Annotated in this window: 52 protein-coding genes, 1 pseudogene and 2 riboswitches (2 of these 55 running past the window's edge); of the genes and pseudogenes, 40 read left to right on the forward strand and 13 right to left on the reverse strand. The window is 69.3% G+C overall.

Going from position 1 to position 56779, the window contains the following annotated elements:
• Together ACFONC_RS14850 and ACFONC_RS14855 are read right to left on the reverse strand one after the other, a co-directional pair.
• A protein-coding gene (locus ACFONC_RS14850; RefSeq protein WP_386745376.1) for a C40 family peptidase crosses the window boundary here: on the reverse strand, positions 1-594 show its 5' portion. Its footprint begins 69 nt before the window's first position; only the first 594 of its 663 coding nucleotides appear in the window; the start codon lies at positions 592-594; its stop codon lies beyond the left edge, outside the window.
• Positions 595-787: 193 nt separating this feature from the next.
• Positions 788-1363: a C40 family peptidase gene (locus ACFONC_RS14855; protein WP_386745378.1), complete on the reverse strand. Its 576-nt coding sequence runs from the start codon at positions 1361-1363 to the stop codon at positions 788-790.
• Between the two features lie 82 nt (positions 1364-1445).
• Here ACFONC_RS14855 and ACFONC_RS14860 point away from each other — a divergent pair, with 82 nt between their 5' ends.
• The 5 genes from ACFONC_RS14860 (at position 1446) to hutG (ending at position 7150) form a co-directional block, all read left to right on the forward strand.
• Entirely contained in the window at positions 1446-1925 is a 480-nt protein-coding gene (locus ACFONC_RS14860; protein WP_386745526.1) for an FKBP-type peptidyl-prolyl cis-trans isomerase, read from the forward strand.
• Positions 1926-1953: 28 nt separating this feature from the next.
• Complete coding sequence (locus ACFONC_RS14865; RefSeq protein WP_386745380.1) at positions 1954-3183, forward strand: DUF418 domain-containing protein; 1230 nt, start codon at positions 1954-1956, stop codon at positions 3181-3183.
• A 21-nt stretch (positions 3184-3204) separates the two neighbouring features.
• A complete protein-coding gene (locus ACFONC_RS14870) occupies positions 3205-4455 on the forward strand; it encodes an NAD(P)/FAD-dependent oxidoreductase (protein WP_386745382.1) in 1251 nt (416 codons plus the stop codon).
• Entirely contained in the window at positions 4452-5807 is a 1356-nt protein-coding gene (gene gorA, locus ACFONC_RS14875; protein WP_386745383.1) for a glutathione-disulfide reductase, read from the forward strand. Before ACFONC_RS14870 ends, gorA begins: the two co-directional genes overlap by 4 nt.
• A gap of 569 nt (positions 5808-6376) precedes the next feature.
• Entirely contained in the window at positions 6377-7150 is a 774-nt protein-coding gene (gene hutG, locus ACFONC_RS14880) for an N-formylglutamate deformylase (RefSeq protein WP_386745385.1), read from the forward strand.
• 105 nt (positions 7151-7255) lie between these two features.
• Here hutG and parE read toward each other — a convergent pair whose 3' ends face one another.
• Positions 7256-9163 carry a DNA topoisomerase IV subunit B gene (parE, locus tag ACFONC_RS14885; RefSeq protein WP_386745387.1) on the reverse strand — a complete coding sequence of 636 codons (1908 nt, stop codon included), beginning with the start codon at positions 9161-9163 and terminating at the stop codon, positions 7256-7258.
• 177 nt (positions 9164-9340) lie between these two features.
• Here parE and ACFONC_RS14890 point away from each other — a divergent pair, with 177 nt between their 5' ends.
• The 10 genes from ACFONC_RS14890 to ACFONC_RS14935 all read left to right on the forward strand — a co-directional run bounded on the left by ACFONC_RS14890 (position 9341) and on the right by ACFONC_RS14935 (position 17306).
• On the forward strand, positions 9341-9649 hold the full coding sequence (locus ACFONC_RS14890) for a hypothetical protein (protein ID WP_386745389.1): 309 nt from the start codon (positions 9341-9343) through the stop codon (positions 9647-9649).
• A 172-nt stretch (positions 9650-9821) separates the two neighbouring features.
• Complete coding sequence (locus tag ACFONC_RS14895; protein ID WP_386745391.1) at positions 9822-11504, forward strand: CTP synthase; 1683 nt, start codon at positions 9822-9824, stop codon at positions 11502-11504.
• Positions 11505-11643: 139 nt separating this feature from the next.
• Entirely contained in the window at positions 11644-12477 is an 834-nt protein-coding gene (gene kdsA, locus ACFONC_RS14900; protein WP_386745393.1) for a 3-deoxy-8-phosphooctulonate synthase, read from the forward strand.
• A 32-nt stretch (positions 12478-12509) separates the two neighbouring features.
• Positions 12510-13007, forward strand: coding sequence for a hypothetical protein (locus ACFONC_RS14905; RefSeq protein ID WP_386745395.1), 498 nt, complete (start codon positions 12510-12512; stop codon positions 13005-13007).
• Positions 13004-14290: a phosphopyruvate hydratase gene (gene eno / locus ACFONC_RS14910; protein ID WP_386745396.1), complete on the forward strand. Its 1287-nt coding sequence runs from the start codon at positions 13004-13006 to the stop codon at positions 14288-14290. Before ACFONC_RS14905 ends, eno begins: the two co-directional genes overlap by 4 nt.
• An 11-nt stretch (positions 14291-14301) precedes the next feature.
• Positions 14302-14643 (forward strand): cell division protein FtsB, encoded by a 342-nt coding sequence (gene ftsB, locus ACFONC_RS14915; RefSeq protein WP_386745397.1) that lies wholly within the window; start codon positions 14302-14304, stop codon positions 14641-14643.
• The gene (gene ispD / locus ACFONC_RS14920) at positions 14640-15365 is read left to right on the forward strand and encodes a 2-C-methyl-D-erythritol 4-phosphate cytidylyltransferase (RefSeq protein WP_386745398.1); all 726 of its coding nucleotides are present in this window, start codon (positions 14640-14642) and stop codon (positions 15363-15365) included. The genes ftsB and ispD overlap by 4 nt, the downstream gene beginning before the upstream one ends.
• Positions 15366-15430: 65 nt before the next feature.
• Positions 15431-15916 (forward strand): 2-C-methyl-D-erythritol 2,4-cyclodiphosphate synthase, encoded by a 486-nt coding sequence (gene ispF, locus ACFONC_RS14925; protein ID WP_386745528.1) that lies wholly within the window; start codon positions 15431-15433, stop codon positions 15914-15916.
• Positions 15913-16974 (forward strand): tRNA pseudouridine(13) synthase TruD, encoded by a 1062-nt coding sequence (truD, locus tag ACFONC_RS14930; protein WP_386745400.1) that lies wholly within the window; start codon positions 15913-15915, stop codon positions 16972-16974. Before ispF ends, truD begins: the two co-directional genes overlap by 4 nt.
• 86 nt (positions 16975-17060) lie before the next feature.
• The gene (locus tag ACFONC_RS14935) at positions 17061-17306 is read left to right on the forward strand and encodes a hypothetical protein (RefSeq protein WP_386745402.1); all 246 of its coding nucleotides are present in this window, start codon (positions 17061-17063) and stop codon (positions 17304-17306) included.
• A gap of 21 nt (positions 17307-17327) precedes the next feature.
• Here the strand turns inward: ACFONC_RS14935 and ACFONC_RS14940 are convergent, their stop codons facing one another.
• Positions 17328-17882 (reverse strand): Smr/MutS family protein, encoded by a 555-nt coding sequence (locus ACFONC_RS14940; protein ID WP_386745404.1) that lies wholly within the window; start codon positions 17880-17882, stop codon positions 17328-17330.
• A 109-nt stretch (positions 17883-17991) separates the two neighbouring features.
• Between ACFONC_RS14940 and surE the strand changes: the two genes are divergently transcribed.
• The 4 genes from surE (at position 17992) to ACFONC_RS14960 (ending at position 20990) form a co-directional block, all read left to right on the forward strand.
• Positions 17992-18774: a 5'/3'-nucleotidase SurE gene (gene surE, locus ACFONC_RS14945; RefSeq protein WP_386745406.1), complete on the forward strand. Its 783-nt coding sequence runs from the start codon at positions 17992-17994 to the stop codon at positions 18772-18774.
• Positions 18771-19454 (forward strand): protein-L-isoaspartate(D-aspartate) O-methyltransferase, encoded by a 684-nt coding sequence (locus ACFONC_RS14950; protein WP_386745408.1) that lies wholly within the window; start codon positions 18771-18773, stop codon positions 19452-19454. The genes surE and ACFONC_RS14950 overlap by 4 nt, the downstream gene beginning before the upstream one ends.
• A gap of 50 nt (positions 19455-19504) precedes the next feature.
• The gene (locus ACFONC_RS14955) at positions 19505-20158 is read left to right on the forward strand and encodes an exopolysaccharide biosynthesis protein (protein WP_386745410.1); all 654 of its coding nucleotides are present in this window, start codon (positions 19505-19507) and stop codon (positions 20156-20158) included.
• 61 nt (positions 20159-20219) lie between these two features.
• Complete coding sequence (locus ACFONC_RS14960) at positions 20220-20990, forward strand: peptidoglycan DD-metalloendopeptidase family protein (RefSeq protein ID WP_386745411.1); 771 nt, start codon at positions 20220-20222, stop codon at positions 20988-20990.
• A 94-nt stretch (positions 20991-21084) separates the two neighbouring features.
• Here ACFONC_RS14960 and ACFONC_RS14965 read toward each other — a convergent pair whose 3' ends face one another.
• Both ACFONC_RS14965 and yhbY read right to left on the reverse strand, forming a co-directional pair.
• Positions 21085-21456 carry an Mth938-like domain-containing protein gene (locus ACFONC_RS14965; RefSeq protein ID WP_386745412.1) on the reverse strand — a complete coding sequence of 124 codons (372 nt, stop codon included), beginning with the start codon at positions 21454-21456 and terminating at the stop codon, positions 21085-21087.
• A 12-nt stretch (positions 21457-21468) separates the two neighbouring features.
• Positions 21469-21780 carry a ribosome assembly RNA-binding protein YhbY gene (gene yhbY / locus ACFONC_RS14970; RefSeq protein WP_386745414.1) on the reverse strand — a complete coding sequence of 104 codons (312 nt, stop codon included), beginning with the start codon at positions 21778-21780 and terminating at the stop codon, positions 21469-21471.
• Between the two features lie 97 nt (positions 21781-21877).
• On the opposite strand from yhbY, the gene rlmE reads away from it, so the two are divergent.
• The 19 genes and pseudogenes from rlmE to ACFONC_RS15065 all read left to right on the forward strand — a co-directional run bounded on the left by rlmE (position 21878) and on the right by ACFONC_RS15065 (position 45723).
• Positions 21878-22510 carry a 23S rRNA (uridine(2552)-2'-O)-methyltransferase RlmE gene (rlmE, locus tag ACFONC_RS14975; RefSeq protein WP_386745416.1) on the forward strand — a complete coding sequence of 211 codons (633 nt, stop codon included), beginning with the start codon at positions 21878-21880 and terminating at the stop codon, positions 22508-22510.
• A gap of 30 nt (positions 22511-22540) precedes the next feature.
• Positions 22541-24439, forward strand: a complete 1899-nt coding sequence (gene ftsH, locus ACFONC_RS14980) for an ATP-dependent zinc metalloprotease FtsH (RefSeq protein ID WP_386745418.1) — start codon at positions 22541-22543, stop codon at positions 24437-24439.
• 189 nt (positions 24440-24628) lie between these two features.
• Positions 24629-26731: a tetratricopeptide repeat protein gene (locus ACFONC_RS14985; protein ID WP_386745420.1), complete on the forward strand. Its 2103-nt coding sequence runs from the start codon at positions 24629-24631 to the stop codon at positions 26729-26731.
• Between the two features lie 109 nt (positions 26732-26840).
• Complete coding sequence (locus tag ACFONC_RS14990) at positions 26841-27011, forward strand: hypothetical protein (protein WP_386745422.1); 171 nt, start codon at positions 26841-26843, stop codon at positions 27009-27011.
• Between the two features lies 1 nt (position 27012).
• Positions 27013-27909: a dihydropteroate synthase gene (gene folP, locus ACFONC_RS14995; RefSeq protein WP_386745423.1), complete on the forward strand. Its 897-nt coding sequence runs from the start codon at positions 27013-27015 to the stop codon at positions 27907-27909.
• A 224-nt stretch (positions 27910-28133) separates the two neighbouring features.
• On the forward strand, positions 28134-29642 hold the full coding sequence (gene putP / locus ACFONC_RS15000; protein WP_386745425.1) for a sodium/proline symporter PutP: 1509 nt from the start codon (positions 28134-28136) through the stop codon (positions 29640-29642).
• 32 nt (positions 29643-29674) lie between these two features.
• Positions 29675-30649, forward strand: coding sequence for a tRNA (adenosine(37)-N6)-dimethylallyltransferase MiaA (miaA, locus tag ACFONC_RS15005; protein ID WP_386745427.1), 975 nt, complete (start codon positions 29675-29677; stop codon positions 30647-30649).
• Between the two features lie 186 nt (positions 30650-30835).
• Positions 30836-31129 (forward strand): RNA chaperone Hfq, encoded by a 294-nt coding sequence (gene hfq, locus ACFONC_RS15010; RefSeq protein ID WP_386745429.1) that lies wholly within the window; start codon positions 30836-30838, stop codon positions 31127-31129.
• Between the two features lie 72 nt (positions 31130-31201).
• The gene (gene hflX / locus ACFONC_RS15015) at positions 31202-32587 is read left to right on the forward strand and encodes a ribosome rescue GTPase HflX (RefSeq protein WP_386745530.1); all 1386 of its coding nucleotides are present in this window, start codon (positions 31202-31204) and stop codon (positions 32585-32587) included.
• 110 nt (positions 32588-32697) lie between these two features.
• Positions 32698-33816, forward strand: a complete 1119-nt coding sequence (gene hflK / locus ACFONC_RS15020; protein WP_386745431.1) for an FtsH protease activity modulator HflK — start codon at positions 32698-32700, stop codon at positions 33814-33816.
• Positions 33813-34688 (forward strand): protease modulator HflC, encoded by an 876-nt coding sequence (hflC, locus tag ACFONC_RS15025; RefSeq protein ID WP_386745433.1) that lies wholly within the window; start codon positions 33813-33815, stop codon positions 34686-34688. The genes hflK and hflC overlap by 4 nt, the downstream gene beginning before the upstream one ends.
• A gap of 2 nt (positions 34689-34690) precedes the next feature.
• Positions 34691-34876 carry a DUF2065 domain-containing protein gene (locus ACFONC_RS15030; protein WP_386745435.1) on the forward strand — a complete coding sequence of 62 codons (186 nt, stop codon included), beginning with the start codon at positions 34691-34693 and terminating at the stop codon, positions 34874-34876.
• Positions 34877-35138: 262 nt separating this feature from the next.
• Positions 35139-36431, forward strand: a complete 1293-nt coding sequence (locus tag ACFONC_RS15035) for an adenylosuccinate synthase (RefSeq protein ID WP_386745437.1) — start codon at positions 35139-35141, stop codon at positions 36429-36431.
• Between the two features lie 137 nt (positions 36432-36568).
• Positions 36569-37576, forward strand: a complete 1008-nt coding sequence (locus ACFONC_RS15040; protein ID WP_386745438.1) for a hypothetical protein — start codon at positions 36569-36571, stop codon at positions 37574-37576.
• Positions 37577-37598: 22 nt separating this feature from the next.
• Positions 37599-39266: an XVIPCD domain-containing protein gene (locus ACFONC_RS15045; protein ID WP_386745440.1), complete on the forward strand. Its 1668-nt coding sequence runs from the start codon at positions 37599-37601 to the stop codon at positions 39264-39266.
• Between the two features lie 168 nt (positions 39267-39434).
• A complete protein-coding gene (gene lexA, locus ACFONC_RS15050) occupies positions 39435-40067 on the forward strand; it encodes a transcriptional repressor LexA (RefSeq protein WP_386745441.1) in 633 nt (210 codons plus the stop codon).
• Positions 40067-40672, forward strand: a pseudogene (imuA, locus tag ACFONC_RS15055) (translesion DNA synthesis-associated protein ImuA); the annotation flags it as partial. The gene lexA and the pseudogene imuA, both read left to right, overlap by 1 nt.
• A gap of 259 nt (positions 40673-40931) precedes the next feature.
• A complete protein-coding gene (locus ACFONC_RS15060; protein ID WP_386745442.1) occupies positions 40932-42365 on the forward strand; it encodes a Y-family DNA polymerase in 1434 nt (477 codons plus the stop codon).
• 136 nt (positions 42366-42501) lie between these two features.
• On the forward strand, positions 42502-45723 hold the full coding sequence (locus ACFONC_RS15065) for an error-prone DNA polymerase (protein ID WP_386745532.1): 3222 nt from the start codon (positions 42502-42504) through the stop codon (positions 45721-45723).
• A gap of 146 nt (positions 45724-45869) precedes the next feature.
• Here the strand turns inward: ACFONC_RS15065 and gcvP are convergent, their stop codons facing one another.
• On the reverse strand, positions 45870-48815 hold the full coding sequence (gene gcvP / locus ACFONC_RS15070) for an aminomethyl-transferring glycine dehydrogenase (RefSeq protein ID WP_386745444.1): 2946 nt from the start codon (positions 48813-48815) through the stop codon (positions 45870-45872).
• A gap of 65 nt (positions 48816-48880) precedes the next feature.
• Positions 48881-49002: riboswitch (glycine riboswitch) on the reverse strand.
• A gap of 153 nt (positions 49003-49155) precedes the next feature.
• Positions 49156-49252: riboswitch (glycine riboswitch) on the reverse strand.
• 354 nt (positions 49253-49606) lie between these two features.
• Here gcvP and ACFONC_RS15075 point away from each other — a divergent pair.
• Positions 49607-50869 (forward strand): multidrug effflux MFS transporter, encoded by a 1263-nt coding sequence (locus tag ACFONC_RS15075; RefSeq protein ID WP_386745446.1) that lies wholly within the window; start codon positions 49607-49609, stop codon positions 50867-50869.
• Between the two features lie 123 nt (positions 50870-50992).
• On the opposite strand, the gene ACFONC_RS15080 is transcribed toward ACFONC_RS15075, so the two are convergent.
• Entirely contained in the window at positions 50993-51523 is a 531-nt protein-coding gene (locus ACFONC_RS15080) for a cupin domain-containing protein (RefSeq protein ID WP_386745448.1), read from the reverse strand.
• Positions 51524-51744: 221 nt separating this feature from the next.
• Here ACFONC_RS15080 and ACFONC_RS15085 point away from each other — a divergent pair, with 221 nt between their 5' ends.
• A complete protein-coding gene (locus tag ACFONC_RS15085) occupies positions 51745-53388 on the forward strand; it encodes a winged helix-turn-helix domain-containing tetratricopeptide repeat protein (protein ID WP_386745450.1) in 1644 nt (547 codons plus the stop codon).
• Between the two features lie 31 nt (positions 53389-53419).
• Here ACFONC_RS15085 and ACFONC_RS15090 read toward each other — a convergent pair whose 3' ends face one another.
• The 5 genes from ACFONC_RS15090 to ACFONC_RS15110 all read right to left on the reverse strand — a co-directional run.
• Entirely contained in the window at positions 53420-53605 is a 186-nt protein-coding gene (locus tag ACFONC_RS15090) for an SRPBCC family protein (RefSeq protein WP_386745534.1), read from the reverse strand.
• A gap of 105 nt (positions 53606-53710) precedes the next feature.
• Positions 53711-54133, reverse strand: a complete 423-nt coding sequence (locus tag ACFONC_RS15095; RefSeq protein ID WP_386745452.1) for a DUF2231 domain-containing protein — start codon at positions 54131-54133, stop codon at positions 53711-53713.
• 22 nt (positions 54134-54155) lie between these two features.
• Positions 54156-54500 (reverse strand): hypothetical protein, encoded by a 345-nt coding sequence (locus tag ACFONC_RS15100; protein WP_386745454.1) that lies wholly within the window; start codon positions 54498-54500, stop codon positions 54156-54158.
• 116 nt (positions 54501-54616) lie between these two features.
• Positions 54617-55339: an RNA polymerase sigma factor gene (locus tag ACFONC_RS15105; RefSeq protein WP_386745456.1), complete on the reverse strand. Its 723-nt coding sequence runs from the start codon at positions 55337-55339 to the stop codon at positions 54617-54619.
• A gap of 109 nt (positions 55340-55448) precedes the next feature.
• Positions 55449-56779, reverse strand: partial view of a M2 family metallopeptidase gene (locus tag ACFONC_RS15110; protein ID WP_386745458.1) — the 3' portion only. 640 nt of this gene lie beyond the right edge of the window; 1331 of the gene's 1971 nt are visible here — the last part of the coding sequence; its start codon lies beyond the right edge, outside the window; the stop codon is at positions 55449-55451.

The following is a 56779-nucleotide window of genomic DNA, read 5'->3' on the forward strand; positions in this document are numbered from 1 at the left end:
CATCACGTCCTTGCCGGTGCGCGGGGCGTGCACGAAGCGGCCGTTGCCCAGGTAGATGCCGACGTGGTCGACGCGCTTGCCGCGGCGGCTGAAGAACACCAGGTCTCCGGCGCTCAGTGCGTCGCGGTCGACCTTCTCGCCGCTGTGCGCCATCTGCCGCGAGACGCGCGGCAGCTCGATGCCCAGCGCGCTGCTGAACACGTAGCCGACCAGCCCGCTGCAGTCGAAGCCGTCGGTGGTGCTGCCGCCCCAGCGGTACGGCGTGCCGAGCAGGGCCAGCGCGCGCTTGAGCAGGGTCCGGACGCGGCCGTCGGCGTCGACCGGGATCATCGCGGGGTTGGCGCCGGCGTCGATCAGCATGCTGACGTCGTTGGCGAACAGCATCGAGCGCTGTTCGGGAAGCATCGGCCCGGCAACGGTCTCGCTCAGCGGCGTGCTGGTGTGCAGCTGGTCGGCCGAATCGGCGGCCAGCCCCGTCGCGGCGAAGGCCGGAGAGGCGAACGCAAGGGCGAGGAGCGGGAGGGCAAGGGAGAGCGCCGGGATTCGACGACGGGGGGCGGCCTGGCGGCCTTGGGCTGGTTCTTTCGTCGTCACGCGGAATTCACGGCTGTCTGCAGCGCGTGATGGTGCCGCGTTCGGGCGGCGGCTTTGTTCAAGTTTCGTTAGATTTGCGTGAAGCTGAATGTGCTGGAAGTCTCAAATCGGACCGCTCGCGCTTCGCGTACAGGAAGCCGCTCCTGCAAGAGTGGGGCGGATGCGCCATTCCGGAGGGCTGGCACCGGCTGTCCTAATGCAGGACCCGCTTCGCACCGCTGTAGTGGTCGCGCCAGTAGGGGCCGTCCAGGCGGTCCAGGCGCACCGTGCCGCCGCTGCTCGGGGCGTGGACGAAGCGGCCTTCGCCGACGTAGATGCCGACGTGGCTCACGTTGCCGCCGCTGCCGAAGAACACCAGGTCCGCCGTGGTCAGGCGCTCGGGGGCGATGCGTGGCCCCTGGTAGGCGGCGAGGGCGCGCGAAGTGCGCGGCAGCTTCAGGTCGAGCATGTCGCTGTAGACGTAGTTGACCAGGCCGCTGCAGTCGAAGCCGCCCTCGGGCGTGTTGCCGCCGTAGCGGTAGGGCGTGCCGACCAGGCTGATCGCGCGCATCAGCACGGCGTTGGCGGCGGCGGGGTCGGCCGGTTGGTTCTTCGGCCAGGCGTGGGAACCGGCGGCGGAGGCCTGCGGCGGCGCGCGGCGGACCTGGTCGTGGCCGCCGCAGCCGGCCAGCAGCGCGGCCAGCAGCGCCAGCGCGGCGCCCGGGCGACGCCAGGTTGGCGCGGCGGCGGGCGAGCCGGGATAATGCGCGGTGTCCATCACGGCCGACATCTTGGCCGAATCCCATTCCGACTGACAAGCGACCGGGCGCTGCACGCCCGTACGCAACGAGAGCCCCATGACCACCGAAGCCCTGAAGATCGAGAAGGACCGCGTCGTCCGTTTCCACTACACCGTGTCCGAGCCGGGCCAGGAGCCGCTGGAGACGTCGAAGGAGCGCGACCCGCTGGCGATCCTCTCCGGCCACGGCAACATCATCCCGGGCCTGGACAAGGCGCTCGAAGGCCACGTCGCCGGCGACAGCTTTGGCGTCGACGTGGCCGCGGCCGACGCCTACGGCGAGCGCCGCGACGGCCTGACCCAGCGCGTGCCGAAGAAGCACTTCAAGGAGCAGAAGCTGGCGCCGGGCATGCAGGTGGTGCTCAACACCAACTTCGGCCCGCGCGCGGTGACGATCCAGAAGGTCGGCATGAGCGTGGTCGACGTCGACCTCAACCACCCGATGGCCGGCAAGGACCTGCACTTCGACATCGAAGTGGTCGACGTGCGCGAGGCCAACCCGGAAGAAATCGAGCACGGCCACGTCCACGGCGACGGCGGCCACGAGCACTGACGCCGACGACACCACGGGGTACCACGCGATGAGCGCTGGCACAGCGGCGTTCGCGCCGATCGACGCGCCGCGGCGCATCCTCGCCCTGGATGCGATCCGCGGCTTCGCGCTGCTGGGCATCTTCCTGATGAACGTCGAGTGGTTCACCCGGCCGATGCAGGAGATGGGGTCGGGCATCGCGTCCGGCGCCACTGGCCTGGACCATGCCGTGGCGTGGCTGGTGTACGTGTTCGTGCAGGGCAAGTTCTGGGTGTTGTTCTCGCTGCTGTTCGGCATGGGCTTCGCGGTGATGTCGGCGCGGGCCGGCGACGCGTCGACGTTCAACAAGGCTTACCTGCGACGCTGTGCGGTGCTGCTGCTGTTCGGCGTGGCGCATGCCGTGCTGCTGTGGCCGGGCGACATCCTGCACAGCTACGCGGTCGCGGCGCTGATCCTGCTGGCGTTCGGCGAGATGGCCGATCGCAAGCGGCTGTGGCTGGGCATCGCGATCTATGCCGGGGTGGTGGTGCTGAGCCTGCTGATCGGCGGTATGCTGAGCGTGCTGCCGGCCGAAGCCGGCGAGGAGCTTGCCAAGGCGAGCGGGCTGACGCGCGAGGCCGCGGCCGCGGCGGCGCAGGTCTATGCGCACGGCGACTTCATCCAGGTCACTGCCCAGCGCTGGCGGGACTTCATGCGCCTGCTGGAGTCCGACGTGGTGGTGGTGCCGATGGCGATCGGCGTGTTCATGATCGGCGTCTGGCTGGTGCGCAGCGGACGGATGCACGACGTCGCGGCGCAGCGTGCTTTCTTCGCCCGGCTGGCACTGTATGCGGTTCCTTCCGGACTGGCGCTGGTCGCCTGCAGCGTGGCGCTGGGCACGAGCTTCGACATCGGCAGCCAGATGGGGATGATGACCCTGGCCAGCGCGGTGATGCTGGCCGGCAGCCTGCCGCTGGCGCTGGGCTACCTGGCGCTGTTCGTGCTCGGCCTCGGCGTGCCCGGCCTGCGGCGCGTGCTGGGCTGGCTGGCGCCGGCCGGGCGCATGGCGCTGACCAACTACCTGCTGCAGTCGCTGGTCGCCGCGCTCGTGTTCCACGGTTACGGCATGGCGCTCTGGGGAGAACTGGGCCGCGCTGCGCAGGTGGCGCTGGTGTTCGCCGTGTTCGCGGCGCAGTTGCTGCTCAGCGCACTGTGGCTGTCGCGTTTCCGCTTCGGGCCGATGGAGTGGCTGTGGCGCTGGCTCACCTACGGCGCGCGGCCGCCGATGCGGAAAGCTTGACGGCGGCCTTAGACTTGCGCCATGAGCGAACGCGATGACGTGCTGGTGGTCGGCGGCGGGGTGATCGGGCTGGCCAGCGCGCTGGCGCTGCTCGATGCCGGCCGCAGCGTGCGGGTGCTGGAAGCCAACACCGCCGGCTGCGGCAGTTCGCACGGCAACTGCGGCACCATCACGCCCAGCCACGCCGCGCCGCTGACCGCGCCCGGCAAGGTCTTCAAGGCGCTGCACTGGATGCTGACGCCGGACGCGCCGTTCTACGTCAAACCGCGCTACGACCCCGGCCTGTGGAGCTGGATGCTGCGCTTCGCCGCGCGCTGCAACGCGCGCGACTGGCGCGCGGCGATGGCCCCGCGCGCGGCGATCCTGCTCGAATCGCGCGAACAGCTGGCACGCTGGGTCGAGCGCTACGACCTGCAGTGCGAGTTCGCCGAGCTGGGCGTGGACTACGTGTTCCACACCCAGCGCGAGCTCGACCACCTGGCCGCCGAGCTGCCGCCGCTGGCCGAGGTCGGCGTTGCCAGCGAGGTGATCGATGGCGCCGCCTACCTGCGCGACGAACCGGCCCTGCGCGAAGGCGTGGTTGGCGCCGTCCGTTTCCCCGGCGACGCGCGCCTGCGCCCCGACCGCTACGTGGCCGAGCTTGCGCGCGCGGTGCGCGAGGCCGGCGGGCTGATCGAGGAACACTGCGAAGTACGCGCGATGGCCGACGACGGCGACGGCATGCGCCTGGCCACCTCGCAGGGCGAACGCCGCGGGCGCGACGTGCTGGTCGCCACCGGCGCCTGGTCGCCGCTGCTGGCGAAGACAACCGGCCTTTCGAAGCTGCCGATCCAGCCTGGCAAGGGCTACTCGATCACCTACGACCGCCCGGCGCTGGCGCCGAAGCGGCCGCTGGTGCTGTACGAACGCAGCGTCTGCGTGACGAACTGGGACAGCGGCTACCGCCTCGGCAGCACGATGGAATTCTCCGGCTACGACACCTCGCTCAACCGGCGCCGGCTCGACGCGCTCGAACGCGGCGCGGCGGAGTACCTGCACGAACCGGTCGGGCCGGTGAAGCGCGAGGAGTGGTTTGGCTGGCGGCCGATCAGCGTCGACGACATGCCGATCATCGGCCGCGCGCCCGGCCATCGTCACGCGTGGCTGGCGACCGGGCATGGCATGCTGGGTGTCAGCATGAGCGTTGCCACCGCACAACTGGTTGCCGACCTCGTCTGCGGGCGCACCCCGCGGATCGACCCGTTGCCGTATTCGCCGCAGCGGTTCGCATGAGCACGGCGGGGGCCGAACTCGACTTCGACCTGGTCGTCATCGGCGGCGGTTCCGGCGGGCTGGCCGCGGCATTCCGCGCCGCCGAACACGGCGCCCGCGTCGCCCTGCTCGAGCCGGGTGAGCTCGGCGGCACCTGCGTCAACGTCGGCTGCGTGCCCAAGAAGGCGATGTGGCTGGCCGCGCAGATCGCCGGGCACATCGAACTGGCCGCGCAGCTGGGTTTCGAAGTCGGCGCGCCGGAGTTCGACTGGTGCGAATTCATCACCCATCGCCAGCGCTACATCGCCAACATCCACGCCAGCTACCGGCGCCGGCTGGACGAGGCGGGCATCGTCACGGTCGCCTCGCGCGGCCGCCTGGTCGACGCGCGCACGGTCGAATGCGCCGACGGCGTGCGCCTGCGCGCGGGCCGGGTGGTGATCGCCACCGGTGGGCGGCCGCGAGTCCCGTCGATCCCGGGCGCGGAGCTGGGCTTGGTGTCGGACGACTTCTTCCATCTCAGCGCCGCGCCGGCGCGGGTGGCCGTCGTCGGCGGCGGCTACATCGGCGTCGAGCTGTCGGGCCTGCTGCGGATGCTCGGCAGCGACGTCGAACTGTTCGCGCGCGGCCCGCGCCTGCTGCACGGCTTCGACCGCGAGCTGGTCGAGCGGCTGCAGGAGAACTACCGCCAGTCCGGCATCGCGCTGCGCCTGGAGCACGACGTGGCCGCGCTCGAGCGTGCCGACGGCGGCCGCGTGCGCATCGCCGGCCACGCGAAAGCCTTCGACGCGGTGCTGTTCGCCACCGGCCGGCGGCCCAACACCGACGGCCTCGGCCTGGACGCGGCCGGGGTGGACACCGATGCGGCCGGGCACGTGTGCGTGGACGCGTGGCAGGACACCAGTGCCGACGGCGTGCACGCAATCGGCGACGTGACCGACCGCGTCGCGCTGACGCCGGTGGCGATCGCCGCCGCACGCCGGCTGATGGACCGTGTATTCGGCGGCGTGGCCGACGCGCGGCTCGACTACGACAACATCCCCACCGTGCTGTTCTCGCATCCGCCGCTGGGCACGGTCGGCCTGACTGCCGAGCGCGCGCGCGAGGTGCACGGCGACGACGTGCACGAGTACCGCGCCGATTTCCGCGACATGCTGCACGCGCTCGCGGACATGCCCCAGCGCAGCCTGTTCAAGCTGGTCTGCACGGGCCCGGAACGGCGCGTGGTCGGCATCCACCTGCTGGGCGAGGCGGCCGACGAGATCCTGCAGGGCTTCGCAGTGGCGCTGAAGAAGGGCATCACCCTCGACGACCTGCGCGACACGGTCGCGATCCACCCCACCAGCGCCGAGGAAGTGGTGCTGATGCGGTAGGGCCGCAAAGGCTCCTTCCTTCCCCAAGTCTTGTGGGAGCAGCTTTAGCCGCGAGCTCTTGATCTCCGGTGCCGTTGCGAAAAGCTCGCGGCTAAAGCTGCTCCCACAAGGGCAATGGCAGGGCAAAGGCTCGCGGCTTCCGCCGCTCCTACGAATCGTGGGGCTGTTGCTGTTGTTCTCGCTCTTGACCTTGATCTTGGGGCCCCTCCGTAGCGGCGGAGGGGGCGGATCAGACCCGCAGGGCGCCGCGCATGGATGCGCGGCGTTTTCCGCGAGGGCAGGATGCCCTCTCGGAAAATCCCGCCGGCTTCGCGAACCCGGTGCGCAGCACCGGGCGCGAAGGCGGGGTGTGCTTTCTTTGCGCCAGGTTTTTTTGCACAAGCAAAGAAAGGTGGCTCGCGCCGTCACGGCGCGAAAGCTTTTGATGTTCGTCGCAAAAGCAACTCGCTTTGCTCGCTCCCCTCATCCGGCGCTTCGCGCCACCTTCTTCCACACGCGGGAGAAGAGTTTGCCCGCACCGATCGGCCGCCCAGCGCCACCCGCGCCGCCGGCGGGGTTAGGATTCGCCCATGGACATCTTCACCCTGCATCGCGGCACCGTGCCCCTGCTGGTCAGCGTGCCCCATGACGGCACCCGCATCCCGCCCGACATCGCCTCGCGGCTGAGCGATTCCGCACGCCGGGTGCCCGACACCGACTGGCACATCGCCAAGCTGTACGCCTTCGCGCGCGGAATGGGCGCGTCGATGATCGTGCCGGTGCATTCGCGCTACGTGGTCGACCTCAACCGCGCCGAGGACGACGTTTCGCTGTATCCGGGCCAGAACACCACCGGCCTGTGCCCGGTCGTGCAGTTCACCGGCGAGCCGGTGTACCTCAAGGGCGGAGAGCCGGACGAAGCGGAGGTGCGCGCGCGCGTCGACCGCTACTGGCGCCCCTACCACGAGGCGCTGCAGGGCGAGCTGGCGCGCATCCGCGCCGAGCACGGCCGCGCGGTGCTGTGGGAAGGCCATTCGATCCGCGGCGAGCTGCCGTTCCTGTTCGACGGCCGCCTGCCGGACCTCAACCTTGGTACCGCGAACGGCGCGAGCTGCTCGCCTGCGCTGCAGTTGCGCCTGGAGCAGGTGCTGTCCGCGCAGGACGACTACGGCTTCGTCGCCAACGGCCGCTTCAAGGGCGGCCACATCACCCGCCACTACGGCGATCCCGGCAACGGTGTCGATGCGGTGCAGCTGGAGATCAGCCAGCGCGTCTACATGGATGAGGAGTCGTACGTCTACGACGACGCGAAGGCCGTGCGCGCCCAGGCCCTCATCCGAAGGCTCCTGGAAGCGACGCTGTAGGTCGGGGCTACGTCCCCGACGCGCTTCTCCGGCAACCGGGGGCGTCGGGGACGTAGCCCCGACCTACGTCGGAGATCGCTGCGGCCGGACCATGGCGTGCAGCTGTCAGACCTCCAGCGTCGCCAGGTCGCCCTTTTCCTCCAGCCATGCCTTCCTGTCACCGGCCCGCTTGCGCGCCAGCAACATGTCCATCAGCGAACGCGTCTGGTCGGCGTCGTCGATGGTCAGCTGCACCAGCCGGCGGGTGTCGGGATGGATGGTCGACTCGCGCAGCTGCGACGGGTTCATCTCGCCCAGGCCCTTGAAGCGGGTGACGTTGACCGCGCCGGACAGGCCCTTCTTGCGGTCGCCCTTCTCGCGTTCGATCTTTTCCAGCAGCAGGCGCTTTTCCTCCTCGTCGAGCGCGTAGAACACCTGCTTGCCCACGTCGACGCGGAACAGCGGAGGCATCGCCACGAACACGTGGCCGGCGGCGACCAGGCGCGGGAAATGCTTCAGGAACAGCGCCGAGAGCAGGGTGGCGATGTGCAATCCGTCGGAGTCGGCGTCGGCGAGGATCACGATCTTGCCGTAGCGCAGGCCCGAGACGTCGTCCTTGCCCGGATCGCAGCCGATGGCGACGGCCAGGTCGTGGACTTCGTTCGAGGCCAGCACCCCGCCGGAGGCGACTTCCCAGGTGTTGAGGATCTTGCCGCGCAGCGGGAGGATCGCCTGGAAGTCCTTGTCGCGCGCCTGGCGCGCGCTGCCGCCGGCCGAGTCGCCTTCGACGAGGAACAGTTCGGTGCGCGAGAGGTCCTGGCTGATGCAGTCGGCGAGCTTGCCGGGCAGGGCGGGGCCCTGGGTGACCTTCTTGCGGGTGATCTGCTTCTCGGTCTTCAGGCGCGCGCTGGCGCGTTCGATCGCCAGCTGCGCGATCTTCTCGCCGGTGGCGACGTTCTGGTTCAGCCACAGCGAGAACGCGTCGTGCGCCGCGCCTTCGACGAAACCGGCGGCCTGGCGCGACGACAGCCGCTCCTTGGTCTGGCCGCTGAACTGCGGGTCGGTCATCTTGACGCTGAGCACGAACGCGACCCGGTCCCAGACGTCTTCCGGCGCCAGCTTGACGCCGCGCGGCAGCAGGTTGCGGAAGTCGCAGAACTCGCGCAGCGCATCGGTGAAACCCGTGCGCAGGCCGTTGACGTGGGTGCCGTGCTGCGCGGTGGGGATCAGGTTGACGTAGCTCTCCTGCACCAGGTCGCCGTCGGGCACCCAGGCCACGGCCCAGTCGACGACTTCGGTGTCCTTCTTCTGCGAGCCGGTGAACAGCTGCGGCGGCAGCAGCTCGCGGTCGACCAGCTCGCCGCGCAGGTAGTCGCTCAGGCCGTCCTCGTAGCGCCACTCGTTCTTCTCGCCGCTGGCTTCGTCCAGCAGGCGCACGGTCAGTCCGGGGCAGAGCACGGCCTTGGCGCGCAGCAGGTGGCGCAGTGCGCGCAGGTTGAACTTCGCGGTGTCGAAGTACTTCGGGTCGGGCCAGAAGCGCAGCCGGGTGCCGGTATTGCGCTTGCCGACGCTGCCCACTTCCTCCAGCTTCGAGGCGCGGTCGCCGTTGGCGAACGACATCAGGTATTCGCTGCCGTCGCGCTTGATGTACACGTCCAGCCGCGTCGACAACGCATTGACCACGCTCACGCCGACGCCGTGCAGGCCGCCGGAGAAGGTGTAGTTCTTGTTGCTGAACTTGCCGCCCGCATGCAGGCGGGTGAGGATCAGTTCCACGCCCGGGATCTTTTCCTCGGGGTGGATGTCCACCGGCATGCCGCGGCCGTCGTCGGCCACCTCGCAGCTGCCGTCGGCGTGCAGCACCACCTCGATCTCGCGCGCGTGCCCGGCCAGGGCCTCGTCGACCGCGTTGTCGACCACCTCCTGGGCGAGGTGGTTGGGGCGGGTGGTGTCGGTGTACATGCCCGGGCGGCGTTTGACCGGGTCCAGCCCCGACAGGACTTCGATGTCGGCGGCGTCGTAGCGTGCATTCATTCGTGTTCGGCCATTCGTGTTCGGCGCAGGTGTGCGGGATCGAGCGCATAGCTTAACGATGCGCGCGGGTTAAAAGCCCGTTGTTCAGTGGCCGGCGGGGGTCGACCGGCTAGCGTTCGACCCTCGCTTTGGGGAGCGATTGCCGGAAACACCACCATTTCTTTCGGGAGAACACCCATGAAGCAATCCAGGATCCTGCTCGCCGCCGTGATCACCGCCGCTTTCGCCGCTCCGACGGCCTTCGCCCAGTCGCAGACCGACGCGGCGCAGGCCGAGCAGGCTGCGCAGCAGGCGCAGGAGTCGGCCGAAGCCGCGGAGGCCGCGGCCACGGCTGCCGAGGCGCAGGCCCAGGCCGCCGAGGACCAGGCGCAGGCTGCCGAAGGCCAGGCCACCACGGCCATGGACGCCAGCGACGACGCGGCCGCGGCCGCCGGGCAGCCGGTCGAGCCCGAAGAAGAGCTCGAGCCCGAGGAAGAAGAGAACTGAGGCTGCGCGGCATCGCGCTGCCGTTCCAGGCACACCAACGCCCCGGCTTGCCGGGGCGTTTTTCGTTGCGGCACGGGCTGGCGATGCCGCGGACGCCACGTTTTTCGGCCGGCAGGCTCACGGGGGCGCGCCGAACCGGTAGAATGCGGATTTCCAGCGACCTGTCGATCCCATGACTTCCCCTGGCTCCGTCACCCCGCTCGTTTTCGTCACCGGCGGCGTGGTGTCCTCCCTCGGCAAGGGCATTGCCGCGGCTTCCCTGGCGGCCATCCTCGAGGCGCGCGGCCTGCGCGTGACGATGATGAAGCTCGACCCCTACATCAACGTCGACCCGGGCACGATGAGCCCGTTCCAGCACGGCGAGGTGTACGTCACCGACGATGGCGCCGAGACCGACCTGGACCTCGGCCACTACGAGCGCTTCGTCAACACCCGGCTTTCGGGCAGGAACTCGATCACCGCCGGCAAGATCTACGAGAACGTCATCCGCAAGGAGCGCGCCGGCGACTACCTCGGCGCCACCGTGCAGGTGATCCCGCACATCACCGACGAGATCAAGCGCTGCATCGACACCGCCACCACCGGCTTCGACGTGGGGCTGGTGGAGATCGGCGGCACGGTGGGCGACATCGAGTCGCTGCCGTTCCTGGAGGCGATCCGCCAGATCCGCACCGAGCGCGGCCCGGACAAGGCGCTGTTCATGCACCTGACGCTGGTGCCGTACATCGCCGCAGCGGGCGAGCTCAAGACCAAGCCCACCCAGCACTCGGTCAAGGAGCTGCGCTCGATCGGCATCCAGCCCGACGTGCTGCTGTGCCGCAGCGAGCAGCCGCTGCCGGACGGCGAGCGGCGCAAGATCGCCTCGTTCACCAACGTCTCGGAAAAGGCCGTGATCTCGGTCATGGACCTGGACAACATCCACAAGATCCCGATGTGGCTGCATGCCCAGGGCCTGGACCAGGTGGTGGCCGAACGCCTGCGCCTGGACGACCGCGCCGCGGAGTCGGCCGACCTGTCGGAGTGGCTGGCCGTGGTCGAGGCCGCCGAGTACCCGATCGACGAGGTCACCATCGGCATCGTCGGCAAGTACGTCGACCACAAGGACGCCTACAAGTCGGTCGGCGAGGCGCTCAAGCACGGCGGCATCCGCCAGCGCACGCGCGTGAACCTGAAGTGGCTCGAGTCGCAGGACATCGAGCGCGACGGCGCGGCCAAGGTGCTCGAGGGGCTGGACGGCATCCTGGTGCCCGGCGGCTTCGGCGACCGTGGCTTCGAGGGCAAGGTGCTGGCCGCGCAGTACGCGCGCGAGAACGGCATCCCGTATTTCGGCATCTGCTACGGCATGCAGGCCGCCGTCGTCGACGTGGCCCGCAACCTGGCCGGGCTGGAAGACGCCAACAGCACCGAGAACGACAAGCGCACCCCGCACCCGGTGATCGGCCTGATCACCGAATGGCGCACCCAGTCCGGCGAGATCGAGCGCCGCAGCGAAGGCAGCGACCTGGGCGGCACCATGCGCCTGGGCCTGCAGGAGCAGCGCATCAAGCCCGGCACCAGGGCGCACGAGATCTACGGCAGGGACGTCGTCGCCGAGCGCCATCGCCACCGCTACGAGTTCAACAATCGCTACCGCACCCAGCTCGAGGAAGCGGGCCTGGTGATCAGCGCCAAGTCGATGGACGACTTGCTGGTGGAAATGGTGGAACTGCCGAACCACCCGTGGTTCATCGCCTGCCAGGCGCACCCGGAATTCTTGTCCACGCCGCGCCACGGCCATCCGCTGTTCATCGGCTTCGTCCGCGCCGCGCGCGAGCAGCGGGCCGGTGGCAAGCTCCTCAAGGAGGCGTCGGCGTGAGTTTGAACACGCCGCGAACCGGCTCCCTCCCCTTCAAGGGGAGGGCTGGGGTGGGGATGGTGTTCCCCGCCGCCTTCGCAAAGCCACCCCATCCCCACCCAACCCTCCCCTTGAAGGGGAGGGCTTCAGAGCGTTGCCAATGAAACTCTGCGGATTCGACGTTGGTCTCGACCAGCCGATCTTCCTGATCGCCGGCCCCTGCGTGATCGAGTCGATGCAGCTGCAGCTCGACGTCGCCGGCCAGCTCAAGGAGATCACCTCCGCGCTCGGCATCAACTTCATCTTCAAGTCGAGCTTCGACAAGGCCAACCGTACGTCGGGGACCAGCTTCCGCGGCCCCGGGCTGGAAGAGGGCCTGAAAGTGCTCGCCGCGGTGAAACAGCAGATTGGCGTGCCGGTGCTCACCGACGTGCACGAGTACACGCCGATGGACGAAGTCGCCAGCGTCGTCGACGTGCTGCAAACGCCGGCCTTCCTCGTGCGCCAGACCGACTTCATCACCAAGGTCTGCGCCGCCGGCAAACCGGTCAACATCAAGAAGGGCCAGTTCCTGTCGCCGTGGGAAATGAAGCCCGTCGTCGACAAGGCCAAGGCGACCGGCAACAACGACATCATGGTCTGCGAGCGCGGCGCCAGCTTCGGCTACAACAACCTGGTCAGCGACATGCGCTCGCTGGCGGTGATGCGCGACACCGGTTGCCCGGTCGTCTTCGACGCCACCCACTCGGTGCAGCTGCCGGGCGGGCAGGGCGGCAGCAGCGGCGGCCAGCGTGAATTCATCCCGGTACTGGCGCGCGCGGCCGTGGCTGTGGGCGTGAGTGGACTGTTCATGGAAACCCATCCGCGGCCGGAAGAGGCGCTGAGCGACGGCCCCAACGCGTGGCCGCTGCCGAAGATGCGCGCGCTGCTGGAAACCCTGCTGGCGCTGGATTCGACCACCAAGAAGAATGCGTTCCTGGAAAGTTCGCTCTGATGGAGGGAAGGCCTGTCCGAAGAAGGTTGCATATGAAGCGCTGCATTACGCATGCCGCTTCCATGCTGCTTTTGTTGTGGGTAAGCGGAGCCAATGCCTGCGTCACGTTCCCGCCCATCGAGACACCGGACATCCGTAAAGTTGCCGACTCTGCCGATATCGTGGCCGTCATTCATGTCGATCAGGTCGGGTGGCGGACTCCCGAAGAAGAAGCCGAGTTTCATCGCCTTTGGGAGCGTCCGCCGATGGATGAGGCGTTTTCCTATCCCGCCCGTTCGGCGCAATTCAGTGTGGAGCGAATTTTCAAGGGACAGGTTCCGGCCAATGTGTCGATCCGGAGCGGTTCCGTTGATTGCGAAATCATCCTGACAGAAGGTCAGGACTATGTGTTGTTTGCAAACCTGCCTTCCGACGATGATCGGCTCGTGCCGCTGCGTGGCACGTTCCCCCTGGACGCAACCAGGCACAGCGCGGCTTTATTGGCCGACCTGGAATCCCACTTCACCCACTCCAATTCGACCTCGCCATGACCACGATTACCCATGTCCACGCCCGCGAAATCCTCGACTCCCGTGGCAACCCCACGCTTGAAGCCGAAGTCACGCTCGCCGATGGCAATGTTGGCCGCGCGATGGTGCCGTCCGGCGCTTCCACCGGTTCGAAGGAGGCGGTGGAACTGCGCGACGGCGACAGGACCCGCTACCTGGGCAAGGGCGTGCTGAAGGCGGTGGAGAACGTCAACACCACCATCGCGCAGGCGCTGGCCGGTTTCGATGCCGATGACCAGGTCGCGCTCGACAAGCGTTTGATCGACCTCGACGGCACCGAGAACAAGGGTCGCCTGGGCGCCAATGCGCTGCTCGGTGTGTCGCTGGCCAATGCGCACGCGGTGGCGGCGTCGAAAAAGCTGCCGCTGTGGAAGCTGCTGGCCGGCGATCGCGCACCGGTGCTGCCGGTGCCGATGATGAATATCATCAACGGCGGTGCCCACGCCGACAACAACGTCGACCTGCAGGAGTTCATGGTGCTGCCGGTGGGCTTCGACTCGTTCTCCGAAGCCTTGCGCGCCGGCGCCGAGATCTTCCACGCGCTCAAGTCCGTGCTCAAGGGCCACGGGCTTTCCACCGCGGTCGGCGACGAGGGCGGCTTCGCGCCGGACCTGCGCAGCAACGTCGAGGCCCTCGACACCATCCTCGAAGCCATCGGCAAGGCCGGCTACCACGCCGGCGAGGACGTGCTGCTGGGCCTGGACGTGGCCAGCACCGAGTTCCACGACAACGGCAAGTACCACCTGGTCGGCGAGGGCAAGCGCCTGACCAGCGAGCAGTTCGTCGATTTCCTCGCCGGCTGGTGCGAGGAATACCCGATCGTCACCATCGAGGACGGCATGTCCGAGGACGACTGGGACGGCTGGACGCAGCTGACCACGCGCCTGGGTGGCAAGGTGCAGCTGGTTGGCGACGACCTGTTCGTGACCAACCCGCGCATCTTCAAGGACGGCGTCGAGCGCGGCGTGGGCAACGCGATCCTGGTCAAGGTCAACCAGATCGGCACGCTCACCGAAACCCTGGAAGCGATCGCGATGGCCGATGCGGCCAATTACGCCGCGGTGATCTCGCATCGTTCCGGCGAAACCGAGGACACGACCATCGCCGACATCGCCGTGGCCACCACCGCCACCCAGATCAAGACCGGCTCGCTGTGCCGCAGCGATCGCGTGGCCAAGTACAACCAGTTGCTGCGCATCGAGCAGGCGCTGGGCGCCGATGCGCGCTACGCAGGCCGCGATGCGTTCGTGTCGCTGAAGCGCTGACGAGGCCGCCGATGCGCGTGCTGCGGATCACGGCCCTGGTACTGATCGCGCTGCTGGCGTGGCTGCAGTACCGGCTGTGGTTCGGGCACGGCGGCGCCGGCGACGTGCGCGCGCTGTCGCAGCAGGTCGAGCAGCAGCGGCGCGACAACGGCGGCCTGCAGCAGCGCAACGACGCGCTGGCCGCCGAGGTGGCCGAACTCAAGAGTGAAGACGGCGGCGCCGCGGTCGAGGAGCGCGCCCGCAGCGAGCTGGGCATGATCAAGCCGGGCGAGACGTTCTACCGCGTGGTCGAGGACCGGCGGCCGGTGCGTCCGGCCGGCGAGGTCGATGCGGCAACGGAGGGTGGCCAGTGAGCCCGGACCAGGTCCGCGGCAGGCTCTGGGCCGTCGTCCCTGCCGCCGGCCGCGGCGCGCGCTTCGGCGGCGACGTGCCCAAGCAGTATCTCGACGTGGCCGGCGAACCGTTGCTGGCGCATGCGCTGCGCGCGCTGCTGGCGCACCCCAAGGTGAATGGTGCGGTGGTGGTGCTGGCCGATGGCGACGAGCGCTGGCCGGGCTGGGCCGAGTTCGAGGGCAAGCCCCTGCGAACCTGCATCGGCGGCGATGCGCGCGCCGATTCGGTGCTGGCTGGCCTCGCCGCGCTGCCGGACGAGGTGCGCGCCGACGATTTCGTGCTCGTCCACGACGCCGCGCGCCCGAACCTCTCGGCCGCCGACCTCGACCAGCTGCTCGAGCGCGGCCGCGGCGATCCGGTCGGCGCGATCCTCGCCGCGCCGGTGCGCGACACGCTCAAGCGCTCCGGCGACGACGGCGGCATCGACCGCACCGAGCCCCGCGAGCGGCTGTGGCGCGCGCTGACGCCGCAGCTGTTTCGTCGCCTGCAGCTGTCCCGCGCGCTGGAGGCGGCACGCGACGCCGGCATCGAAATCACCGACGAATCGATGGCGATGGAGCGCCAGGGCCACCGTCCATTGCTGGTCGAGGGCGCCGAGGACAATTTCAAGGTCACCACGCCGGCGGACCTGGCGCGGTTCGAGTTCGTGTTGGCGAGGAGGGGGCTGGGAGCTGGGGGCTAGGGTCTGGGAAGATCCAACCCACATCCCCGATCCCCGATTCCAAGTCCCCAGCCCCCAGCCCCCAGATCCCTATGAACATCCGCATCGGCCAGGGTTACGACGTCCACGCCTTCGGCGAAGGCGACCACGTCATGCTCGGCGGCGTGCGCGTGCCGCACGGGCGCGGCGTGCTCGCGCACAGCGACGGCGACGTGGTGCTGCACGCGCTGTGCGACGCGATGCTCGGCGCGCTGGCGCTGGGCGACATTGGCCGCCACTTCCCGCCGTCGGATCCGCGCTGGAAGGGCGCCGATAGCCGCGCCTTCGTCCGCCACTGCAACGAACTGCTGCGCGAACGCGGCTGGAAGCTCGGCAACGCCGACGTCACCGTGATCTGCGAGCGGCCGAAAGTCGGCCCGCACGCCGACGCGATGCGCACGCTGATCGCGGGGGACCTTGGCGTCGACATCGATGCGATCAGCGTCAAGGCCACGACCAGCGAGGCGCTGGGCTTCATCGGCCGCGGCGAGGGCATCGCAGCCCAGGCGGTTTGCCTGCTCGTGCCTGCATGAGCGAGGCGGCACTGCCGGCGGCCCACGGCGGGGCGGTGCTGTCGGCGACCATCCGGACCAGCCCCGAGGATTTCTTCGTCGAGGAAATCGATGCGTTCGCCGCCAGCGGTGCGGGCGAGCACCTGTTGCTGACGGTCGAGAAGCGCGGCATGAACACCGCCTTCGCCGCGAAGCTGCTTGCGCAGCGGGCCGGGGTCGGCGAGCAGGCGATCGGTTACGCGGGACTCAAGGACCGCCACGCCGTGACCCGGCAGCGCTTCAGCGTGCACTTGCCGGGCCGCCCTGCGCCCGACATCGAAACGCTGCAGGTCGAAGGACTGCGCGTGCTTGATCACGCATGGCACGCGAAGAAGCTGCCGCGCGGCGCGCTGGCCGGCAACCGCTTCCGGCTGGTGCTGCGCGACGTGCAGGGCGCGCGCGCCGCGATCGACGCGCGCCTGCGGATGATCGCGGAAACCGGCGTACCCAACTATTTCGGCGAACAGCGCTTCGGCCGCGAAGGCGCGAACCTCGGCAACGCGCTGGCGATGTTCGCCGGCAAGCGGGTTGCCCGGGCGCAGCGCACCCACCTGCTGTCGGCGGCGCGTTCGGAACTGTTCAACCGGGTGCTGGCCGCGCGCGTGCATGACCGGTCGTGGAACCGTGGCCTGGAGGGCGAAGTTTGGGTGCTCGACGGCAGCCGCAGCGTGTTCGGGCCCGAGCCCTGGAGCGAAGTGTTGGCCGAGCGCTTGGACCGCTTCGACATCCATCCAGGTGCGCCGCTGTGGGGTCGCGGCGAACTGCGCACCACCGGCGCCGCGCGGCGGATGGAGGAAGCCGTCCTCGCCGATGACGACGCGATGGCGCTGCGTGCCGGGCTGGAGTCGGCCGGCCTGCGCCAGGAGCGACGCGCAACGCGCCTGCGCCCGGAGGCGCTGGCGTGGGAGTGGCAGGGTGACGACGGGCTCGTACTCGCGTTCTCCCTGTCGCCTGGTACCTATGCGACCACGGTACTGGCGGAACTGGGGCCCATACACGATCTGCAGGGCGGCCAGCGACCGTTCGTCGGAAACGCATGAGCGGCACTGGCCGGGCGAAACCGGCGGCGTAGAGTCGGAGTCGACGCATGGCATCGCGCCATGCGCCGGCAACCAGGAGAATCGCCATGAAAGCCATTCCCGGTATCGTTGTCGTGTCGCTGCTGTCGGTCGGCCTGCTGGGATGCACCAGCGCCGGCACGCGTTCGGCCTACGTCGCTCCCGCCGCTGTCGACAACGCGGCGGTCCCTGAAACAAGGACGGTCCCCAGGGCGGAGTACATGGCGGAAGTCGAGAAGCTCGCCCGCCAGCAGGGCGTGCGGGTGCACTGGGTGAATCCGCCGACCAAGCGCGTTTCCATCGTTTCCCGCTGACGCAACGGCGCAAGCTCCGGCTCAGCGCTTGCCGAGCAGCACCAGCACCGCGCCGCTGCCGCCCTGCGCGGACGGCGCGGAATGGAACGCCAGCACGTCGGCGCGCTGGCGCAGCATGCGGTCGACCAGGTTCTTCAGCGGCGGGATGCGGCTGTCCGAGTGCAATCCCTTGCCGTGGATGATCCGGACGCAGCCGATGCCGGACTCGCGTGCGGCCTTCAGGAAACCGCGCAGCAGCGCCTCGGCCTGTGCGAGATCGGCGTGGTGCAGGTCCAGTTCCTCCTGCGCGGAATACTCGCCGCGCCCCAGGCGCCGCAGCACGCGCGGCGGTACTTCGTCGCGCCGATACTGCAGGGCGTCCCCGGTTTCCAGCGCACCCGCATCGAGCATGCGGTGGAATTCGCTGCGCGCGTCGTCCTCGTCGCGCCGGGCCATGCGCGGTACCGGGCGCGGCCTGGGCGACGCCGGCGGGAGCGGGGCAGGCGGCAGTTCGCGCACCGGGCCGACCGCGGCGCGAAACAGTGCGGCGTCGTCGTCTGGCGGTTCGTCCCCGGGCGGGTCGCGGCGCTTGCTCATGCCCGAAGCCTAGCGCGGCGCGGCCAGCCGCGCATCGCACGGCAGGCGGTCGCGCGCATCCGCTATCATGTCGTGCAATGCACGGCGATGGGGCACGGAAGAAGGGTTCATGCGCGTACTGGTGAGCAACGACGACGGTGTGGATGCACCCGGCATCCAGGCTCTGGCCAGGGGATTGCGCGCAGCCGGCCATGAAGTGCTGGTCGTCGCGCCCGACCGCGACCGCTCCGGCGCCAGCAACTCGCTGACCCTGGACGCGCCGGTGCGGGTGGTCCAGCAGGCACCGGCCGTGTGGCGCGTGCACGGCACGCCGACCGACTGCGTCCACGTCGCCATCACCGGGATGCTCGAGGAAGAGCCGGACATCGTGGTTTCCGGCATCAACAACACCGCCAACCTCGGCGACGACGTCATCTATTCCGGCACCGTGGCCGCGGCGATGGAAGGCCGCTTCCTCGGCCTGCCCGCGGTCGCGGTTTCGCTGGTCACCGCCGACCACGACGGCCGCCACTACGACACCGCCGCGCGCGCCGCGGTGGAAATCGTGGCGCGGCTGGCTGCCGATCCGCTGCCGGCCGACACCATCCTCAACGTCAACGTGCCGGACCTGCCGTGGGAGGAGGTCGCCGGGTTCGAGGTCGCGCGCCTGGGCAACCGCCACCGCGCCGAGCCCTGCATTCCGCAGCAGGATCCGCGCGGCCGCGACTGGTGGTGGATCGGTCCGGCCGGCCCCGAGCTCGACAGCGGCGCAGGCACCGATTTCCACGCCGTGCGCACCGGCCACATCTCGATCACCCCGATCCACGTCGACCTGACCCGCTACCAGGCGCTGGAGCAGGTCGCCAGCTGGGTCGACGGCCTGGCCCAGGGCCTGCGCGAGGACGCCGCATGACCGCGCGCATGCGCCTGCATCCCGAGGCGATCGGGGTGGGCATGACCTCGCAGCGGGTCCGCGACCGCCTGATCGAACGCTTGCGCGACAACGGCATCGCCGACGAGCGCGTGCTCAACGCCGTGCGCACCGTGCCGCGGCACCTGTTCGTCGACGAGGCGCTGGCCACGCGTGCCTACGAGGACACCGCGCTGCCGATCGGCCACGGGCAGACGATTTCGCAGCCCTGGGTGGTGGCGAAGATGACCGAAGCGCTGTTCGCCAACGGCGCGCAGCCCAAGAAGGTGCTGGAGGTCGGCACCGGTTCGGGCTACCAGGCCGCGATCCTGGCCGCGCTGGGGCTGGAGGTGCACACGGTCGAGCGCATCGGCGAGCTGCTGCGCACCGCGCGCAAGCGCTTCCGCGCGCTCGGGTTCAACATCCGCAGCAAGCACGACGACGGCCGCATCGGCTGGCCGGAGAACGGCCCGTTCGACGGCATCGTCGTCACCGCCGCCGCGCCCGCGCTGGTCGACGCGCTGACCGCGCAGCTCGCGCCCGGCGGCACACTGGTGGCGCCGGTGGGCGGCAGCGGCGCGCAGTCGCTGCTGTGCCTGCGCAGGGACGCCGACGGCGTGGTTGACCAGGCCAACCTGGCGCCGGTGGTGTTCGTGCCACTGCTTTCGGGCCTGGTCGATTGAGCGCCATGGCGGCCGCACGCAGGTGCCGGTTGCCGTGACGGGAACGCGACATGAATGAACCCCGATCCCAAGCCGGCGTCGACGATTCGGCGTCGCTCGGCGAGCAGCTCGCCGCGATCATCGAAGCCCTGCCCGAGGACCACCTGACGCTCGGCGAGCTGCTCGACGTGTTCGGCGACGAGGGCCTGCTGCTGCTGACGATGCTGCTGACGCTGGTGTTCCTGATCCCGGTGTCGATCCCGGGCGTGAGCACCGTATTCGGCGCAGCGATCCTGCTCGTCGGCATCAGCCGGCTGGCCGGGCGGCCGCTGTGGCTGCCGGCGCGGCTGCGGAACAAGGCACTGCCGGCCGACCGGCTGCGCCCCGGACTGACCGCTGGCATGGCCTGGGTGCGGCGGCTGGAACGGATCAGCCGGCCTCACAGGCTGCCCGCGCTGGTCGTCGGCCGCGTCCAGAACCTGTTCAACAACCTCGCGTTCATCCTCGCCGCGCTGCTGCTGATGGCGCCGTTCGGCTTCGTGCCCTTCAGCAACACGCTGCCAGCGCTGGCGCTGCTGTTCCTGGCCGCCGGTCTGATCCAGCGTGACGGCGTCGCGGTGCTGCTGGGCTACCTGGCCAATGTGGGAACGATCATCTACTTCGGTATCCTGATCGGCGGTGGCGGCGTGGCCGCGCGCGAACTGTGGCAGCGGCTGGCCGCTTGAGCGCTTCGTCCACAACAGATGGCGCCGCCGCAGTTGGCCCGACTGGAGACCCGCAAGACGCATGACAACGACGAAACGTCCCGGAAAGACCTCGCCCCGCATCTTCGTCGCCGGCCTGGCAGTGCTGGCGCTGCTCGTTCTGGCCGCCTGCTCCAGCTCCGTCGTGCGCGAAGGCGGTTCGCGCGTATCGACGCCGAAGTATGGCGCCACGGCCGTGGTCAAGCGTGGCGACAACCTGTACCGGATCGCCACCAACAACGGCATCACCACCCTCGACCTGGCGACGTGGAACGACATCGACCCGCCGTACACGATCTATCCGGGCCAGCGGCTGCGGCTCTACCCGAGCGATGGGCGCCGCACCGCCGCCAGGCCTGCGCCATCGCGATCGGCATCGACCACGAAGCAGCCGGCGCCGTCGGCCACGCGTCCCACGCCGCCGCCTGCCGCCGCCTCCAGCCCCTTCAGCTGGCGCTGGCCCACCGAAGGGCAGATCGTCGGCACCTACCGCGCGGGCGACCCGACCCGGCAGGGCATCGACATCGCCGGCACCGGCGGCCAGCCGGTGCGCGCGGCCGCGGGCGGCGTGGTGGTGTATTCGGGCTCGGGCCTGGTCGGCTACGGCGAACTGGTGATCGTCAAGCACAACGACGAATGGCTCTCGGCCTACGGCCACAACCGCGCCCGGCTGGTCAACGAAGGCCAGGTGGTGAAGGCCGGCGAACAGATCGCCGAGATGGGCCGCAGCGGCGCCGCCCGCGACATGCTGCACTTCGAGATCCGCTACAACGGCAAGCCGGTCGATCCGAGGGCGTATCTGCCGAAGCGCTGAGCCGCGGGGATCCCGTAGGTCGGGGCTACGCCCCCGACACCCGCGCAGCATCCGAAGCCGTCCGCCGAAAAGCCGTCGGGGGCGTAGCCCCGACCTACGACAGAACGAACCCCGCCACCACCTTCCGCCCTTCGCTGGCCAGCACGTTGAACGTGCGCGCGGCTGCAGCATTGGTCATGGTTTCCAGGCCGATGCCCTGTGACAGGCAGGCGGCCATGGTTTCCGCCGGCGGGAAGGCCTGGGTTTGGCCGCTGCCCAGCAGGATCAGCTCGGGTTCGAGTTCGAACAGCGGCTGCAGGTCGGCCGGCGCCATCGCAGTGACGTCCACGACCGACCATTTCTCGACCAGCGTGCGCGGCGAGATGACGAAGCTGCGCTCCAGCTTGCGCTCGTTGACCAGCGCCGAAGCGCCGTCGGCGCCGCGCAGGAAGAAGTCGTAGTCGGGGCGTTCGAGGGTGAGTTGCACGGGGCCGAATCCCTAATCCCGGGCCCTGGGCAGCACGATCCGCCGCTGCTCCTCGTTGGGCCGGTACAGGATCGCGACGTGGCCGATGCGCTGGACCAGCACCGCATCGGTACGGGCAGCCAGTTCGCCGATGATCGCGTCGCGCGCTTCGCGGTCGGTGGCGGCGACCTTCACCTTGATCAGCTCGTGGTGCTCCAGCGCACCGGCGACTTCGGCCACGACCGGGTCGGTCAGGCCCTTGCCGCCGACCTGCAGCATGGCGTTGAGGTCGTGCGCCTGCCCGCGCAGGAAACGGTTCTGGGCCGCGGTCAGGACGATCGGCATGCGCTGGATCAGGTCGGGGAACAGGCGTGCAGGGTATCATGGCGGCCCCGCAACGCCCTGATTTCCGGGCACTTCCCCCGGCTCCCGATCTTCTCCCATGGCCACCCGCAGCAAGAGCAGCCAGCGCTGGCTGAAAGAGCACTTCTCCGATCCCTACGTCAAGAAGGCGCAGGCGGAGGGGTTGCGTTCGCGCGCGGCCTACAAGCTCGAGGAGCTGGTCGAACGCGACCGCCTGCTCCGGCCCGGGATGGTGGTCGTGGACCTGGGCGCGGCCCCCGGTGGCTGGTCGCAGTGGGTCCGGCAGGCTCTGGGCGACTCGGGACGGGTGCTGGCCCTGGACATCCTGGACATGCCGCCGCTGGCCGGGGTGGAGTTCCTTCATGGGGATTTCAGGGAGGATGAAGTCCTATCGACGCTGGAAACGATGCTCGGCGGGGCCGAAGTCGACCTTGTCCTGTCCGACATGGCCCCCAATAAGAGTGGTGTGGATGCCGTCGACCTGCCGCGGGCCATGCACCTGGCGGAGCTGGCGATGGATTTCGCCGACCACCACCTGCGGACCGGCGGCGCGCTGCTGATCAAGCTGTTCCAGGGCGTGGGCTTCGACGATTACGTGCGGGAACTGCGGCGGCGCTATGCCAAGGTGGTGATCCGCAAGCCGGCTGCCTCGCGCAAGCGTTCGCCGGAAGTGTATGCGCTGGCGCAAGGCAAGCTGGCACAAATCAAGTAAGGTTGCGGCGTTGCCGCGGAGCGCAATTGAATGAATGACCTGGTCAAGAATCTGATGCTTTGGGTGGTCGTCGCCGTCGTGCTGATGGTGGTGTTCCAGAGCTTCAGCCCGAAAACCGCGGGTGGCAGCGACGAGATCATCTACTCGCAGTTCATGACCGACGTCCGCAACGACCGCATCAAGGCCGTCGACATCGCCAGCGACGAGCGCTCGATCAAGTTCACCCGCACCGACGGCAGCAAGGGCATCACCACCGCCCCGCGCCGCGACGAGCGCATGGTCGACGACCTGATGAACCACCGCGTGGAGATCAAGCAGGCGCCGCCCGAGTCGGGCATCACCATCTGGGGCCTGCTGATCAACTTCCTGCCGGTGCTGCTGATCATCGGCTTCTGGTTCTTCATGATGCGGCAGATGCAGCAGGGCGGCAGCAAGGGCGCGATGTCCTTCGGCCGCTCGCGCGCCAAGCTGCTCAATGAGGACCAGACCAAGGTCACCTTCGCTGACGTCGCCGGCTGCGACGAGGCCAAGGAAGAAGTGTCCGAGCTGGTCGAGTTCCTGCGCGATCCGACCAAGTTCCAGAGGCTCGGCGGCAAGATCCCGCGCGGCGTGCTGATGGTCGGGCCGCCGGGCACCGGCAAGACGCTGCTGGCCAAGGCCATCGCAGGCGAGGCCAAGGTGCCGTTCTTCTCGATCTCCGGTTCGGACTTCGTCGAGATGTTCGTCGGCGTCGGCGCCAGCCGCGTGCGCGACATGTTCGAGCAGGGCAAGAAGCACGCGCCGTGCATCATCTTCATCGACGAGATCGACGCGGTCGGCCGCCATCGCGGCGCCGGCTTGGGCGGTGGGCACGACGAGCGCGAGCAGACGCTCAACCAGCTGCTGGTCGAGATGGACGGCTTCGAGGGTGGCGAGGGCGTGATCGTGGTCGCGGCGACCAACCGTCCCGACGTGCTCGACCCGGCGCTGCTGCGCCCGGGCCGGTTCGACCGCCAGGTCGTGGTCGGCCTGCCGGACGTGAAGGGCCGCGAGCAGATCCTGCGCGTGCACATGCGCAAGGTTCCGCTGGCCGACAACGTCGAGCCGATGATCGTGGCCCGCGGCACGCCCGGTTTCTCCGGCGCGGACCTGGCCAACCTGGTCAACGAGGCGGCGCTGTTCGCCGCGCGCGAGAACGCGAAGGAAGTCCGCATGGACCATTTCGACAAGGCGCGCGACAAGATCATGATGGGCGCCGAGCGCCGTTCGATGGCGATGAGCGAAGACGAAAAGACGCTGACCGCCTACCACGAGGCCGGCCACGCCATCGTCGGCCGCCTGGTACCCGAGCACGACCCGGTCTACAAGGTCACGATCATCCCGCGCGGCCGCGCGCTGGGCGTGACCATGTACCTGCCCGAGGGCGACAAGTACAGCTACAACCGCACCGCGATCGAATCGCAGCTGTGCTCGCTGTATGGCGGCCGCGTGGCCGAGGAGCTGATCTTCGGCGAGGACAAGGTCACCACCGGCGCGTCCAACGACATCGAGCGCGCGACCAAGATGGCGCGCAACATGGTCACCAAGTGGGGTCTGTCGGACGAGCTGGGGCCGATCGCCTATGGCGAGGAGGACGACGAGGTGTTCCTCGGCCGTTCGGTCACCCAGCACAAGAGCGTGTCCGACGACACCGCGCGGCGCATCGACGAGGTCGTGCGCGGGATCCTCGACAAGGCCTATGGCCGCACGACGAAGATCCTCACCGACAACCTCGACAAGCTGCACGCCATGGCCAAGCTGCTGCTCGAGTACGAGACGATCGACGTGCCGCAGATCGACGCGATCATGGACGGCCGCGATCCGCCGCCGCCGATGGGCTGGACCGAGGGTGGCCCGGCGACGGACAAGCCCAAGCCGATCACCATCGGCGGACCCGCGGCGCAGACCTGACTGCCGTCGCATGCAATGCCTGAAGGCCGGAGCCCGCTCCGGCCTTCGCTGTTTCTCGCAGGAGCGGCAGCCGCCGCGGGCTCCTGAGCCTGCTTCCGAGGCAGTGCTCGCGCACAGTTGCGCGCCCGGTGGCCATCCAGCAGACTCGAGGGTGGAGGCCGGTGCGATGCCGGCGGAAGGGGCGCCATCGTGGCGGGGGCAAGGGGGTTCTTCGGCGAACTCAGGCGCCGCAACATCTTTCGCGCCGCTGCGATCTACCTGGCGGCCGTATGGGCGCTGGCGCAGGGGTTCGCGCAGTTGCAGCCGGTGGTCGGCGCGCCGGAATGGATCACGCGCGCGCTACTGGTCGCGGCCGCGATCGGCTTTCCGTTCTGGATCGCGTTCGCCTGGTTCTACGAATTCACGCCGGCCGGCCTGAAGCGCGAGAGCGAGGTCGCGCCCGGCGAATCCATCGCGCGCGCGACCGGGCGCAAACTCGATTACTGGATCATCGGCATCCTCGCGGTGGTCGTGGTGCTGCTGCTGACCGAGCGCCTGATGCCAAGCACCGAAGCGCAGGCCGCGGCGTCCGGCAAGTCGATCGCGGTGCTGCCGTTCGAGAACCTGAGTGGCGACGAGGATGGCGAGTACTTCGTGGTCGGGATGCAGGATGAAATCCTGACCCGGCTGGCGAACATCGGCGACCTCAAGGTGGTGTCGCGCACTTCCACGGAAAAGTACCGCTCGCACGCGGAAAACCTGCGCGAGGTCGGCCGCGAACTGGGCGTGGACACCATCGTGGAAGGCAGCGTGCAGCGTGCCGCCGACAAGGTGCGCATCTCCGTCCAGCTGATCGACGCGGCGAGCGACACGCACCTGTGGGCGCATAGCTACGATCGCCAGATGCACGACGTGTTCGCGGTGCAGAGCGACGTCGCGGGCCGCATCGCATCGGCGCTCAAGCTGAAGCTGCAGCCCGCCGAGGCGCAGGCCATTGCGCGCGCGCCGACCGCCGACCCGATGGCCTACGACCTGTTCCTGCGCGCCGAATACCTTGCCGATCGCGGCGGAACCGACATCGATACCGTGCTGCTGGAACAGTCGCTGGCGCCGTACCAGCGCGCGATCGCCCGCGATCCGTCCTTCGCGCTGGCGCTCGCGCGGCTGTCCTACGCGCAGAGCCTGCTGGCCTGGTTCGGCGAGGGGATTGCCGGGCTGGATGCCGATGCGCTCGCGGCCAGCGCGCGCAGCAACGCGGAGCGGGCACTGGCGCTGGACCCGGAACTGGCCGACGCCTACGTCGCCAAGGGCTTCAGCGACTACTACGGACGCAGGGACTACGACGCGGCGCTGGCCGCGTTCGCCACCGCGCAGCGCCTGCGTCCCAACGATGCCGGCGTGATGGCCGCTGCCGGCTACGTGTACCGGCGGCTGGGGCGCCTCGACGACTCCATCCGCAAGCTGGAAGAGGCGCTTGACCACGACCCGCGCAACTCGCGCATCGCGGGCAACCTGGCGGCCACCTACATGGTCGTGCGGCGCTATGCCGAAGCCGAGGATGCCAACCGGCGTGCGCTGGCGGCCGACCCGGACAACGTGACGGCGCTGGCGCTCCTGAGCGCTGCCATCCTCAACCGGACCGGCGATCCGGCGCGCGCGCTGGCGGTGCTCCAGAGCAAGCACCCCACCGTGCAATCGCAGAGGGTGTTGTTGCTGTGGATGCTGGGGCGCTATCCCGAAGCGCTTGCCGTCCTGGAATCGATTCCGGACACACCGGACAATTTCGGCGGACAGCGCGGCGCCACCAAGGCGGCACAGCTTGCCTGGCTGTACCGGGACATGGGCGATGCCGCGCAGGCGCACCGGTACTACCTGCAGGCCGAGTCCGGCAGCCGGCAGGCCCTCGTCGATGCCGAGGCCGGCGGCGACCCCGTGACGCTGGCGCAGGCGCTGCAGTACATGGCGGATGTCGAACTGGGACTGGGGCGCACCGCGGAGGCGTTGCGGCTGACCGATCGGGCGCAGGCCCTGGTCGAAGGCCTCGACGACACGTACCTGATCCCCATCCTGGTCAGCAGCAATGCCTTCCTCTATGCGAGTGCCGGGCGTGCCGACCGCGCAGTGCCGCTGCTGGATCGGATCCTCGCGTCGCCGATCGGCGGCATGGCCTATTCGTCGGCGCTGTTGCCAATCGACCCCGACCTCGACCCGATCCGCGACGACCCGCGCTTCATCGCCCTGCTGAAGAAGTACCCGCCGCCGATGGAGGCGCAGGGCGACGCGCCGCGCGGGACGGCCATTCCCGTGCGCTGATCGCTGCCGGCGCAGCGGATGGGCCGGCGTCGGCCCGGGCGCGCGGATTGCGCATCGCGTCGCGACGGGGCAGAGTCCCCCTTCGGCTTTTCGCCTCCGGAGCATGCACATGACCGAACAGCGAGGCAGTCCCGGCAGGCGCGCCGGCGCCGGGATGGCGGTCGGTATCGCCGTGGGCGTCGCGATCGGGATCGCGATGAAGAACATCGCCGTCGGCATCGCCATTGGCGTTGCCATCGGTGCCGGATTGGTGGCCCGCGAGAAAAAGAAGCAGGACTGAGATGTTCGATACCGTTCCGCAACTCGACTGCGCCGGCCGCATCCTCAGGTTCGATCGCCCGCAGGTGATGGGCATCGTCAACGTCACCCCGGATTCGTTTTCCGACGGCGGCGAACACTTCGGTGCCGATGCCGCCATCGCGCATGGGTTTAAGCTGGCAGGGGAGGGCGCCGACATCCTCGACGTCGGCGGCGAATCCACGCGCCCGGGCGCGGAAGCCGTGGCGCCGGAGGAGGAACTGCGCCGCGTCCTGCCCGTCATCGAGCGCCTGGCGAAGGAAACCGGGCTGCCGATCAGCGTCGACACCTCGCATCCGGAAGTGATGCGCGCCGCCGTGGCCGCGGGCGCGGGCATGATCAACGACGTCTACGCACTGCGCCGCGAAGGTGCGCTCGATGCGGCGGCGGAACTGGGCGTGCCGGTGGTGCTGATGCACATGCTGGGCGAGCCGCGCTCGATGCAGGACGACCCGCGCTACGACGACGTCGTCGCCGAGGTGCATCGTTTCCTGGCCGAGCGCATCTTCGCCGCCGAGATGGCCGGCATCGACAAGAAGCGGATCGTCGCCGACCCCGGCTTCGGGTTCGGCAAGACCCGCGACCACAACCTCGCGCTGCTCGCGCAGCTGCAGCGCTTCACCGAACTCGGCGTGCCGGTGCTGGCCGGCCTGTCGCGCAAGAAGACCATCGGCGAGATCACCGGGCGCGACTTGCCTGCCGACCGCATCCACGGCTCGGTCGCCGCGCACCTGGTCGCCGCCCAGCGCGGAGCGATGCTGCTGCGCGTGCACGACGTGGCCGCCACCGTCGACGCGCTGGCGGTGTGGAACGCGGTCGCCGCGGTGCCGATGCCACGCGTCGAGGCGAAACCGGCGATCCGCTGGCCCGACGACGACTGATCCGCGGCCCGCAGCGGACCGCCTGGCCAAACTTTCGCCGCCCCGCGCGAGGCCGCGGCATGACTGGCCTCGCGCGACTTGTCCACAAGCCCCGAGCCCCGGTTGTCCACAGCCACTGTGAACAACCGGGGCTGAAACGCCCCCTTGATGTGCGTTAGGGTGGCGAATTCGCGTGCCGCAATGGCGGCGCCCATTCGCAAGAAACAAAGGGGAAACCAGCACCCATGACAGCCAGCACGCCGCTCCTGGTCACCTTCCTGATCTACCTGTTCGTCGTCGTCATGATCGGCTTCGTCGCGTGGAAGTCCACCAAGGACTTCGACGACTACATCCTCGGCGGGCGTTCGCTCGGGCCGTGGGTGGTGGCGCTGGCCGCCGGCGCCTCGGACATGAGCGGTTGGCTGCTGATGGGGTTGCCCGGCGCGCTGTACCTGGGCGGTGTGTCCGAGAGCTGGATCGCGATCGGCCTGATCCTCGGCGCGTTGGCCAACTGGCGGTGGGTGGCCGGGCCGCTGCGCGTCTACACCGAGCGCGCAGGCGACGCGCTGACCATCCCGGATTACTTCACCAACCGCTTCGCCGACCACGACCGCGTGCTGCGGGTGCTGTCGGCGATCGTGATCCTGGTGTTCTTCGCGGTGTACTGCGCCTCCGGCGTGGTCGCCGGCGCGCGCCTGTTCGAGAGCGTGTTCGGGCTGCCGTACGAGCAGGCCCTGTGGTGGGGCGCGGCTGCGACCATCCTCTACACGCTGGTCGGCGGCTTCCTGGCCGTCAGCTGGACCGATACCCTGCAGGCCGGCCTGATGTTCTTCGCGCTGCTGCTGGCGCCGTGCCTGATCCTGATGAACAACGGCGGTTTCGAGGCCAGCGTGGACGTCGTCCGCCAGTTCGACGCGTCCCGGCTCGACTGGTTCGGCGGCGGCGCGGTCGGCGTGGTGGGCGTCGTGTCGGCGCTTGCCTGGGGACTGGGCTACTTCGGCCAGCCGCACATCCTGGCGCGCTTCATGGCCGCCGACAGCGTCAGGACGATCCGGCCGGCGCGCTGGATCGGCATGACCTGGATGATCCTGTGCCTGGCCGGGTCGCTGGGCGTGGGTTTCTTCGGCATCGCCTACTTCGCCAACCATCCGGGCGAGGCTGGTCCGGTCGAAGCCAATGCCGAGCGGGTGTTCATCGAACTGGCGAGCCTGCTGTTCAATCCCTGGGTCGCAGGCGTGCTGCTGTCGGCGATCCTCGCCGCGGTGATGAGCACGCTGTCGTGCCAGCTGCTGGTGTGCTCCAGCGTGATGACCCAGGACTTCTACCACGGCTTCCTGCGCAAGAACGCCAGCCAGAAGGAACTGGTCTGGGCCGGCCGCATTTCGGTCGCGATCATCGCGCTGATCGCGCTGTGGATGGCGCGCGACCCCGACAGCAAGGTCCTCGGGCTGGTCAGCTATGCGTGGGCCGGGTTCGGCGCCGCGTTTGGTCCGGTGGTGATCCTGTCGCTGTTCTGGCAGCGCATGACCCGAAACGGCGCGCTGGCCGGCATCGTGGTGGGCGCGGCGACGGTGATCGCGTGGAAGCTGGTCGCGGTCGACCAGATGGGTTCGGGCCTGTACGAGATGGTGCCGGGCTTCATCGCCGCGACCGTGGCCATCGTGGTGGTCAGCCGCCTCGACCGCGAGCCGCCGCAGGATATCCAGGTCGTCCACCAACAGGTGCGTGCCTCGCTGCGCGAAACCGGCTACTGATGCCCTGACCCCATGCGAGCCGGCTGAAGGCCATGCACGATCCGCGTCCGCCGGCGATCGCACTGATGGGGCCCACGGCTTCGGGCAAGACTGCGCTTGCGCTGGAGTGGGCGCAGGCGCTGGACGGCGAGATCGTCAGCGTAGATTCGGCGCTGGTCTATCGCGGGCTCGACATCGGCGCGGCCAAGCCGACGGCCGACGAGCGCGCCGCCGCCCCGCACCACCTGGTCGATCTGCGCGAGCCGTGGCAGGCGTACTCGGCGGCCGAATTCGCCGCCGATGCGCGCGTCGCCATCGATGACATCCTTGCCCGCGGCCGGCTGCCGATCCTGGCCGGCGGCACCGGCCTGTACTTCCGCGCCCTGCTGCAGGGCCTGTCTCCGATGCCGGAGGCTGACGCCGCCGTGCGTGCGGTGATCGACGCCGAGGCCCGCGAGCGCGGCTGGCCGGCGCTGCACGCCGAACTGGCCGGTGTCGATCCGGCCGCCGCCGCGCGCATCCATGCAACCGATGCGCAGCGCATCCAGCGTGCGCTGGAAGTGTTCCGCCTCAGCGGCCGGCCGATCAGCGAGTGGCAGCGCGAGCCGGCGACGGCTCCGCGCCTGCCGTGCCGGGTGCTGAAGCTGGTCATCGCGCCGGCCGACCGCGGTGTCCTGCACGCGCGCATCGAGGCGCGCTTCGACGCGATGCTGGCCGCGGGTTTCCTCGACGAGGTACGGGCGCTGCGTGAGCTGTCGCAGCTGCGCGCGCACCCGGCGCCGCTGGATCTGCCGGCGATCCGCGCGGTCGGCTATCGCCAGGCCTGGGAGCACCTGGGTGGCGTCACGTCGCCGGGCGAATTCCGCGACCGCGCCATCCACGCCACCCGCCAGCTGGCCAAGCGCCAGCTGACCTGGCTGCGCGGCGAGCTTGATGCGCGGTGGTTTGACCCCGCATCGGAGCAGGGCCGGCTGGACGCTGCGCTGGCGTTGTTTCTGGGGGCCCGCGAAGAGCCGTCGGGGGCGTAGCCCCGACCTGCGGCTCCGGCGTGGCTCCCAGAGGCCTCTCCAACGCCGCATCGTGCGAAACGCGTCACACACGCGGCCCCCACAAGCCTGAACTGTCGTATAACATCGGCCTGTCGCCGCCGTGGGGAACGGGTCGGGCGATGCGGGGCGCAAGCCAGAACAACAATAACCAAGCTGGGGGAACACATGTCCAAGGGGCAATCTCTGCAGGATCCTTTCCTGAATGCGCTGCGGCGCGAGCGCGTGCCGGTGTCGATCTACCTGGTCAACGGCATCAAGCTGCAGGGCACGGTCGAGTCGTTCGACCAGTTCGTGGTGCTGCTGCGCAACACGGTCAGCCAGATGGTCTACAAGCACGCGATCTCGACCGTGGTGCCGGCGCGCAACGTGCGCGTGGGACCCGGCGGCGGCCACGTCCATCCGGCCGGAAACGACGAGAACGGCGGCAACGGCGAAGAGGAAGGCGGCGACGAGGCCTGAGGCTTGCGTCGGCGGGTCGGCGCCGCCATATCCGGACCCTGATCCGAAACCGGGCCCACGATGCCGACCACGCTGTTCGAACGCTCCCGCAAGGGCGAGCACGCCCTGCTGATCCAGCCCCACGCCGGCGGTCCGCCGGACGAGGGCGCGCTGGAGGAATTCGGCGACCTCGCGCGCTCGGCCGGCGCCACCGTGGCGACCGTCGTCAACGCGCGCATCGACCGGCCCAATCCCGCGACCCTGATCGGCAGCGGCAAGCTCGAAGAGGTGAAGGCCGCGGCCGAGGCCAGCGGCGCCGACCTGGTGCTGGTCAACCATCCGCTCACGCCTGGCCAGGAACGCAACCTGGAGAAGGTGCTGCAGCGACGCGTGGTCGATCGCACCGGCCTGATCCTCGACATCTTCTCCCAGCGCGCGCGCAGCGCCGAGGGCAAGCTGCAGGTCGAACTGGCCCAGCTGCGCCACATGTCCACCCGCCTGGTGCGCGGCTGGACCCACCTGGAGCGCCAGCGCGGCGGTTCGATCGGCCTGCGCGGCCCGGGTGAAACCCAGCTCGAAACCGACCGCCGGCTGCTGCAGAAGCGCGTCGAGCAGTTGCAGAAGCGGCTCGACAAGGTCGAGGTGCAGCGCACCCAGATGCGCCGCGCCCGGGTGCGCAGCGAGATCCCGCGCGTCGCGCTGGTCGGCTACACCAACGCCGGCAAGTCGACGCTGTTCAACGCCCTGACCGGCGCCGATGCCTACGCCGCCGACAAGCTGTTCGCCACCCTCGACCCCACCGTGCGCCGCCTTGAGCTGCCTGGCGGCACCGTGGCGATCGCCGACACCGTGGGCTTCGTCCGCGACCTGCCGCACGAACTGGTTGCTGCGTTCCGCTCCACCCTGAGCGAGGCGCGCGAAGCGGACCTGCTGCTGCACGTCGTCGATGCCTCCGACCCGCTGCGCGCCGAGCGCATCGCCCAGGTCGATGCGGTGCTGGCCGAAGTCGGCGCCGGCGAGATCCCGCAGCTGCTGGTCTACAACAAGATCGACAAGCTCGGCGAAGCGGCGCATCGCGAAGCCGGAGGCGATGCAGCGGCCGACGAAGCGGCACCCGACGTCGAACCGCGTCGCGCGCCGCAGCCGCGCCATGACCGCCCCGGCGGCGACCAGCCCGATGCGGCGGTGCGCGACCGGGTCTGGGTTTCGGCCCGCGACGGCCTCGGCCTCGACCTGCTGCGCGGCGCGCTCGCCGGCCGGCTCGGCCTGCGCCGCATCGTCGCGCAGCTGCGCCTGCCGACCTCAGCCGGCCGCCTGCGTGCGCGGCTGCACGCGCTCGATGCCGTGCGCGGTGAAGCGCATGACGAAGATGGCTGGACGCTGGCCGTCGACCTGCCCGCGGCCGACGTGCAGCGCCTGGCCGCCGGCGACGACGGCGCGCCTCTGCGCGGCCTGCTGGAAGAACCCGCCGCCCTGTAACCCGTGGTTTGCGCGCCGGCCTTGCTTCCGGGCGAACCCGGCCCGACCTTGTAAACTGTCCCGCACGCGGCCGCCCAGGTCGCCGCGCCACACCCCCGATTGGAGCAGGCATGGCCTGGAACATTCCCGGCAAGAACGATGACGGCGGGTCCGGAAAGGACCGTCGCAACCAGTGGAAGCCGCGCCGCGGCAGCGGCAGCGGAGGTGGCGGCCTCGGCGGCCTGTTCGACAACTTCCGCGGCATGTTCGACGGTGGCGGCGGTGGCCCGCTGCGCTGGATCGGCCTGGCGCTGGTGCTGTGGCTGGCCTTCAACTGCTTCGTGCTGGTCGCCGAGCAGGAGCGCGGCGTGGTGCTGCGCTTCGGCCAGTTCGCGCGGATCCTCGAGCCAGGCCCGCACTTCAAGCTGCCGTGGCCGGTCGAGCGCGTGACCAAGGTCGCCGCCACCCAGATCAAGACCTTCAGCGACAACGTGCCGATCCTGACCGCCGACGAGAACATCGTGCAGGTCGAGATCAACGTGCAGTACAACGTCGGCGACGCGCAGCAATACCTGTTCGGCACCCGCGACGCGGACCAGATGCTGCAGCAGGCGGCGTTGTCGACCGTGCGCGAGCAGGTCGGCCGTTCGAACCTCGACACCGTGCTCGGCGCCCGCGAGGCGCTGGCGGTGTCGGCGCGGAAGATGCTGCAGGCCTCGCTGGACGCCTACCGCACCGGCCTGGTGGTCACCGAACTCAACCTGCCCAACGCGCGCCCGCCCGAAGAGGTCAAGCCCGCGTTCGACGACGTCAACAGCGCCCAGCAGGACAAAGACCGCCTGATCAGCGAGGCAGAAGCCTACGCGGCCAAGATCGTGCCCGAGGCGCGCGGCCAGGCCGCGCGCGTGCGCACCGTGGCCGAGGGCTACAAGACCGCCGAGATCGCCCGCGCCACCGGTGACGCGGAACGCTTCAGCCTGCTGCTCGACCAGTACCGCGGCGCGCCGGAAGTCACCCGCAAGCGCCTGTGGCTGGAGACCGTGCAGCAGGTGCTCGCCGACAACCGCACCATCGTCGGCGACGGTCGCCAGCTGATCTACGTGCCGATGGACAAGACCGGCGGCAAGTCGTCGTCTTCGGCGCCGCCGCTGCTGACGCCGGACATGGTCGCCCCGACCGTCAACGCCAATAACGACAGCGACATCCGCCCCGCGCGTAATCCGCGCGGTAGCGAGGAGGCCGGCCGATGAGACTCAATATCCTGATCCCGCTGGTGCTCGTGGCGCTGTTCGGGCTGATGGGCTCGGTCTACGTGGTCGCCGAAGGCCACACCGCGATCGTGCTCAACCTGGGCCGCGTCGCGCGCAGCGACATCGGCCCCGGCCTGCATTTCAAGTGGCCGCTGATCGAGAGCGCGCTGGTGTTCGATCGCCGCCTGCACGTGCTCGACGCCACGCCCGAGCGCTACCTGACGTCCGAACGCAAGGACGTATCCGTGGACTTCTTCGCCGTGGGCATGATCGAGGACGTGCGCGCGTTCTATCGCGCAACCGGCGGCGCCGGCATGGTCGCCGAGGAAACCGCGGTGCAGCGCCTGGCGCCGATCATCAAGGACGCGCTGCGCAACGAGATCAACTCGCGCACGCTGTCGGAAGTGGTGTCCGGCGACCGCTCGGAGGTGATCGAGCGCCAGCTGGACAACATCAATACCGGTGCCAGGAACATCGGCATCCGCATCGTCGACCTGCGCATCAAGAAGATCGACCTGCCCACCGACAGCACCGTGATCCGCGACGTGTACCGGCGCATGAGCGCGCAGCGCCAGCAGGTGGCCAGCCGCCTGCGCGCCGAGGGCGAGGAGCAGGCGCAGACGATCCGCTCCGAGGCCGACCGCGAACGCACGGTGATCCTGGCCGAGGCCGAGCGCGACGCGCAGAAGCTGCGCGGCGAGGGCGATGCACAGGCCACGCGCATCTACGGCGAGGCCGCCGGCCGCGACGCCGGCTTCTATGCCTTCCAGCGCAGCCTGGAGGCGTACCGCGCGGCGTTCGAGGGCGGAGACAGCGTGATCGTGCTCGACAGCAGCGATCCGTTCCTGCAGTACATGCGCAACGACAGATAGCGATGTCGGACCTGTGGACGGCGCTGTGCCTGGTCGCGGTGCTGGAGGGGCTGGTGCTGTTCGCGTTCCCGGACGCGCTCAAGCGCATGGCCGAGCAGATGCAGGAGATGGAGAGCCGGCAGTTGCGTATTGCCGGCGCCATCGTGCTCGTGGCGGGGCTGGTGGCGCTGTACCTGAGCCGCTCTTGATCGTCATCCCCGCGAAGGCGGGGGGCCATGGACGTTGGTGGCCGCGGGAAAGGCTCGCGGCTTCCGCCGCTCCTGCAGGAGCTGGACGCCCTGCCATGTCGCTTCGGCCGCCGCCGCTGGCCTGCGGGCCGCGAAACCCGGATAATTCGCAAAAGCCGGACGGGCAGGTTCTCCAGGGAGCCGACCGCCGGCTTTTTCCGCGTGTGGGCCAGTCCGGATCGCGGCAGCAGCCGCTCCACCAATTCGCAGCAGGAGTCTTGCAATGGGTCAGTCAGTGGTGGTGCTTGGCGCGCAGTGGGGCGACGAGGGCAAGGGCAAGATCGTCGACCTGCTGACGCAGGACATCGGCGCGGTGGTGCGCTTCCAGGGTGGCCACAACGCCGGCCATACGCTGGTGATCGGCGGCAAGAAGACCGTGCTGCACCTGATCCCCTCGGGCATCCTTCGCGACGACGCGCTGTGCCTGATCGGCAACGGCGTGGTGCTGTCGCCGGCGGCGCTGGTCAAGGAAATCGCCGAACTCGAGGAAGCCGGCGTGGAAGTGCGCAGCCGCCTGAAGATCAGCCCGGCCACGCCCCTGATCATGCCGTACCACATCGCCCTGGACCAGGCGCGCGAGAAGGCCGCCGGCGGCAAGGCCATCGGCACCACCGGGCGCGGCATCGGCCCGGCCTACGAGGACAAGGTCGCGCGCCGCGGCATCCGCGTGGCCGACCTGCATTACCCCGAGCAGCTGGCCGAACTGCTGCGCACCGCGCTCGATTACCACAACTTCGTGCTGACCAAGTATCTCGATGCCGATGCGGTGGACTACCAGCAGACGCTCGACGAGGCGCTGGCCTTCGGCGAATACGTCGAGCCGATGAAGTCCGACGTCGCCGGCATCCTCCACGACCTGCGCAAGCAGGGCAAGAAGGTGCTGTACGAAGGTGCGCAGGGCGCGCTGCTCGACATCGACCACGGCACCTATCCGTACGTCACCTCGTCCAACACCACCGTCGGCGGCGCGCTGGCCGGTACCGGCGTGGGCGCGGATGCGATCGACTACGTGCTCGGCATCTGCAAGGCCTACGCCACGCGCGTGGGCGGTGGTCCGTTCCCGACCGAACTCGATGACGAAGTCGGGCAGGGCATCCGCGACCGCGGCCAGGAATACGGCGCCTCCACCGGCCGCCCGCGCCGCTGCGGCTGGATCGACATCGTCGCGCTCAAGCGCGCGGTGGCCATCAACGGCATCAGCGGCCTGTGCATCACCAAGCTCGACGTGCTGGACGGCATGGACACGCTGAAGATGTGCATCGCCTACCGCTACCGCGGCAAGGAAACCGAATACGCCCCGCTCGACGCCCAGGGCTGGGACGAATGCGAGCCGGTGTACCTGGAGTTCCCCGGCTGGAGCGAGAACACCCACGGCGTCACCGACTGGGACGACCTCCCGCCCGCCGCCCGTGCCTACCTGCGCGCGCTGGAGGAACTGGCCGGCTGCCCGCTGTCGATCGTCAGCACCGGCCCGGACCGCGAGCACACGATGGTGCTGCAGGATCCGTTCGCATAGTCGTCGCGGCTCGTTACCCTCTCTCGTTCGCCTGGAGGGAGAGCGTGATGGCGTGGCGGGATTGACGAAGGACTTGGACTGCCAGTCCTCCGGTTGCTAGGCTGTACCCGGATCGGCCAACGTCATCGGAGGACGCCGTGCGTACAGGGATCGTGCTGTGCCTGGTCAGTTGTGTGATTGCAGTCGCTGCGTGCGACGCGCGGGATATCCCGGCGTCGGTCACTGGCGAGCAGGGCGTGCCCGTTGCGCCCGGGCCGCGAGAACCAGCGAAAGAGACCTTCGGCATTACGTTGCCGGCGACACTGCCGTCGGCGGCGGAATTCTATGCGGTCGAACGCGCGCTGGGCGCACGCTGCCCGGAACCCGACGAGATCGACGTGTCGCGCAAGCCTTGCCGCGGCCCGGTGCCCGCGCACTTGGCGTCAACGCTGGTTGCGCTGCCGACGCGGGACGTCTACTTCCCGCGAAGTATGCGCGAGGCGTCGGCGCGCAAGGCGTTGCAGTATTACGCAGTGCCTGGCCTTGGCCGTCGCCCGGATTTCTGGTTACCGCTGGCCGACGGCGCATGGCTGCGCTCGTTCGAGGGGCCGGATCCGGCGATCACGGTCTACCTGTTTCGGCCGCCCTCGCCCCGACCAGACTCGGCCATCGTGATCTGGCACGCAGCACATCCGGAGGATCCTGAGCCATCGGCTGAACCTCCGCCGTGGACGGACTACGCGTTCAAGGTGTATCGCACGGTCGACGACGGGACGCCGCAGGACGTTACTTCGCAGCTGCTGCCACCCAAGCCGACGATGACGGCGGAGGAGCGCAGGCGCTATGGGCTACATCTTGGGTACAACCTGATGGATGCATCGGATGACGACATTTTCCTGGTTCTCGACAAGCTGCAGTACGCGCCGACGATGCGCTGGATCATGGAATTCGATCCGGACAATCCGATCCCGGAGAGCGATCCCCGGCGGTTCGGGGACTGGGCGAATGCGCATTTCGGGTTTCTGGTGTGGACAGGCAAACGATTTGAGCTTCGGCAAACCGTGCCGCGTTCGCGCTGGCCGTGTAGGCCGGTTCCAAGAGGAGTCGAACCATGTAGCTATTTTCCAGATGCAGGATTCGATTCGTTCGTCAAATTAGAACATTGAGCGCAATGGCAAGGAGGCCGCAATGAACCGAGAAGCTGAATTTGATATCCGCGCGTCTGCGGACCAGGTTGTTGAGTTGCTGCAGCAGCAGCGCACGCTTGACGCAATCGAGCAGCTGGAGCGATATCGCGAAGGACAGCCGCGCATCATCCAGGAAGCGCTGGATCGCTATGTGGCCACGGACGCGCGCGCGATGCTGGATGCGCTGGCGCGCGATCCACGGGCAGTCGACGCTGCGCCTGAGCCGGTTCTCGAACGCCTGCAACGCGCATCGCGCGCGCCCAGGTTTCCCGGGCAGTGGGTGCAAGGCGAGGGCAGCGAGCCCGACACGATCCCCGAAATCGATGCATTGACGCAAGCACAGCGCTTCGACGTCTATGCCAGCATCGTTGCGATCCGAGGTAACGATGCGGCGCGCGATGCCCTGGATGGCCACGAGCGGGTGATCCTGGGGCTGCGACAGGAGAACACGACGCTGGCAGGTAACGATCGCGACAAGCCATTTGCCGCGCTGGTTGACTTGCCGGGAACGCCCGAGCGCGACGAATCGCGCGCGGGGACCGGCGTCTACGACGACCGCATCGTCGTGCTCTGGAAAGAGGCGGACGGTACGCGCCGCGTCTTCGCGGCCAGGAGGGGCAATACGGAACCCACAGCCCAGTACGATCATCATGCCGGCAGCGACGGGCGGCGTGTCCACTCCTCGGGTGGCCGTGATACGCGGCAACACGCCCCCTCGTCGGGCTACGAGCATATCGTGAAGCTGCGCAAGATCGAAGGCGAGGATGTCGACCGCGACGGCCTGCGCGACCTGGGTCGCCTAAGTGAGGGCACTGTAGAGATGCAGCGCGCCATGCATCCACGGCCGGGTGGACGCGGCGCCCTCGATGTCGCGCTGCGCCCGACGGCTGAGGCGGTGCGGCAGGGCGAAGGACGCGTGCAACGGGACACGAACGCCGACGGTTGGTTCACCCAGGCCGACGTCGATGGCATCCAGGCACTGAACGACAGCTTCAAGATCCATCGCGGATCGCGTGCAAATACCGACTCTGCGGGCTGTCAGACCATTCATCCAGACGAATACAACGACTTCATCAATGCCGTCACCGGCAACCCCGCCCAGACCCGCTGGCAATACGTCCTGACCTCGACCACGCCCGGCATGTGGCGCAATGTGGAGGACAGGGTCAACGGGATGCCGGAGGTGGAGGCGCCCACGCGCAATCGACCCGGACCCGCGGCACCCGGTCGCAACCAGGATGCGCGTCCGCATCCACGCGGGCCGGCCGATCCCGGCCATCCCGACCACGCGCTGCTGCTGGATATCCGCGAGCGCGTGCACGGACTTCCCGGCCTCGACTGCGGGAACGGCAAACGCGCGGAGAACCTGTGCCGGGCGTTGCTGCCGGTGGCCAAGGCGAGTGGCCTGCGCCGCGTCGACCACGTGGTGCTGGGCGTGGGCGGCGGGCGGGCGGGGGCTGGCGAAAACATCTTCCTTGTGCAGGGCGCGCTGAACGATCCGGCGCACCTGCGCACGTTCGCGAAGACCGAAGCGGCGATGGCGACGCCGACGCCGGCATCGGACCAGCGGCTGGAAGACGTCAACCGGCAACTGGCGGATGCTGCCGTGCAGGCGCAGGTCGCGATCGCGCAGCAGCCACCGCATGGCCTGTCGCCGATGCGGGTTTGAGCGCGGGTGACGTCTCCGCCCCCAAAGCGACGGATGGGGGTGGCGGGGTAGGAGTACGCGGCAAGCCGTTGATTTGGTGACAGTCTCTGCTTGCGAGACGCGCGACTGGCGCAATCGCCGTGGACGCGGGTCTTGCGCTCGCCCGCAAAGGTAAATAGATTTTTACCCATGACCGACGACCTCACCGACCGCCAGCGCGCCGTGCTCGACTTCATCCGCGGGCACGCGGCCAGCGAAGGCCTGCCGCCGACGCTGCAGCAGATCGCCGACGCCTTCGGCTTCCGCCAGGCCTGCGCGGCGCACAAGCACGTGCGGCGGCTGCAGGAGGCCGGCTACCTGGACGTGCGGCCCAACGAGGCGCGCGGCATCCGCCTTGCCGGCACTCGCGGCCGCGGTGCGCGCACGCGGCTGCGCGAAGACCGGATGGAACTGCCGGTGCTCGGCCGCGTCGCCGCCGGCGCGCCAATCGGCGCCGATGCCGGCGTCGAGCGCCACGTGCTGCTCGACCGCGCGCTGTTCGCCAACCGGCCCGACTACCTGCTGCGGGTGCAGGGCGATTCGATGCGCGACGACGGCATCTTCGACGGCGACCTGGTCGCGGTACAGCGCACGCGCGAGGCGCGCAACGGGCAGGTGGTGGTGGCGCGCGTGGACGGCGAAATCACCATCAAGCGCTTCGAACAGACGAAGTCGCGGATCCGCCTGCTGCCGCGCAATCCCGACTACGCACCGATCGTGGTGCAGCCGGGCAGTGACTTCGCCATCGAAGGCCTGTACTGCGGCCTGGTGCGCAGCGACTGATGGCCGCCGCGGACGCCACTGCCGCCGCGCCCAACCTCGACGCGATGCTGTCGGCGCAGACCGTGTGGCGCGCCGGGCGCGCGCCGGCGACGACGGCCGGCGGCGAGCCGACCGGCCACGCCGCGCTCGACGCGCTGCTGCCGCAGGGCGGCTGGCCGCGGCGCGCATTGACCGAGCTGCTGCTGCCGGCCGACGGCGTTGGCGAACTGTCGCTGCTGCTGCCCACGCTTGCGCGCATGACCCGGGCGGGTGCGGTGGTCGTGGTGGTGGCACCGCCGTACCTGCCGTACGCGCCGGCCTGGCAGGCGGCGGGTATGGACCTGCGCCATCTCGAAATCATCGATGCCGATGCGCGCGGCGCGCTGTGGGCCTTCGAGCAGTGCCTGCGCAGCGCGGCCTGCGGTGCCGTGCTGGGCTGGCCGCTGCACGCCGACGCGCAGTCGCTGCGACGCCTGCAGGTGGCGGCCGACGGCGGCGACTGCCTCGGCTTCGCCTTCCGCGACCGCAAGCACGCCGCCAACCCGTCCCCGGCCGCACTGCGGCTGGAACACGCCAACGGCGCCTGGCACGTGCGCAAGTGCCGCGGCGGCAACGTGCCCGAGCGGACTTTCCCGTGGCCCGCTTTCGTAGGAGCGGCGAAAGCCGCGAACTCTTGCCCCCTCCCCTGCGACGGCAGGGGAGGGTTGGGGAGGGGTGCCTTCGGGCAGCGCCGCGAACCGTGGGCACCCCCTCCCAGCCTCCCCCTGCCGTCGCAGGGGGAGGGGCCAAGGCAAAAGCTCGCGGCTGAAGCCGCTCCTATAAGGGCAGCATCCACAAAAGCTGCTCCAAAAACCGCCGCCATCGCAGGCCTTCGTTGAGCGCGCCATGCTCTGGGCCTGCATCCACCTGCCGCAGCTGGCGCTCGACGCCGTCCTGCGCCGCATCCCCGACCCGGAACGCCCGCTGGCGCTGGTCTCGGGTCCCGCGCACCTGCGCCACCTGCACGCCGTCAACGAAACCGCCGCGCAGGCCGGGCTGAAACCCGGCATGCGGCTGTCGGCAGCGCACGCGCTGTTGTCCGACGTGGCGCTGGTCGAACACGACGCTTCCGCCGATGCGCGCTGGCAGCGATTCCTCGCCGCGTGGGCCTACCGCCACAGCTCGCAGGTCAGCGCGCAGTGGCCGGGTGCGATCGTGCTCGAGGTACGGGCGAGTTTCCGCCTGTTCGGGCCGTGGCCGCGCTTCGAGGCGCGGCTGCGCGAGGAGCTTGACGGCCTGGGCTTCACCCACCGCATCGCGCTGGCGCCGACGCCGCGCGCGGCGCTGGTGTTCGCGGGGCTGCGTGACGGCTTCGCGGTGACCGGCGTCGAAGCCATGCACGAGGCGCTGGCGCGGGTCCCGGTCCGCCGCGCCGCATTGCCGGACCGCGACGGCGATGCCGGCGAGCGCCTGCACCGCATGGGCGTGCGCACGCTCGGCGCCCTGCGCGCGTTGCCGCGCGACGGCTTGCGTCGCCGCTTCGGCAGCGAACTGCTCGACCACCTCGACCGCCTGTACGGGGAGGTCGACGATCCGCTCGCCTGTTACATGCCGCCGGACCATTTCGATGCCCGCATCGAACTCGGCTACGAGGTCGAAAGCCACCAGGCGCTGCTGTTCCCGCTGCGGCGTCTGGCCGGTGATCTTGCCACCTACCTGTCGGTGCGCGACGGCGGCGTGCAGCGCTTCGTGCTGCGGCTGGAGCACGAGCAGGACCACACCGACGTGGTGGTCGGCCTGCTCGCCGCCGAACGCGAGCCGGGCGTGCTGTTCGAACTCACCCGCAGCCGGCTCGAGCAGGCATCGATCCCGAAGCCGGTGGTTGCGGTACGCCTGCTGGCGCGCGAACTGCCGCCGTTCGTGCCGGCCTCGCGCGACCTGTTCGACACCCGCCCGGCGCAGGCGCTGCCGTGGCCGCAGTTGCGCGAACGCCTGCGCGCGCGGCTGGGCGACGAAGCGGTCTGGCGCCTCGCGCCCGCGGGCGATCCACGCCCGGAGCGCGCCTGGCGCCGTGCCGGCGTCGGTGACGATGCCCTGTGCGCACGACCCGCACCGCCGCGCCCGCCGCGCCCGGCATGGCTGCTCGCCAGCCCTGTCCCGTTGCGCGACCCGTGCCCACGCATCATCTCCGGCCCCGAGCGCCTCGAAAGCGGCTGGTGGGACGGCGACGACGCACGCCGCGACTACTACGTCATCGAAACCGCGCAGGGACAGCGCGCCTGGGCCTTCGCCCCGGCAGGCGAGCAGGGAAGCTGGATGCTGCACGGCTGGTTCGCGTGAGCCGGCATGGCAGCGGGAGCGGATCCGGCGCGCGCTTGCCGGCGGGTGGGCATCCGTGAGCGGCCATGACGACTACGGCCTGCCGCCCGGCGTCGCTCCCGACACCCCCGGCGCGCACGTCCCACGCATCGTCCGCATGCGCGAACGCCTGCGCGGTGCGGCCAACGACGATCCGCACGGCGATGCGCCGGCGTACGCCGAACTGCACTGCCTGTCCGACTTCACCTTCCTGCGCGGTGCGGCCAGCGCGGAGGAGCTGTTTGAACGCGCCGCCCGGTGCGGTTACGAGGCCCTGGCGGTCACTGACGAGTGCTCATTGGCCGGCATCGTGCGTGCGCGCGACGCGGCGGAAGTCACCGGCATCCACCTGGTCGTCGGCGCCGAGTTCCGCCTCGACGACGGCCTGCGGCTGGTGCTGCTGGTCGAGAATCGCGCCGGCTACTCGCAGCTGTGCCGCCTGATCACCGTCGCCCGGCGTGCCGCGGAGAAGGGCGAATACCGCCTCGGCCGCGCCGACGTCGAAAAGGAATGCTTCGACTCCGGCGCCACCGGCCTGTTCGCGCTGTGGCTGCCCGGTGCCGAACCGGACCCGGGCGAGGGCGCATGGCTGCGCAACGTGTTCGGCAACCGCGCGCACCTGGCGGTGGAACTGCATCGCGAAGACGACGATGCCGCGTGCCTGGCGCGCCTGCTCGCGCTGGCCGGCGAACTGGGCCTCGTACCGCTCGCCGCCGGCGACGTGCACATGGCCACGCGTCGCCAGCGCGTGCTGCAGGATACGGTCACCGCGATCCGCCACGGCCTGCCGCTGGCCGAATGCGGCGCGCACCTGTTCCGCAACGGCGAGCGCCACCTGCGCACGCGGCGCGCGCTGGGCAACATCTACGGGACGACGGAAGGCGGGCGGACGCTGCTGCAGGCGGCGGTGGAACTGGCGCGGCGCTGCACGTTCAACCTGCGCGAAGTGAAGTACGACTATCCGGCGGAACTGGTGCCCGAGGGCGAGACGCCGTCTTCGCACCTGCGCAAGCTCACCGAAGCCGGCATGCGCAAGCGCTGGCCTGGAGGCGCGCCCGCACAGGTCGCCAGGCAGATCAACGACGAGCTGGCGCTGATCGCCGAGCTGAAGTACGAGGCCTTCTTCCTTACCGTCGAGGACATCGTCCGCTTCGCCAACGAAAGGAAGATCCTGTGCCAGGGCCGCGGCTCGTCCGCCAACTCCGCGGTCTGCTTCGCGCTCGGCATCACCGCGGTGGACCCCGCCGAGAGTCGCCTGCTGCTGGCGCGCTTCCTGTCGAAGGAACGCAACGAACCGCCCGACATCGACGTCGATTTCGAGCACGAGCGCCGCGAAGAGGTCATCCAGTACGTCTACAACAAGTACGGACGTACGCGCGCCGCGCTGGCCGCAACCGTGATCCGCTACCGGGGCAAGAGCGCGGTGCGCGATGTCGCCAAGGCATTCGGCTTGCCGCCCGACCAGGTCGCGCTGCTGGCCGAATGTCACGGCTGGGGCAACGGCGAGACGCCGATGGAGCAGCGCCTGCGCGAGACCGGCTTCGACATCGACAACCCGCTGATCGCGCGCGTGCTGGTGGTGACCGACATGCTGCGCGGCCGACCGCGCCACCTGTCGCAGCACGTCGGCGGCTTCGTGATTTCCGACCAGCCGCTGTGGAAGCTGGTGCCGGTGGAGAACGCGGCGATGGACGATCGCACCATCATCCAGTGGGAGAAGGACGACCTCGAGTCGATGGGCATGCTCAAGGTCGACTGTCTCGCGCTGGGCATGCTGACCTGCCTGCGCAAGGCGCTGGACCTGGTGCGCGTGCACCGCGGGCGCAATCTGGATCTCGCCACGATTCCGTCCGGCGACGAGGCGACCTACGACATGGTCTGCCTGGCCGATACCGTCGGCGTGTTCCAGATCGAATCGCGCGCGCAGATGGCGATGCTGCCGCGGCTGCGGCCCAGGAAGTTCTACGACCTGGTGGTCGAGGTGGCGATCGTGCGGCCGGGCCCGATCCAGGGCGACATGGTGCATCCCTACCTGCGTCGGCGGCAGGGCAAGGAACGGGTGACGTATCCGTCGGCGGGCATCGAGGAAATCCTCGGCCCCACGCTCGGCGTTCCGCTGTTCCAGGAACAGGTGATGGAACTGGTGATCCACGCCGGCTATTCGCCGGAGGAAGCCGACGGCCTGCGTCGATCGATGGCCGCGTGGCGCCATGGCGGCGACATGGAACCGCATCGCGAGCGCATCCGCGCGCTGATGCTGGACCAGGACTACGCGCCCGAATTCATCGATCAGATCTTCGAGCAGATCAAGGGTTTCGGCTCGTACGGTTTCCCGCAGAGCCACGCCGCCTCGTTCGCCAAGCTGGTCTACGCCAGTTGCTGGCTCAAGCGCCACGAGCCGGCGGCGTTCGCCTGCGCGCTGCTCAATTCGCAGCCGATGGGGTTCTACTCGCCGAGCCAGATCGTGCAGGACGCGCGGCGAGGCAAGGGCGGCAGCGAAGGCCGCCCCGGCGTCGATTTCCTGCCGGTTGACGTGGTGCACAGCGATTGGGACTGCACCCTGGCCGACCAGGTCCCGGTGTTGGACGACCCTTGTGGGAGCGGCCATGGCAGCCACAGGGGCAGGGCGGCCGGGCAGCCGGTGATTCGCCTGGGGCTGCGCGAAGTCCGCGGGCTTTCTGAAGATGCCGCCGCCGCCATCGTCGCTGCGCGCGCGCAGCGGCCGTTCCGCAACGTCGCCGACCTGTGCCTGCGCGCGAACCTCGATGAAAAGGCGCGCCGTGCGCTCGCCGAGGCCGGCGCGCTGCGCAGCCTGGCCGGCCATCGCAACGACGCGCGCTGGCAGGTTGCGGGCATCGAACGCCAGCGCCCCTTGCTGCCGGGCAGTCCCGACGAAGACGCCATCGCGCTGCCGGCCCCGGGCATGGGCGAAGAAATCCTGTCGGACTACCGTGCCACCGGCCTGTCGCTGGCCGCGCACCCGCTGTCGTTGCTGCGCGAACAACTGCGCGCGCGCCGCGTGCTCGACTCAGGCGACTTGCACGGCCAGCGCCACGGCCGCAGCGTGTACACCGCCGGAATCGTCACCCAGCGCCAGCGGCCGGGTACCGCCGGCGGCACGATCTTCGTCACGCTGGAAGACGAACATGGGGTGGTCAACGTGATCGTCTGGCCGCGCGTCGCGCAGCGCAGGCGCAAGGCGCTGCTCAACTCGACCCTGCTTGCGGTGCGCGGGCGCTGGGAGCAGGTCGACGGCGTCGAACATCTCATCGCGCGCGACCTGGAGGACCTGAGCGCGATGCTCGGCGGGCTGCGCGCGGAATCGCGGGATTTTCATTAGGGCCGCGGAGCAGGTCGGGGCTACGCCCCCGACGCGTGATGGAGGCACGGACGCGGGCGTCGGGGGCGTAGCCCCGACCTACGGCGCCGGATACGGAAAGCCCCGCGATGCGGGGCTTTCCATGGTCGATCAGGGCAGGCGCGGACTCACACCACGTCCGGCTCGCTGAACGCTTCCGGTTCCTCGTCGGCCGAACCGATCGGGATGCAGCTGCAGAACACGTTCTTGTCGCCGTGCACGTTGTCCACGCGCGCGACCGGCGGCCAGTACTTCTGCTGGCGCAGGGTGGCCAGCGGGAACGCCGCCAGTTCGCGCGGGTAGGAGCGGGTCCATTCGCTGGCCGAGACCTGGGCCGCGGTGTGCGGGGCGTTGAGCAGCGGATTGTCCTCGCGGTCGAGCTTGCCTTCCTCCACCGCGCGGATCTCCTCGCGGATCTGGATCATCGCGTCGATGAAGCGGTCCAGTTCGTGCATCGATTCGCTCTCGGTCGGCTCGACCATCAGCGTACCGGCGACCGGGAAGCTCAGCGTCGGCGCATGGAAGCCGAAGTCGATCAGGCGCTTGGCCACGTCCTCGGCGCCGATGCCGGTGGCGTCCTTGAGCGGGCGCAGGTCGAGGATGCACTCGTGCGCGACCAGTCCGTTGCGTCCGGTGTAGAGCGTCCTGTAATGCGGCTCGAGTTTCTTCGCGATGTAGTTGGCGTTGAGCAGGGCCGCCTGGGTCGCCTTGCGCAGGCCGTCGGCGCCCATCAGCGCGACGTACATCCAGCTGATCGGCAGGATGCTGGCGCTGCCGTGGGCGGCGGCGGAGACCATGCCGACCGCGGGAGCCGTGCCTTCGGCCTCTTCCGCAGGCGCGAGAGGCGCGGTGCGCGGCAGGAAGGGCGCGAGATGCGACTTCACCGCGCACGGGCCCACGCCGGGGCCGCCGCCGCCGTGCGGGATGCAGAAGGTCTTGTGCAGGTTCAGGTGCGAGACGTCCGAGCCCCACTTGCCGGGCCGGGCGACGCCGACCAGGGCGTTCATGTTGGCACCGTCGGTGTACACCTGCCCGCCGTGCTTGTGCACGATCCCGCAGATCTCGACCACGTCTTCCTCGAACACGCCGTGCGTGGACGGGTAGGTGATCATGATCGCGGCCAGCCGGTCGGCGTGCTTGGCGGCCTTGGCGCGGATGTCCTCGACGTCGACGTTGCCGTTGGCGTCGCAGCGCGTGACCACGACGGTCATGCCGCACATCTGCGCCGAAGCCGGGTTGGTGCCGTGCGCGGATTCGGGGATCAGGCACACGTCGCGGTGGCCTTCGCCGCGCGAGCGATGGTATGCGCGGATCGCCAGCAGGCCGGCGAACTCGCCCTGCGCGCCGGAGTTGGGCTGGAAGCTGACCGCGTCGTAGCCGGTGATCTCGGCCAGCATCTTCTCCAGGCCGTCGATCAGCATCTTGTAGCCTTCGACCTGGTCGGCCGGTGCCAGCGGGTGGATGTTGGCGAACTCCGGCCAGGTGATCGGGATCATCTCGGCGGTGGCGTTGAGTTTCATGGTGCACGAGCCCAGCGGGATCATCGTGCGGTCCATCGCCAGGTCCTTGTCGGCCAGCGCGCGCAGGTAGCGCAGCAGTTCGTGCTCGCTGTGGTGGGTGTTGAACACCGGATGGGTGAGGAAGGCGCTGGTGCGCTTGAGCCCGGCGGGGATCAGCGAGGGCGCGGTGGCGTCCAGCGCGTCGATCGAGGGCAGCGCCGTGTCGTCGGACGGCGCGAAGATGCGCCACAGCAGCTCAAGGTCGGCGCGGGTGGTGGTTTCGTCCAGCGATACGCAGATCGAGCCGTTGCCGCGCACGCGCAGGTTGGCGCGCATGGCCTTCGCGCGCTCCAGGATCGTGGCGCCGCGGTCGCCCGGTTCGATGCACAGAGTGTCGAAGGCGCTGTCGTGCACCACCGAATGGCCCATCTCGCGCAGGCCGGCAGCGAGGATCGCGGCCATCCGCGCCACGCGCGACGCGATGCGCGCCAGGCCGTCGGGGCCGTGGTAGACCGCGTACATCGCCGCCATCACCGCCAGCAGCACCTGCGCGGTGCAGATGTTGGAGGTCGCCTTCTCGCGGCGGATGTGCTGCTCGCGGGTCTGCAGGGTCAGGCGATAGGCGGGGTTGCCTTCGGCATCGACCGACACGCCGATCAGGCGGCCGGGCATCGAGCGCTTGTAGGCGTCGCGGCAGGCCATGAACGCCGCGTGCGGGCCGCCGAAGCCGAACGGAACGCCGAAGCGCTGGGTGTTGCCGATGACGATGTCGGCACCCATCTCGCCCGGCGGCGTGAGCAGGGTCAGCGCGAGCAGGTCGGTGGCGACCACGAACAGCGCTTTGTGCGAATGGACCACCTCGGCGTCGCGCGTCCAGTCCGCGATCCAGCCGCTGGATGCCGGGTACTGCACCAGCACGCCGAAATAGTCGCCGGCTGCGAGCTTTTCGTGGAAGGCGTCCGTGGAGCGCACGATCTCGACGTCCAGGCCCAGCGGCACCGCACGGGTGCGCAGCACTTCCAGCGTCTGCGGGTGGGTGTCGCCGGCGACCAGGAAGGTGTCGGACTTCGACCGCGACGAACGCTTGGCCAGCGTCATCGCCTCGGCCGCGGCGGTGGCCTCGTCGAGCAGCGAGGCGTTGGCGATCTCCATGCCCGTCAGGTCGGCGACCATGGTCTGGAAGTTGATCAGCGCCTCCATGCGCCCCTGCGAGATCTCCGCCTGGTAGGGCGTGTACGCGGTGTACCAGGCGGGGTTTTCGAGGATGTTGCGCAGGATGACGTTCGGCGTGTGGGTGCCGTAGTAGCCTTGGCCGATGAAGCTGCGGAAGACCTGGTTACAGTCGGCGATGACGCGGATCTTCGCCAGCGCGTCGACTTCGGTCAGCGAGCCGGGCAGGGCGAGGGCGTCCTTCGAGCGGATCGAGCCGGGGACGATGGCGTCGGTCATCGCGTCCAGCGAGTCGTGGCCGACGACGCGCAGCATGTGCGCGATTTCGGCGTCGTTGGGGCCGATGTGGCGTTCGACGAACGCCTGGTTGTGTTCGAGGTCGCGCAGGGAGGGCGTCGTGGTCATGGTGGGGCGTCCATAGGTGGCCTGCAGGCCGTGCCTGCAATGGCGTGCGTGCGAATCCGCACGATGGGCGCCCCTCTGTCCTTTTGCCTGAGAGTTTGGAAGCGGGCGGGGGAGGATCGCGCGCTTCGTGCCCCTTCGGCGCCGGTTTTGCCTCTGACGGCTCCCCGGTCTCTCCAGAGTGATTGGGTCTGCCGACACATGCAGAGCGGGCCTGGCTGCGCCTGAAGCCGCGCGATACGGCGTCATCGCTCAGTTGCGTATCGACATACGCGCCTTCGCTCTTCCTTGCCTGGCGCGCCCTCAGGCACAGCCAGGCCCACTCCACATGTATCGACAGACCCTGCACGCGGCGGTCTGGGGCCTGAGCGATTACGGGCATTGCGCCTTCGGCAGCGGCCGCGCCTGTTCGGCAGGGCCGCTTCTCCCGCTGCGTGCTAGCGGGCGGATTATAGCCCGGCTGCCGGGGGTGGGCTTGCGGTATGCGGGGGCGGGGGCCGCGCTGCGACGGCGGTCAACGGGGGCTGGAGGGTGAATGGGACGATCCGTCCCGGTCGCGCGGCCGCGCGCCGCGTAAGATGGCCGGCCCCGCGCCTTGACGCCTTGTGGGAACGGCTTCGGCCGCGAGCTTTGACTCCCTCCCCTGCGAAGGCAGGGGTGAGGGGGTGCCTTCTGGATCAGCGCTAACCGTGGGCACCCCCTCCCAGCCTCCCCCTGCCTTCGCAGGGGGAGGGGCCGAAGCAAAAGCTCGTGGCTGAAGCCGCTCCCACAAGATCATTCCCCGTCCATCTTCCATGCCAGCCGCCCAGTCGAACTCGACCATCCCGCTCCGCCGCCTCGCCCTCCTGCTGGGTGGGCTGGCGATGTTCGGCCCGTTCTCGATCGACACGATCTTCCCCGCGTTCGAGCACATCGGCCGCGAGCTGCACGCCGACAAGGTGGCGATGCAGCAGACGATCAGCGTCTACCTGATCGCGTATGCGCTGATGAGCCTGGTGCACGGGCCGCTGTCGGATGCGCTGGGACGGCGGCGGGTGATCATCGGCGGGCTGGCGGTGTTCGTCGCCGCCTCGGTGGGCTGCGCACTGGCGCGCGACCTGCCGACGCTGCTGGCGTTCCGCGCGCTGCAAGGCCTGTCGGCGGGTGTGGGCCTGATCGTGGGCCGCGCGCTGATCCGCGACGTGCTGCACGGCGACGACGCGCAACGGCTGATGAGCCAGGTGTCGATGATTTTCGGCGTGGCGCCGGCGATCGCGCCGATCATCGGCGGCTGGATCCTCGGCTGGGGCCACTGGTCGGCGATCTTCTGGTTCCTGGTCGCGTTCGCGCTGCTGCTGTTGCTGGCGGTGTCGGTGGCGCTGCCGGAAACGCATCCGCCGCAGTTGCGCATGTCGCTGGCGCCGAAGCGCCTGCTGCGTGACTACTGGGCGATCTTCGCCAATCCGCGCTTCCAGCGGCTGGCGGCATCGGGTGCGTTCAACTTCAGTGCGCTGTTCCTGTACATCGCCTCGGCGCCGGCGTTCGTGATGGACCTGATGGGCCTCAACGAGCGCCAGTTCGGCTGGTTCTTCATCCCCATGATCGGCGGCATGATGCTGGGCGCGTACACCTCCGGGCGCATGGCCGGCAGGATCAGCGGCGCGCGGCTGGCGAATATCGGTTTCATCTGCTGCGGCGTTGGCGCGGTGGCCAACGTGGGCTACAACCTGCTCGTGCCGGTGCCGTCGATCCCGTGGGCGGTGCTGCCGATGGCGGTCGGTTCGTTCGGCATCGCGCTGGTGTTCCCGATCCTGACCCTCGCGGTGCTCGACATGTATCCGCGCCAGCGCGGTTCGGCGTCGTCGCTGCAGGCGTTCACGGGGTTGGTGATGAACGCGGTCGTGGCCGGCGTACTGTCGCCGCTGCTCAGCCACAGGGGCATCCACCTCGCGCTCGCCTCGGCGCTGTTCGCGCTGCTGGGCTGGGTGTTCTGGCGCTGGGAGATGGGGTTGGCCGGGCGGCACGTGCCGGAGTGCATCGAGGATGCCGCGGCACTGGAGCCCACTGAGCGCTTGTAGGGCCCGATGGGCGCGATGAGGGTTTGCCGACATGGCTCATCGCGCCCAAGGGACATTCCTGCCGTCAGGACCGGTATGCAGGCGGGCCCGCAGCCCCTGGCACCTGCGATCCTTGAATCAGGTTCACTCCACCAGTTGGCAGTACGTGTCCAGCACGTCGTCGCCATCCGGCGGCACGAACACCGTCGGCGGGGTTGGCGGAGCCGTGTGCGGCAGGAAGAACGTCGCCCGGACCGTGACCGGCGCATTGCTGAAGTTGCGCGCGGTGTGCGGGTTCTTGGGCGCCACGAATGCTTGCCCCGTCTGGTATTCGTGCTCGACGCAGTCGTCATCGATGATGGTGAGCGTGCCGCCGCCGGTCACGATGCCGAAGGTCGGCCCGGGATGGGTGTGCCAGTCGACGCCGCCGCCGTTGGCGGGAAGATTGATGTTGGCGGCCATGACGTCGAACTTCCTGCCGCGCCTGGTCTTGGGCATGATGATCGTCACCGGACCATCGATCACCCGGCCATCCGCGGCACCGCGGGCGCCGTTGGTGACGGTCGCGCCGCCAAGGAGGGTTCCGGCGACCGCCGGAGTCGTCACGGCGGCCAGGCTGCCCGCTGCCGCGACCACCACGGCAATCCCGATCCTGCGAAGTTTCATGGATTTCATTTCGTTCTCCTCGTAAACGTCAGTTCACTGCACACCGGGTGCAGGGCCGTGGAATCCGCATGTATGGAAAACGTGCGTCCAAGCCCCCCACTTGCCACGCCAACCAGTATTCACGCGCGCAGGCCGCCTGCTTGAAGACTGCCCCAAGGTTTCCTCAAGATTTCCCGAAGATTTGCTAATCTGGACCCGCGCCACCGCCAAGGCGGCGCCCGAGGTGGACGATGGCCGACCCGAGGACGGCAGTTCCCAGCCAGCAGGCGATCTTCGAGTTCGCGGACCTGATGCTCGATGCGCGCCAGCGCGCGGTTTTCCGCGGTGCACTGCGCATCCTCCTGCCGAAGCTGACCTACGAACTGCTGCTTGCCCTCGTGGACGCGGCGCCGGGCGTACTGACCCACGACGACCTTGCCGAGCGGGTCTGGCGTGGACGCCTGGTGACGCCCGAAACGTTGAACCAGCGCGTGCTGTTGCTGCGCCACGCCCTGGGCGACGACGCGCGCAGCCCGCGATACCTGCGTGTCGTCCGTGGAGTGGGGTACCAGCTCGTTCCGCCGGTCAGGATGCGGCGGGATCCCGGGGTGCAACCGTCGCCGTTGCCCATGGTGGCTTCCGGGCAGCAGGGCGGGGCCGAGGGTCTTTTCACGGACCCTTTCGGGAGCATCGACCTTTCATTGCCGGCACAGCCGTCGATCGTGGTCCTTCCCTTCGATGCCGATGACGACGCGGAACACCGCAATTTTGCCCGCGGGCTGACCCACGACATCATGACCCGCATCGCGCAGACCCACTCTTTCTTCGTGATCGCGCGCGGTTCGGCCTTTGCGTTCGCGACGGGGCCGCATGACGTGCGCGAGGTGTCCCGCCGGCTTGGTGTCCGCTATGTCTTGCAGGGCGATGTCCGGATCGTCGGTTCAAGGGCGCGCATCAACGTGGCGCTTGCCGATGCCGTCGAGGGCAGGGAAATCTGGGCGGAGGACTTCCATCGCGGACTGGAGTACGTGTTCGAGACGCAGGAAGAGGTCACCGACCTGGTCGTCGGGGCGATCGCGTCGGAGATCGAGTTGGCGGAGCGGCAGCGGGCCTTGCTCGAGATGCCGGCGAGCCTGGACTCGTGGAGCGCCTACCATCGCGGGTGCTGGCACATGTATCGCTTCACACCCGAAGATTACGACCGTGCGGAGGAGTTCTTCGAGTTGTCGGCAAGGCTCGACCCGAATTCGTCGCGGGCATTCGCGGGCCTTTCCTTCGTGCATTGGCAGCGGGCCTTTTTCGAAACCTCGCCCGACAGGGCCGGCGAGGCCCAGCGTGCGTTCGAACTGGCCCATCAGAGCTTCTCCCTCAATCCGGATGAACCGCTTGGCCACTGGGCGCTCGGTCGGGCGCATCTGCTGCGTGGCGACGTGGCTGGATCCATCGAAGAGCTGGGCACGGCAACGGCGCTGAATCCAAGTTTCGCCGTGGGCCAGTACACCCTGGGATTCGCGCTGATGCAGGCCGGCGAAACCGAGCGCAGCATCGAGATGGCGGACAAGGCGCGACGCCTGAGTCCATTCGATCCCATGAGCTTCGCGATGAACGGGGTGCGCGGATTCAGCCTGGCATTGGTGGGTCGCTACGACCAGGCCGCCAAGCTCATGGCGCTCGCGGTGCGGCAGCCGAACGCACACTACCACCTGTTCGCCATGGCTGCGGTGTGCGACGTGCTCGCAGGCCACGAGGGAGATGCGCGACGCAACCTTGGGCGATTGCACGAAGCCAGGCCGGGGTACGGCGGGATGGATTTCCTTCGCGCGTTCCAGTTCCAGCAGCCCGCGCACAGGAAGCTGGTCGACAACGCGTTCCGCCGCCTCGGACGGTTGCGCTGACGCCGGTCGCGGAGCCCCGCGGCCTTGCGGATTACCCTGGCGCCCCTGGTGCGCGCGCCTCCCCGGAGTCGTCGGGCGGGTAGTGGAAGTCGGACTCCACCCGGCAGCGGTCCACGCCCAGTGGTACCACGCGATTGGTCTGCAGGCGGCCAGGCAGGATGTTGGGCATGATGTTCGGCCACGGCCAGTAGTACAGCGCGTCGCCGTTGCCGTACAGGCTGCCATCGCTTTCGAGCGGGCTCTACTGCTGCGAAGTCGCGGGCGATGTGCTGGTGGTGGCCGAGCGGCTGTAGCGGCCGTGGCGCGGTTCAGACGTCGCGATTCAGGCGCTGCCGACGTGGTGCTGGTAGACCAGCTTGCCGCCCAGCCACCCGGCGGCGGCCAGGCACAGGAAGCCCGCGATGCTCGTCGCCAGCGCTGGCCATGCTGGCGCAACCAGGGTAGTGCCCTGCAGCCGCAGCAGCAGGCTGGTGGCGTAGAGCACCCAGGCTGCCATCGCCAGCAGCATATGCCGGCGCGCATCGGCCAGCGCCGGGCTGTCTTCCGCGATGCGCGCGAACTCGAACAGGCCGGCGCCCATCGCCGCCAGCGCGGCGACCGTGCCGATCACCAGCAGCACGCCGGCCAGCCACCACGCCGGCTGCCCGAACCACAGGCTCGCCAGGTCGGCGATGGTCGCCAGCGACCAGCAGGCCACCGGGAAGTGAACCAGCGCTGGATGCAAGGGATGGCGGGCGATGTTCACGGCATGCTCCGGCGACGCGGTGCTAGATCGCCAACACCGCGCTGAGCAGGGTCAGGAACCCGACCACCGCCACGCTCGCATGCACGAACACGATCGCCTTCGGCGCGACCTGCTTGCGCAGGTGCAGCGAGGCGAGATAGAAGCCGCCGAGCGCCGCGAGCACCAGGATCCCGAGCGCCGCCGTCACGCGGCCTGCGCCCTGGCCCTGCAGCACGGTGACGATCAGCAGCACCAGCCCGCTGGCGCCGAGCAGGGCGTGGAGGATGGAAATCGCCCACGGCGCGAGCCTGCCGCGCAGCACGCTGGAAGCCAGCACGAGGCCGCCGAGCGCGGCGACGGCGAAAACGATGAGTGCGTAGGTGAGCATGGCGGATTCCTCTTGTCGTTGATGGTCGAGTGCGTGCGTTCTTGCAGGAACGAGTTCAGCTGCGAGCCTCCGCCTCCGCCTCCACCGACAGCAAGAGCTCGCGGCTGAAACCGCTCCTACAGGCGGTCGCCGGTGGTCGCTTCGGTTGCCGCCGCAAGGCGCGCGAGCACCGCCTCGGTCATGCGCGCGCAGCGCGGGCCGAGGAACGGGAACGCTTCGCCCAGCGTGGCGGCCAGCGAATCCTGCAGCGTGCCGCGCAGCAGCCGTCGCGCCCGGTGCAGCCGGGTCTTGACCGTTTCCGGTCTGACCCCGAGCGTGGTCGCGGTCTCGTCCACCGAGCAGCCTTCGACTTCGCGCATGATGAATACGATGCGGAAGGCGTCCGGCAGGTCGTCGATGGCGTGCTCGATCAGTCCACGGATCTGTGCCCGTGCCGCGGCGGCGGCCGGGTCTTCGTTGCCGAAGCGGTTGGGGAACGAGACCACGCGCGAATCCTCCTGCGGCGTGGCTTCGAACGTGGCGATGTCGACGCTCGGGCGACGCCTGCGCAAGCGGCCGTTCGCCTCGTTGAGCACGATGCGCGTCAGCCAGGTCGACAGGGACGACTCGCCGCGGAAGGTCGAGAGCGCGGCGAAGGCGTGCGTGTAAGCCTCCTGCACGACGTCCTCGGCCTCGGCATCGTCGCGTACCACGGCGCGCGCGACCCGGAACAGGCGCTGGTTGCAGCGCTGCATCAGCTCGCGGAACGCACCGCGCTGGCCGCGCTGCGCCAGCGCCACCAACTCGGCGTCGGGCAGGGTGGACCAGGCGATTGCTTCGGTGGCGGCGCGATCGGGCATTGAGGGCTCCTCTTCACCGATCGGATGCAGCAGTGCGGAAAAGGTTCCCGCCGGCCCGCTCAGCCCGTTTCCTTCAAGCCGGGGCGCGTGGCCCCGGCTCCGGTGCAGGTCAGCCGCCCTTCGGCTTTTCGCCTGCCGTGGCGCCTGCCGCCTGCGGCGCCGGCACCTGCCAGCCGCAGGACTGGCCTTCGTTCTGCTGCTTGAGCCATTCCTGCAGCGGCGCGAAGTATTCCAGCACGGGCGCGGCATCGAGCTTTTCGCTGCCGGTCAGTTCCTTCATCGTCTGCTGCCACGGCTGGCTCGCGCCCTTGTCCAGCATCGCCCAGAACTTCTGCCCGGCGACCTTGTTGCCGTAGAAGCTGCACTCGTACAGCGGGCCCTTGTAGCCGGCCGCGTCGCACAGTGACTTGTAGAACTGGAACTGCAGGATGTGGGCGAGGAAGTAGCGCGTGTACGGCGTGTTGGCCGGCACGTGGTACTTGGCGCCCGGGTCGAAGAACTCCTCGCCGCGCGGTTCCACCGGCGCCACGCCCTGGTACTGCGCCTTGAGCCGCCACCACGCGGCGTTGTACTCGGACGGCTTGATCGAGCCGTCGAACACGCCCCAGCGCCAGCGGTCGATCATCAGCCCGAACGGCAGGAACGCCACCTTCGCCAGCGCCATGCGCATCTGCGAGTTGATCAGCGCATCGTGGCCCTGCTGCTGTTCGCCCACCAGGCCGATCGAATGCAGGTACTGTGGCGTCATCGCCAGCACGATGGTGTCGCCGATAGCTTCGTGGAAGCCGTCGTTGGCGCCGGCCTGGAACAGCGGCGGCAGCTTGTTGTAGGCCAGGTAGTAATAGACGTGGCCCAGCTCGTGGTAGATGGTGGTGAAGTCTTCCTCGTTGGGCTTGATGCACATCTTGGTGCGCACGTCGCCGGACATGTTCATGTCCCAGGCGCTGGCGTGGCAGACCACGTCGCGGTCGCGCGGCTTGATGAACTGCGCCTTCTCCCAATAGTTGGCCGGCAGCTCGGGCATGCCCAGCGAGACGTAGAAGTCCTGCGCGCGCTCGGTCATCTTCTTCGCCATCTCGAGCTGCGCGGCGTGGACGACCTCGGCGCGGCCGTCGGTATCGAGCATCACGTTCTGCTTGACCAGCATCTCGTTGAGGTTGGCCTCGTACTGCTTCTTGAGCGCGCCGGTGACGTCCAGGCTGCCGGCGTCGGGATAGGGCTCGAGCACGTCCCACAGGTTGCTCCAGTCCTGCTGCCACATGTTGCCCATCAGGTGCGCGGGCAGCAGGCCGTCGACCGAGCCTTCACCGGGGTACTTCGACTCCAGCCGCGTGCGCGCGTAGCAGTGCAGCTGGTCGTACAGCGGCTTGACCTGGTTCCACAGGCGGTCGGTTTCCGGGCCGATCTGCGTGGGCGGCATGTCGTAGCCCGAACGCCACA

The sequence above is a fragment of the Luteimonas soli genome, from assembly GCF_042648865.1.
In the GTDB taxonomy this organism is placed as follows: Bacteria; Pseudomonadota; Gammaproteobacteria; order Xanthomonadales; family Xanthomonadaceae; genus Luteimonas; species Luteimonas soli.

Bases quoted from the DNA above. Each gene is read 5' to 3' on its own strand.
- ACFONC_RS14855 (WP_386745378.1), bottom strand. From the start codon at position 1,363: ATGTCGGCCGTGATGGACACCGCGCATTATCCCGGCTCGCCCGCCGCC.
- ACFONC_RS14865 (WP_386745380.1), top strand. From the start codon at position 1,954: ATGAGCGCTGGCACAGCGGCGTTCGCGCCGATCGACGCGCCGCGGCGC.
- ACFONC_RS14870 (WP_386745382.1), top strand. From the start codon at position 3,205: ATGAGCGAACGCGATGACGTGCTGGTGGTCGGCGGCGGGGTGATCGGG.
- gorA (WP_386745383.1), top strand. From the start codon at position 4,452: ATGAGCACGGCGGGGGCCGAACTCGACTTCGACCTGGTCGTCATCGGC.
- hutG (WP_386745385.1), top strand. From the start codon at position 6,377: ATGGACATCTTCACCCTGCATCGCGGCACCGTGCCCCTGCTGGTCAGC.
- parE (WP_386745387.1), bottom strand. From the start codon at position 9,163: ATGAATGCACGCTACGACGCCGCCGACATCGAAGTCCTGTCGGGGCTG.
- ACFONC_RS14890 (WP_386745389.1), top strand. From the start codon at position 9,341: ATGAAGCAATCCAGGATCCTGCTCGCCGCCGTGATCACCGCCGCTTTC.
- ACFONC_RS14895 (WP_386745391.1), top strand. From the start codon at position 9,822: ATGACTTCCCCTGGCTCCGTCACCCCGCTCGTTTTCGTCACCGGCGGC.
- kdsA (WP_386745393.1), top strand. From the start codon at position 11,644: ATGAAACTCTGCGGATTCGACGTTGGTCTCGACCAGCCGATCTTCCTG.
- ACFONC_RS14905 (WP_386745395.1), top strand. From the start codon at position 12,510: ATGAAGCGCTGCATTACGCATGCCGCTTCCATGCTGCTTTTGTTGTGG.
- eno (WP_386745396.1), top strand. From the start codon at position 13,004: ATGACCACGATTACCCATGTCCACGCCCGCGAAATCCTCGACTCCCGT.
- ftsB (WP_386745397.1), top strand. From the start codon at position 14,302: ATGCGCGTGCTGCGGATCACGGCCCTGGTACTGATCGCGCTGCTGGCG.
- truD (WP_386745400.1), top strand. From the start codon at position 15,913: ATGAGCGAGGCGGCACTGCCGGCGGCCCACGGCGGGGCGGTGCTGTCG.
- ACFONC_RS14935 (WP_386745402.1), top strand. From the start codon at position 17,061: ATGAAAGCCATTCCCGGTATCGTTGTCGTGTCGCTGCTGTCGGTCGGC.
- ACFONC_RS14940 (WP_386745404.1), bottom strand. From the start codon at position 17,882: ATGAGCAAGCGCCGCGACCCGCCCGGGGACGAACCGCCAGACGACGAC.
- surE (WP_386745406.1), top strand. From the start codon at position 17,992: ATGCGCGTACTGGTGAGCAACGACGACGGTGTGGATGCACCCGGCATC.
- ACFONC_RS14950 (WP_386745408.1), top strand. From the start codon at position 18,771: ATGACCGCGCGCATGCGCCTGCATCCCGAGGCGATCGGGGTGGGCATG.
- ACFONC_RS14955 (WP_386745410.1), top strand. From the start codon at position 19,505: ATGAATGAACCCCGATCCCAAGCCGGCGTCGACGATTCGGCGTCGCTC.
- ACFONC_RS14960 (WP_386745411.1), top strand. From the start codon at position 20,220: ATGACAACGACGAAACGTCCCGGAAAGACCTCGCCCCGCATCTTCGTC.
- yhbY (WP_386745414.1), bottom strand. From the start codon at position 21,780: ATGCCGATCGTCCTGACCGCGGCCCAGAACCGTTTCCTGCGCGGGCAG.
- rlmE (WP_386745416.1), top strand. From the start codon at position 21,878: ATGGCCACCCGCAGCAAGAGCAGCCAGCGCTGGCTGAAAGAGCACTTC.
- ftsH (WP_386745418.1), top strand. From the start codon at position 22,541: ATGAATGACCTGGTCAAGAATCTGATGCTTTGGGTGGTCGTCGCCGTC.
- ACFONC_RS14990 (WP_386745422.1), top strand. From the start codon at position 26,841: ATGACCGAACAGCGAGGCAGTCCCGGCAGGCGCGCCGGCGCCGGGATG.
- folP (WP_386745423.1), top strand. From the start codon at position 27,013: ATGTTCGATACCGTTCCGCAACTCGACTGCGCCGGCCGCATCCTCAGG.
- putP (WP_386745425.1), top strand. From the start codon at position 28,134: ATGACAGCCAGCACGCCGCTCCTGGTCACCTTCCTGATCTACCTGTTC.
- miaA (WP_386745427.1), top strand. From the start codon at position 29,675: ATGCACGATCCGCGTCCGCCGGCGATCGCACTGATGGGGCCCACGGCT.
- hfq (WP_386745429.1), top strand. From the start codon at position 30,836: ATGTCCAAGGGGCAATCTCTGCAGGATCCTTTCCTGAATGCGCTGCGG.
- hflK (WP_386745431.1), top strand. From the start codon at position 32,698: ATGGCCTGGAACATTCCCGGCAAGAACGATGACGGCGGGTCCGGAAAG.
- hflC (WP_386745433.1), top strand. From the start codon at position 33,813: ATGAGACTCAATATCCTGATCCCGCTGGTGCTCGTGGCGCTGTTCGGG.
- ACFONC_RS15030 (WP_386745435.1), top strand. From the start codon at position 34,691: ATGTCGGACCTGTGGACGGCGCTGTGCCTGGTCGCGGTGCTGGAGGGG.
- ACFONC_RS15035 (WP_386745437.1), top strand. From the start codon at position 35,139: ATGGGTCAGTCAGTGGTGGTGCTTGGCGCGCAGTGGGGCGACGAGGGC.
- ACFONC_RS15045 (WP_386745440.1), top strand. From the start codon at position 37,599: ATGAACCGAGAAGCTGAATTTGATATCCGCGCGTCTGCGGACCAGGTT.
- lexA (WP_386745441.1), top strand. From the start codon at position 39,435: ATGACCGACGACCTCACCGACCGCCAGCGCGCCGTGCTCGACTTCATC.
- ACFONC_RS15060 (WP_386745442.1), top strand. From the start codon at position 40,932: ATGCTCTGGGCCTGCATCCACCTGCCGCAGCTGGCGCTCGACGCCGTC.
- ACFONC_RS15065 (WP_386745532.1), top strand. From the start codon at position 42,502: ATGCGCGAACGCCTGCGCGGTGCGGCCAACGACGATCCGCACGGCGAT.
- gcvP (WP_386745444.1), bottom strand. From the start codon at position 48,815: ATGACCACGACGCCCTCCCTGCGCGACCTCGAACACAACCAGGCGTTC.
- ACFONC_RS15075 (WP_386745446.1), top strand. From the start codon at position 49,607: ATGCCAGCCGCCCAGTCGAACTCGACCATCCCGCTCCGCCGCCTCGCC.
- ACFONC_RS15080 (WP_386745448.1), bottom strand. From the start codon at position 51,523: ATGAAATCCATGAAACTTCGCAGGATCGGGATTGCCGTGGTGGTCGCG.
- ACFONC_RS15085 (WP_386745450.1), top strand. From the start codon at position 51,745: ATGGCCGACCCGAGGACGGCAGTTCCCAGCCAGCAGGCGATCTTCGAG.
- ACFONC_RS15100 (WP_386745454.1), bottom strand. From the start codon at position 54,500: ATGCTCACCTACGCACTCATCGTTTTCGCCGTCGCCGCGCTCGGCGGC.
- ACFONC_RS15105 (WP_386745456.1), bottom strand. From the start codon at position 55,339: ATGCCCGATCGCGCCGCCACCGAAGCAATCGCCTGGTCCACCCTGCCC.